The 55991-nt window shown below is 66.1% G+C and carries 53 protein-coding genes and 2 tRNA genes (2 of these 55 cut by a window edge); 33 read left to right on the top strand and 22 right to left on the bottom strand.

Annotated elements, in window-relative coordinates:
• Together AC6HZP_RS10240 and AC6HZP_RS10245 are read left to right on the top strand one after the other, a co-directional pair.
• Positions 1 to 285, top strand: the final stretch of a protein-coding gene (locus AC6HZP_RS10240) for a Tim44 domain-containing protein (RefSeq protein ID WP_497526468.1). It extends 750 nt beyond the left edge of the window; 285 of the gene's 1035 nt are visible here — the last part of the coding sequence; its start codon lies off the left edge, out of view; the stop codon is at positions 283 to 285.
• Positions 286 to 376: 91 nt separating this feature from the next.
• Complete coding sequence (locus AC6HZP_RS10245; RefSeq protein ID WP_244669893.1) at positions 377 to 1087, top strand: HAD family hydrolase; 711 nt, start codon at positions 377 to 379, stop codon at positions 1085 to 1087.
• A 60-nt stretch (positions 1088 to 1147) separates the two neighbouring features.
• Here AC6HZP_RS10245 and AC6HZP_RS10250 read toward each other — a convergent pair whose 3' ends face one another.
• Positions 1148 to 2626 carry a DUF1254 domain-containing protein gene (locus tag AC6HZP_RS10250; RefSeq protein WP_497526469.1) on the bottom strand — a complete coding sequence of 493 codons (1479 nt, stop codon included), beginning with the start codon at positions 2624 to 2626 and terminating at the stop codon, positions 1148 to 1150.
• Between the two features lie 317 nt (positions 2627 to 2943).
• Here AC6HZP_RS10250 and AC6HZP_RS10255 point away from each other — a divergent pair, with 317 nt between their 5' ends.
• A complete protein-coding gene (locus tag AC6HZP_RS10255; protein WP_497526470.1) occupies positions 2944 to 3381 on the top strand; it encodes a VOC family protein in 438 nt (145 codons plus the stop codon).
• 14 nt (positions 3382 to 3395) lie between these two features.
• Positions 3396 to 3935 carry an opioid growth factor receptor-related protein gene (locus tag AC6HZP_RS10260; RefSeq protein ID WP_497526471.1) on the top strand — a complete coding sequence of 180 codons (540 nt, stop codon included), beginning with the start codon at positions 3396 to 3398 and terminating at the stop codon, positions 3933 to 3935.
• A gap of 46 nt (positions 3936 to 3981) precedes the next feature.
• Here the strand turns inward: AC6HZP_RS10260 and uvrC are convergent, their stop codons facing one another.
• Together uvrC and AC6HZP_RS10270 are read right to left on the bottom strand one after the other, a co-directional pair.
• Positions 3982 to 6015, bottom strand: coding sequence for an excinuclease ABC subunit UvrC (gene uvrC, locus AC6HZP_RS10265; protein ID WP_497526777.1), 2034 nt, complete (start codon positions 6013 to 6015; stop codon positions 3982 to 3984).
• Positions 5979 to 6743, bottom strand: coding sequence for an SDR family oxidoreductase (locus tag AC6HZP_RS10270; protein WP_497526472.1), 765 nt, complete (start codon positions 6741 to 6743; stop codon positions 5979 to 5981). The genes uvrC and AC6HZP_RS10270 overlap by 37 nt, the downstream gene beginning before the upstream one ends.
• Positions 6744 to 7082: 339 nt before the next feature.
• Between AC6HZP_RS10270 and AC6HZP_RS10275 the strand changes: the two genes are divergently transcribed.
• On the top strand, positions 7083 to 7739 hold the full coding sequence (locus AC6HZP_RS10275) for an outer membrane protein (RefSeq protein ID WP_497526473.1): 657 nt from the start codon (positions 7083 to 7085) through the stop codon (positions 7737 to 7739).
• A gap of 105 nt (positions 7740 to 7844) precedes the next feature.
• Here AC6HZP_RS10275 and AC6HZP_RS10280 read toward each other — a convergent pair whose 3' ends face one another.
• Genes AC6HZP_RS10280 through AC6HZP_RS10295 form a run of 4 tightly spaced genes read right to left on the bottom strand, consistent with a single transcriptional unit; the run spans position 7845 to position 10471 of the window.
• A complete protein-coding gene (locus AC6HZP_RS10280) occupies positions 7845 to 8690 on the bottom strand; it encodes an inositol monophosphatase family protein (protein ID WP_497526474.1) in 846 nt (281 codons plus the stop codon).
• Positions 8691 to 8712: 22 nt separating this feature from the next.
• On the bottom strand, positions 8713 to 9315 hold the full coding sequence (locus AC6HZP_RS10285; RefSeq protein ID WP_497526475.1) for a glutathione S-transferase family protein: 603 nt from the start codon (positions 9313 to 9315) through the stop codon (positions 8713 to 8715).
• Positions 9316 to 9338: 23 nt separating this feature from the next.
• A complete protein-coding gene (locus AC6HZP_RS10290) occupies positions 9339 to 10001 on the bottom strand; it encodes a ribonuclease T2 family protein (RefSeq protein ID WP_497526476.1) in 663 nt (220 codons plus the stop codon).
• Positions 10002 to 10003: 2 nt separating this feature from the next.
• The gene (locus AC6HZP_RS10295; RefSeq protein WP_497526477.1) at positions 10004 to 10471 is read right to left on the bottom strand and encodes a hypothetical protein; all 468 of its coding nucleotides are present in this window, start codon (positions 10469 to 10471) and stop codon (positions 10004 to 10006) included.
• A gap of 173 nt (positions 10472 to 10644) precedes the next feature.
• Here AC6HZP_RS10295 and AC6HZP_RS10300 point away from each other — a divergent pair, with 173 nt between their 5' ends.
• Positions 10645 to 11625, top strand: coding sequence for a glutathione S-transferase family protein (locus tag AC6HZP_RS10300; protein ID WP_497526478.1), 981 nt, complete (start codon positions 10645 to 10647; stop codon positions 11623 to 11625).
• A 3-nt stretch (positions 11626 to 11628) separates the two neighbouring features.
• Here AC6HZP_RS10300 and AC6HZP_RS10305 read toward each other — a convergent pair whose 3' ends face one another.
• On the bottom strand, positions 11629 to 12498 hold the full coding sequence (locus tag AC6HZP_RS10305; protein ID WP_497526778.1) for a 23S rRNA (adenine(2030)-N(6))-methyltransferase RlmJ: 870 nt from the start codon (positions 12496 to 12498) through the stop codon (positions 11629 to 11631).
• A gap of 203 nt (positions 12499 to 12701) precedes the next feature.
• Between AC6HZP_RS10305 and AC6HZP_RS10310 the strand changes: the two genes are divergently transcribed.
• Complete coding sequence (locus AC6HZP_RS10310; RefSeq protein ID WP_497526479.1) at positions 12702 to 13988, top strand: MgtC/SapB family protein; 1287 nt, start codon at positions 12702 to 12704, stop codon at positions 13986 to 13988.
• Between the two features lie 9 nt (positions 13989 to 13997).
• Here AC6HZP_RS10310 and purN read toward each other — a convergent pair whose 3' ends face one another.
• Positions 13998 to 14660: a phosphoribosylglycinamide formyltransferase gene (gene purN, locus AC6HZP_RS10315; protein WP_497526480.1), complete on the bottom strand. Its 663-nt coding sequence runs from the start codon at positions 14658 to 14660 to the stop codon at positions 13998 to 14000.
• Between the two features lie 2 nt (positions 14661 to 14662).
• Complete coding sequence (gene purM, locus AC6HZP_RS10320; RefSeq protein WP_497526481.1) at positions 14663 to 15736, bottom strand: phosphoribosylformylglycinamidine cyclo-ligase; 1074 nt, start codon at positions 15734 to 15736, stop codon at positions 14663 to 14665.
• A 305-nt stretch (positions 15737 to 16041) separates the two neighbouring features.
• Here purM and AC6HZP_RS10325 point away from each other — a divergent pair, with 305 nt between their 5' ends.
• The 4 genes from AC6HZP_RS10325 to ppx all read left to right on the top strand — a co-directional run bounded on the left by AC6HZP_RS10325 (position 16042) and on the right by ppx (position 21701).
• A complete protein-coding gene (locus AC6HZP_RS10325; protein ID WP_497526482.1) occupies positions 16042 to 17136 on the top strand; it encodes an AI-2E family transporter in 1095 nt (364 codons plus the stop codon).
• Between the two features lie 27 nt (positions 17137 to 17163).
• Positions 17164 to 17868 carry a P-loop NTPase family protein gene (locus tag AC6HZP_RS10330; RefSeq protein ID WP_497526483.1) on the top strand — a complete coding sequence of 235 codons (705 nt, stop codon included), beginning with the start codon at positions 17164 to 17166 and terminating at the stop codon, positions 17866 to 17868.
• An 82-nt stretch (positions 17869 to 17950) separates the two neighbouring features.
• Positions 17951 to 20149 carry an RNA degradosome polyphosphate kinase gene (locus AC6HZP_RS10335; protein ID WP_497526484.1) on the top strand — a complete coding sequence of 733 codons (2199 nt, stop codon included), beginning with the start codon at positions 17951 to 17953 and terminating at the stop codon, positions 20147 to 20149.
• An 82-nt stretch (positions 20150 to 20231) separates the two neighbouring features.
• Positions 20232 to 21701 carry an exopolyphosphatase gene (gene ppx, locus AC6HZP_RS10340; protein ID WP_497526779.1) on the top strand — a complete coding sequence of 490 codons (1470 nt, stop codon included), beginning with the start codon at positions 20232 to 20234 and terminating at the stop codon, positions 21699 to 21701.
• 77 nt (positions 21702 to 21778) lie between these two features.
• Here the strand turns inward: ppx and rnd are convergent, their stop codons facing one another.
• On the bottom strand, positions 21779 to 22957 hold the full coding sequence (gene rnd, locus AC6HZP_RS10345) for a ribonuclease D (protein WP_211201075.1): 1179 nt from the start codon (positions 22955 to 22957) through the stop codon (positions 21779 to 21781).
• A 437-nt stretch (positions 22958 to 23394) separates the two neighbouring features.
• Here rnd and aspS point away from each other — a divergent pair, with 437 nt between their 5' ends.
• The 3 genes from aspS to AC6HZP_RS10360 all read left to right on the top strand — a co-directional run bounded on the left by aspS (position 23395) and on the right by AC6HZP_RS10360 (position 25952).
• Positions 23395 to 25176, top strand: a complete 1782-nt coding sequence (gene aspS / locus AC6HZP_RS10350; RefSeq protein WP_497526485.1) for an aspartate--tRNA ligase — start codon at positions 23395 to 23397, stop codon at positions 25174 to 25176.
• A gap of 120 nt (positions 25177 to 25296) precedes the next feature.
• Positions 25297 to 25373, top strand: a tRNA-Met gene (locus tag AC6HZP_RS10355).
• A gap of 210 nt (positions 25374 to 25583) precedes the next feature.
• A complete protein-coding gene (locus tag AC6HZP_RS10360; protein WP_497526486.1) occupies positions 25584 to 25952 on the top strand; it encodes a hypothetical protein in 369 nt (122 codons plus the stop codon).
• Between the two features lie 18 nt (positions 25953 to 25970).
• On the opposite strand, the gene AC6HZP_RS10365 is transcribed toward AC6HZP_RS10360, so the two are convergent.
• Positions 25971 to 27056, bottom strand: a complete 1086-nt coding sequence (locus tag AC6HZP_RS10365) for a hypothetical protein (RefSeq protein ID WP_497526487.1) — start codon at positions 27054 to 27056, stop codon at positions 25971 to 25973.
• 82 nt (positions 27057 to 27138) lie between these two features.
• Positions 27139 to 27639, bottom strand: a complete 501-nt coding sequence (locus AC6HZP_RS10370) for a MarR family transcriptional regulator (protein WP_497526488.1) — start codon at positions 27637 to 27639, stop codon at positions 27139 to 27141.
• 616 nt (positions 27640 to 28255) lie between these two features.
• Between AC6HZP_RS10370 and AC6HZP_RS10375 the strand changes: the two genes are divergently transcribed.
• From AC6HZP_RS10375 to AC6HZP_RS10405, 7 genes are all read left to right on the top strand, one after another.
• Positions 28256 to 28729, top strand: a complete 474-nt coding sequence (locus tag AC6HZP_RS10375; RefSeq protein ID WP_497526489.1) for a DoxX family protein — start codon at positions 28256 to 28258, stop codon at positions 28727 to 28729.
• Positions 28726 to 29091, top strand: a complete 366-nt coding sequence (locus AC6HZP_RS10380) for a hypothetical protein (RefSeq protein WP_497526490.1) — start codon at positions 28726 to 28728, stop codon at positions 29089 to 29091. Before AC6HZP_RS10375 ends, AC6HZP_RS10380 begins: the two co-directional genes overlap by 4 nt.
• A gap of 57 nt (positions 29092 to 29148) precedes the next feature.
• The gene (locus AC6HZP_RS10385; protein WP_497526491.1) at positions 29149 to 29526 is read left to right on the top strand and encodes a hypothetical protein; all 378 of its coding nucleotides are present in this window, start codon (positions 29149 to 29151) and stop codon (positions 29524 to 29526) included.
• A 203-nt stretch (positions 29527 to 29729) separates the two neighbouring features.
• Positions 29730 to 30404, top strand: coding sequence for a response regulator transcription factor (locus tag AC6HZP_RS10390; RefSeq protein ID WP_201403486.1), 675 nt, complete (start codon positions 29730 to 29732; stop codon positions 30402 to 30404).
• Complete coding sequence (locus AC6HZP_RS10395; protein WP_497526492.1) at positions 30401 to 31768, top strand: sensor histidine kinase; 1368 nt, start codon at positions 30401 to 30403, stop codon at positions 31766 to 31768. The genes AC6HZP_RS10390 and AC6HZP_RS10395 overlap by 4 nt, the downstream gene beginning before the upstream one ends.
• A 125-nt stretch (positions 31769 to 31893) precedes the next feature.
• Complete coding sequence (locus AC6HZP_RS10400; protein WP_497526493.1) at positions 31894 to 32520, top strand: stage II sporulation protein M; 627 nt, start codon at positions 31894 to 31896, stop codon at positions 32518 to 32520.
• Positions 32521 to 32641: 121 nt separating this feature from the next.
• On the top strand, positions 32642 to 33025 hold the full coding sequence (locus AC6HZP_RS10405; RefSeq protein ID WP_201403489.1) for a hypothetical protein: 384 nt from the start codon (positions 32642 to 32644) through the stop codon (positions 33023 to 33025).
• Between the two features lie 130 nt (positions 33026 to 33155).
• Here AC6HZP_RS10405 and AC6HZP_RS10410 read toward each other — a convergent pair whose 3' ends face one another.
• A complete protein-coding gene (locus tag AC6HZP_RS10410) occupies positions 33156 to 35120 on the bottom strand; it encodes an autotransporter outer membrane beta-barrel domain-containing protein (RefSeq protein ID WP_497526494.1) in 1965 nt (654 codons plus the stop codon).
• A 377-nt stretch (positions 35121 to 35497) separates the two neighbouring features.
• On the opposite strand from AC6HZP_RS10410, the gene AC6HZP_RS10415 reads away from it, so the two are divergent.
• Positions 35498 to 36232, top strand: a complete 735-nt coding sequence (locus tag AC6HZP_RS10415) for a FadR/GntR family transcriptional regulator (protein WP_497526495.1) — start codon at positions 35498 to 35500, stop codon at positions 36230 to 36232.
• Between the two features lie 36 nt (positions 36233 to 36268).
• A complete protein-coding gene (locus tag AC6HZP_RS10420; protein WP_497526496.1) occupies positions 36269 to 37072 on the top strand; it encodes an inositol monophosphatase family protein in 804 nt (267 codons plus the stop codon).
• A 4-nt stretch (positions 37073 to 37076) separates the two neighbouring features.
• On the opposite strand, the gene AC6HZP_RS10425 is transcribed toward AC6HZP_RS10420, so the two are convergent.
• Together AC6HZP_RS10425 and AC6HZP_RS10430 are read right to left on the bottom strand one after the other, a co-directional pair.
• On the bottom strand, positions 37077 to 37694 hold the full coding sequence (locus AC6HZP_RS10425) for an alpha/beta fold hydrolase (protein ID WP_497526497.1): 618 nt from the start codon (positions 37692 to 37694) through the stop codon (positions 37077 to 37079).
• A gap of 99 nt (positions 37695 to 37793) precedes the next feature.
• Positions 37794 to 38681, bottom strand: a complete 888-nt coding sequence (locus AC6HZP_RS10430) for a LysR family transcriptional regulator (protein WP_497526498.1) — start codon at positions 38679 to 38681, stop codon at positions 37794 to 37796.
• A gap of 163 nt (positions 38682 to 38844) precedes the next feature.
• Between AC6HZP_RS10430 and AC6HZP_RS10435 the strand changes: the two genes are divergently transcribed.
• From AC6HZP_RS10435 to AC6HZP_RS10450, 4 genes are all read left to right on the top strand, one after another.
• Positions 38845 to 40071 (top strand): MFS transporter, encoded by a 1227-nt coding sequence (locus AC6HZP_RS10435; RefSeq protein ID WP_497526499.1) that lies wholly within the window; start codon positions 38845 to 38847, stop codon positions 40069 to 40071.
• A gap of 178 nt (positions 40072 to 40249) precedes the next feature.
• The gene (locus tag AC6HZP_RS10440; protein ID WP_497526500.1) at positions 40250 to 40693 is read left to right on the top strand and encodes an SxtJ family membrane protein; all 444 of its coding nucleotides are present in this window, start codon (positions 40250 to 40252) and stop codon (positions 40691 to 40693) included.
• Positions 40694 to 40744: 51 nt separating this feature from the next.
• Positions 40745 to 40894 carry a DUF5989 family protein gene (locus tag AC6HZP_RS10445; RefSeq protein ID WP_201403496.1) on the top strand — a complete coding sequence of 50 codons (150 nt, stop codon included), beginning with the start codon at positions 40745 to 40747 and terminating at the stop codon, positions 40892 to 40894.
• Positions 40895 to 40907: 13 nt separating this feature from the next.
• A complete protein-coding gene (locus AC6HZP_RS10450; RefSeq protein WP_497526501.1) occupies positions 40908 to 42740 on the top strand; it encodes a carbamoyltransferase family protein in 1833 nt (610 codons plus the stop codon).
• 49 nt (positions 42741 to 42789) lie between these two features.
• Here the strand turns inward: AC6HZP_RS10450 and AC6HZP_RS10455 are convergent, their stop codons facing one another.
• The 5 genes from AC6HZP_RS10455 to AC6HZP_RS10475 form a co-directional block, all read right to left on the bottom strand.
• On the bottom strand, positions 42790 to 44226 hold the full coding sequence (locus tag AC6HZP_RS10455) for a pectate lyase (protein ID WP_497526502.1): 1437 nt from the start codon (positions 44224 to 44226) through the stop codon (positions 42790 to 42792).
• Between the two features lie 131 nt (positions 44227 to 44357).
• A complete protein-coding gene (locus AC6HZP_RS10460) occupies positions 44358 to 45575 on the bottom strand; it encodes an SGNH/GDSL hydrolase family protein (protein WP_497526780.1) in 1218 nt (405 codons plus the stop codon).
• A gap of 251 nt (positions 45576 to 45826) precedes the next feature.
• On the bottom strand, positions 45827 to 46954 hold the full coding sequence (locus AC6HZP_RS10465; RefSeq protein ID WP_497526503.1) for an SGNH/GDSL hydrolase family protein: 1128 nt from the start codon (positions 46952 to 46954) through the stop codon (positions 45827 to 45829).
• Positions 46955 to 46993: 39 nt separating this feature from the next.
• Positions 46994 to 48235: an SGNH/GDSL hydrolase family protein gene (locus tag AC6HZP_RS10470; RefSeq protein ID WP_497526504.1), complete on the bottom strand. Its 1242-nt coding sequence runs from the start codon at positions 48233 to 48235 to the stop codon at positions 46994 to 46996.
• Entirely contained in the window at positions 48232 to 48693 is a 462-nt protein-coding gene (locus tag AC6HZP_RS10475; protein WP_497526505.1) for a hypothetical protein, read from the bottom strand. Before AC6HZP_RS10475 ends, AC6HZP_RS10470 begins: the two co-directional genes overlap by 4 nt.
• Positions 48694 to 49066: 373 nt before the next feature.
• Between AC6HZP_RS10475 and AC6HZP_RS10480 the strand changes: the two genes are divergently transcribed.
• The 4 genes from AC6HZP_RS10480 (at position 49067) to AC6HZP_RS10495 (ending at position 52121) form a co-directional block, all read left to right on the top strand.
• On the top strand, positions 49067 to 50863 hold the full coding sequence (locus tag AC6HZP_RS10480; protein ID WP_497526781.1) for a sensor histidine kinase: 1797 nt from the start codon (positions 49067 to 49069) through the stop codon (positions 50861 to 50863).
• Entirely contained in the window at positions 50824 to 51513 is a 690-nt protein-coding gene (locus tag AC6HZP_RS10485) for a response regulator (RefSeq protein ID WP_201403502.1), read from the top strand. The genes AC6HZP_RS10480 and AC6HZP_RS10485 overlap by 40 nt, the downstream gene beginning before the upstream one ends.
• A 193-nt stretch (positions 51514 to 51706) precedes the next feature.
• A tRNA-Met gene (locus AC6HZP_RS10490) sits at positions 51707 to 51783 on the top strand.
• Positions 51784 to 51929: 146 nt separating this feature from the next.
• A complete protein-coding gene (locus tag AC6HZP_RS10495; protein WP_497526506.1) occupies positions 51930 to 52121 on the top strand; it encodes a CsbD family protein in 192 nt (63 codons plus the stop codon).
• Between the two features lie 85 nt (positions 52122 to 52206).
• Here AC6HZP_RS10495 and AC6HZP_RS10500 read toward each other — a convergent pair whose 3' ends face one another.
• Positions 52207 to 53412, bottom strand: a complete 1206-nt coding sequence (locus AC6HZP_RS10500; protein WP_497526507.1) for a diaminopropionate ammonia-lyase — start codon at positions 53410 to 53412, stop codon at positions 52207 to 52209.
• An 806-nt stretch (positions 53413 to 54218) separates the two neighbouring features.
• On the opposite strand from AC6HZP_RS10500, the gene AC6HZP_RS10505 reads away from it, so the two are divergent.
• Positions 54219 to 55091, top strand: coding sequence for a branched-chain amino acid ABC transporter permease (locus AC6HZP_RS10505; RefSeq protein WP_201403505.1), 873 nt, complete (start codon positions 54219 to 54221; stop codon positions 55089 to 55091).
• Positions 55088 to 55991, top strand: the 5' portion of a protein-coding gene (locus tag AC6HZP_RS10510; RefSeq protein WP_497526508.1) for a branched-chain amino acid ABC transporter permease. 143 nt of this gene lie beyond the right edge of the window; only the first 904 of its 1047 coding nucleotides appear in the window; its start codon is at positions 55088 to 55090; its stop codon lies off the right edge, out of view. The genes AC6HZP_RS10505 and AC6HZP_RS10510 overlap by 4 nt, the downstream gene beginning before the upstream one ends.

Consider the following 55991-nt stretch of genomic DNA (forward strand, 5'->3'; position numbering starts at 1 on the left):
TCGTATCTCTCGGAAGAGCTGAGCCAGAACGCCACCAAGGGCCAGCGCAACGACGTCACCGACATCACGCTGCTGCAGGGCGACCTGGCCGAGGCGTGGAACGAGGGCGACACCGACTACGCCACGGTCGCCATGCGCTACGAAAGCCGCGACGTGATGCGCGACCGTGCCACCGGCGCCCTGATCTCGGGCGATGCCGGCGCGCTGACGGAGACGACCGAGCTCTGGACCTTCGCCCGCAAGGATGGCGGTCCCTGGAAGGTTTCCGCCATCCAGGAAACCTGATCGATCTTGTGATCTCGTGGTAATGCGTGGCGGGTCCGGTTAGTCTCCGGGCCCGCCATTTTTATTGGCCCCTTTGCCAATGGTTCGTTCGATGTCGTCTCACAGCCCAACCCTCACCGCCATCGGCTTCGATGCCGACGATACGCTCTGGCAGAACGAGCAGTTCTACCGGCTGACGGAACAGCGCTTCATCGACCTCCTGTCGGAACACGCCGACAGGGCCGATATCGCCCGCCGCCTCCAGGAGGCGGAGCGGCGCAACCTCAAGCTCTACGGCTTCGGCATCAAGGGCTTCACGCTGTCGATGGTCGAGACGGCGATCGAGCTGACGGGAGGCCGAATTCCGGCCGGCGCCATCAGCGAGATTCTCGCCGCCGGCCGCGACATGCTGGTCCATCCGGTCGAGACGCTGCCGCATGTGCGCGAGACGCTGGAGCAGCTCGCCGGCAATTACCGGCTGATCCTGATCACCAAGGGCGACCTGTTCGACCAGGAGCGCAAGCTCGCCGCTTCCGGTCTCGGCGAGCTGTTCGACGCCGTCGAGATCGTCAGCGACAAGAACGCCGCGACCTACCACCGGATCTTCAGCCGCCACGCTGACGGCCCGGCGCAGAGCATGATGGTCGGCAATTCGCTGAAGTCCGACGTCGTGCCGGCGATCGAGGCGGGAAGCTGGGGCGTCTATGTCCCGCACGACCTGACCTGGTCGTTCGAGCATGTCGAGCCGCCGGTCGGCGCCCCGCGCTTCCGCGAGGTGCCGCATCTCGGCGAACTGCTGGCGCTTCTCGCCAAGCTCGGCTGAGGCATGAAAAGGGGACGATGCCGAAGCGGCCTCGTCCCCCTTGGCTCTATCGGCTCCGGCCTATTGCGGGAGGGCGGCCGTCGCTTCGGCCTGCTTGACCGGAGGCGGGTTCCAGCGGCCCGTCAGCGCGGCGCTTTGCGGCGCGTAGAGGCGCATGGTCAGGTTGAACGGCCCCTTCGGCGCAGGCAGCCAGTTCGCCTCCTGGTCCTTGCCCGGGCTCTCGTTCTGGAAATAAAGGTCCAGCGAGCCGTCGGCGTTCTTGGCAAAGGGCATCCAGCTCGAGACCGCGAAGCGGTTGAGCGGGTTGGCGACCTGGAAGCCATCCGGGTCATAGAGCGTGACGGACCAGAAAGCGTCGACCGGCGGCAGTTCGTTCGCCTCGAAATGCAGGACGTACTCGTTCTGGCCGGTGAGCGGCTTGCCGGTGGAATCGCCGAGATTGAGCGGATAGATCGCGTCCTCCGGCAGATTGGCGCCGAGACCGAGCTGCGCGACGATGGCGCGTTTCAGGTAGTAGTTGCCGTAGACGCCCATGGTGGTGGTGTTCATCGACCAGCCGTTGGTGACGTCGGCGAGCGTCTTGACCTTCCACGCCATCAGCTTCCGCCCTTCGGCCGGCGCCGCCTTGAGCGCCGCCTGCACATCGGCCGGAAGCTTGTCGAAGGCGAGGCTCTTGCCCGGCACGATGCCGAGCCGCGTCATCTGGGCGATGATGGGCTGGTCGGTGATGTGCGGCGGATGCAACTTCAGGAGCTCGGCCGCTTTGGTGAAGTACGCGTCGGCCGTCATGCCGTCGACGGCGAGCTTGGGCGGCGTCTTCATGTCGATCGCGGGATCGATCTTTGCGACCGGAGGCTTGGCGTCCTTGCCCCATTCGGACAGCGGCACGATCGTGTATCCGGCCTGGATCTTGTGCACGGCGTCATAGTCGGCGGGGCCGTCGGTCTTGGTGCGGCCGATGATCCAGACATAAGGCGTCGGCGCCTCGATCCGGCTGGTGCCCTCGGGCAGCTTGAACTCCTCGCGCCAGCGATCCCGGAGGTCGGGGCGCCAGCCGGGCGGCGTAACCAGGTAGTTGGCGGCGGTGGTTCCGGTCGTGCGCCAGCCGGGCGAGGCGAAGACATCGCTCCACATGTCGAGCATCGGCAGCAGGAAGTAGCGGCCCTTGGTGTCCGGGCTGGAGACGACCATCGGCTCCTTGGTCAGGTCGAGCCACCCGCTGGAATAGAGCGTGTCGAAATTCGGCCGCACGACGACCTTGAAGTCGGCCGGCGGGAACTCCGGTATATTGCTGAACATGTTCATCGGGCCGCGGCCGAGCTCCTTGCCCGCCGCGATGTTGGTGCTCTGCTCCCGCGTGAGCTCCATGGTCAGCAGCGGGTAGAAATAGAGATAGGCGTCGACGGCGATGGCCTGCGCCTGTTCCTTGGTCAGCGGCTGCGCCGCGTGCTCCTTGTTCTGCGGCTGCGCCGCCTGTGCCAAGGGCGTGACGGCGGCTGTCAACGCAGCCGCCCCCAAGGCGGCTGCGATCCATGTCATTCGCATGATCATGCCTGCTTTCCCCGCGCGCGGCGGACCGTGGGTTGAAGTTTTCGGCGATATGTATCTATGAGAATGCTTTGGCTTCCGTCGAGTCAATTAGGATTGTTTTCGTTTTTGCTTCGCGAAATATCATGACGGTAAGCATGGCTGATGAGCAGGCAGTTATTGCATCGATGCAAAAAGACTAGATCGTGGCATAGCCGGCGATCTTGCTTGCTGTCGGACCCCGGAACGAAACCCGCAACTGGAACTTGTTCCGGAGATCGGCCGGCGCCGGCCGATGGAACGCCAGCGGCTGAAAAGGGGAGGCGACCATGGCCCGCGTCGTCGGCATCGATCATCTCGTCATCCGGGTCGGGGATTTCGCCCGGTCGAAAAGCTTCTATGGCGACCTGTTCGCGTTTCTCGGGTTCGAGGTCCTCGGCGACTATGGCGACACGATCGGCTGGACCAACGGCAAGACGCGTTTCTGGATCAGCGAGGCCGACGCGGCGGGGAAGAAGCACCCATACCGGCTCGGCGACATCGGCTTCCACCACTATGCGTTCGAGCTCCGCAGCCGGAAGGATGTCGACGATCTCCAGGCCTATCTCGAGCGCGAGGGCATACCCATCGTCGATCCGGCGGCGGAGTATTATGATGACTACTACGCCGTCTATTTCCTGGACCCGGACGGGCTGAAGTTCGAGGCCATGAAATATGGCGAGCGGGGTGCCGGAAAGGCCAAGCCGTCGGCGGGGAAGACCGGCTGAGACAGGTTTGAGACATGACGAACCAGGAACTGGATACGTCGATCCTCCACTTCTTTGCCGGCATGGGCACCGATGATCGCGGCCGCACGCTGACCGGAATTCTCGCCTGGGACGACGATCGCCTCGAGCAGGTTCACGACTACATCCAATGGCTCTTTCCGCTGCCGGAGCCGAGCGCCTTCAACCCCGGCGCGCCGCTGCTGACGGCGGCCGATATCGAGGCCTTTCAGACGCATGCGGCGCTGCGCTCGGCTTTGCGGGCCGCCTTCGTGCGCTTGCTCGCCTTCTATGGTTTTGCGTTCGTGCCGGGCGCCCAAGGGCCGACCGTCGCCCGTGCCGCGACGTTTCCGGCACGCTCGCGGAGCTGGCTCGCGCCGCGCAACCACAATTTCCTGCGCATCAGCCGCATCCTGCGCGCGCTGACGCTGCTGGGGCTGGCGGACGAGGCGCGCGCCTTCCTGGAGGCGCTGGAGGCGGTCCACGCCGAGCATGCCGCCATCATCGGCGAGACGACGCTCGGCTACTGGCGCGCGGCGGCCGGGCATGGCGGCTGAACCGCGCTGCCATAACGCGAACCCGTCCGCTTCGCTCGGATAGGCTCTAGTCGCCGTTTTCGTGGAAGAAGTCGTAGATCGTCCGGGCCATCTGTTCCGAGATGCCCGGCACGCCGATCAGGTCCGGGACGCTGGCGCGGCTCACCGCCTTGGCGGTGCCGAAATGGGCCAGCAGGGCGCGCTTGCGCGTCGGGCCGATGCCGTCGATCTCATCCAGCGGGCTCTTGGTAAACGCCGCCTTGCGCTTGGCGCGATGCGTGCCGATGGCGAAGCGGTGCGCCTCGTCGCGCAGGCGCTGGACGAAATAGAGCACGGGATCGCGCGGCTGCAGCATGAAGCCCTCGCGGCCCGGAATGAAGAATTTTTCGCGCCCCGCATCGCGGTCCGGTCCCTTGGCGATGCCGACCAGCGGCACCTGGTCCGTCAAACCCAGTCCGTCGATGATCTCGCGCGCGGCGGAGAGCTGTCCCAGGCCGCCGTCGATGAAGACGAGATCGGGCCAGGGGCCGAAGCCCTCCTCGTCGCGCGGCGCCGCGTCGCGCGAGCCGTGCTCCTTGACGAGCCGCGAAAAGCGCCGCGTCAGCACTTCCTTCATCATGCCGAAATCGTCGCCCGGGGTGATCTCCTCGGAGCGGATGTTGAACTTGCGGTACTGGTTCTTCACGAAGCCATTCGGCCCGGCGACGATCATGCCGCCGACGGCGTTGGTGCCCATGATGTGGCTGTTGTCGTAGACCTCGATCCGGCGCGGTGGGGCCTCCAGCGCGAAGGTTTCGCCAACGCCGTCGAGCAGCCGGGCCTGGCTGGCGGTTTCGGCCAGATTGCGGCCGAGCGCCTCGCGGGCGTTGAGTAGCGCGTGGTCGACCAGGTCCTTCTTCTCGCCGCGCTTCGGCACGGCGATCTCGACCTTGTGGCCGGCATGCTCGCTGAGCGCCTCGGCGATCAGGTCCATCTCCTCCACTTCGTGGCTGAGCAGGATCAGGCGCGGGCAGGGCTTGTCCTCGTAGAACTGCGCCAGGAAGGCGCCGAGGATCTCGGCCGCGTCGAGGCTCTTGTCGGCGCGCGGATAGAAGGCGTGGTTGCCCCAGTTCTGGCCGGTGCGGAAGAAGAACACCTGCACGCAGCTCTGCCCGCCTTCCTGGTGGACGGCGAGCACGTCGGCTTCGTCGACGGTCTGCGGATTGATGCCCTGATGCGACTGGACATGCGACAGCGCCGCGATGCGGTCCCTGTAGATGGCGGCGCGCTCGAAATCGAGATCGGCGCTCGCTTCGCCCATCGCGCGGGCAAGATCCTGCTTGATGGCCGACGACTTGCCGGTCAGGAACCCCTTCGCCTCGCGGACCAGCTCGGCATAGTCGTCGAGGGCGATCTCGCCGGTGCAGGGCGCCGAGCAGCGCTTGATCTGGAAAAGCAGGCAGGGACGCGTCCGGCTCTCATAGACGCTGTCGGTGCAGGTGCGGATCAGGAAGGCGCGCTGCATCGCGTTCATCGTGCTGCCGACGGCGCCGGCGGAGGCGAACGGGCCGTAATAGTCGCCCTTGCGCGTCCGCGCGCCGCGATGCTTGACCAGCTGCGGCGCCTCGTGGTCGCCGGTGATGAGAATGTAGGGAAACGATTTATCGTCGCGCAGAAGCACGTTGAAGCGCGGCCGCAACCGCTTGATCAGATTGGCTTCGAGCAGCAGCGCTTCCGTCTCGGTCCGCGTCGTGACGAATTCCATCGTCGCGGTCTGCTGGATCATCCGGATGATGCGGTTCGACTGCATCCCGATGCGCGTGTAGCTGGTCACGCGCTTCTTCAGATTGCGCGCCTTGCCGACATAGAGGACGTTGCCGCCCTGGTCGAACATCCGGTAGACGCCGGGCGCGTTCGGCAGGCGCTTGACGAAATCGGCGATGACGCGGGCGCCCTGGCCGCGCGGCACGAGTTCGCCGCCCGCCTCGAAGGCGGTTTCCGTCTCAGCCTCTGCCTCGGGCGCCGGCGAGGTTGCGCTGACGTCGGCTTCGATCTCGGGCTTGTCGTTCTCGGCTGGTGCGGTGTTCACTCGTTGATGCCTACGATATCGGGCGTTTCCCAGGCAAGATGCTGCCCGCCATCGAGCGCGATCATCTGGCCGGTGATGGAGCGCGTCTCATAAAGATATCGGATCGTGCGCCCGAATTCGCCAAGTTCCGGACCATGTTTCAAGAGCACGGCCTCCGCCTGCTTCTGGAATTCGGCCGGATCCTGGCGCGGCGAGGGCAGGGTCGGCCCCGGTCCGATCGCGTTGACGCGGATGCGCGGCGCCAAGGCCTGGGCGAGCGTCCGCGTCGCCGTCAGGAGGCCCGACTTCGACAATTGGTAAGATAGGAATTGCGGCGTGGTTTTCCAGGCGCGCTGGTCGACCATGTTGACCACGAGCCCCTCGCGATCGGCCGGCAGTTGGGCCGCGAAGGCGTCCGCCAGGAAGACGGGGGCGGCGAGGTTGACGGTCGACTGGCGCTGGAACCGCTCCACGTCGAGGTCGCCGATCCCGTCCGCCTCGAAGATCGAGGCATTGTTGACGAGGAGCGTCAGCGGGCCGAGGGCTGCCGCCGCGAGGGCGGGCAGGGCGCGCGCGGCGTCGAGATCGGCGAGATCCGCCGTCACGACGGCGGCGCGTCCGCCCGCGGCGCGGATGCGGCCGGCGAGCTCGTCGGCATCGCCGACCGAGTTCCGGCAATGGATCGCGACGGCGAAGCCGTTTTTCGCCAGGTCCTCGACGATGGCGCGGCCGATCCGCCGCGCGCCGCCGGTCACCAGCGCAATGCCTTTTTCGTCTGCCATCGTCTTGTCGCCTGTCCGAATCTGTCGCGCCGGGAAGATAAGGCCGCCCGGCATTTTCGGTAAGCCTTCATTAGGCTTGGTTAAATGTGGTCAACACCTGCGTTGGCAATGTGACGTGTAGGCCCGCACACATCGGGTTGCATCGATAAAATTTGAATAAAAACAAGCGGTTGATGCGGTTGTGTTGGATTTTTGCAACCCGCCTCGAATGCCGCGAACATGCCTTATTTCCTGTCCGGTTCCGCCGCATTCGGCCGCATAATTTAGACCATCGGATCGGGGGAGAAATCGGCCCCCGGATCAAGTTTGATTTTCAGTTTAGTACGCATGGAGACCAAGATGCTGCGTATCCGCACCCTCTCCCTGAGCGCCATCGCGCTTGCTCTGTCGGCTGCCCCGGTTCTGGCTGCGGATCTGACCTACGAGCCGGCTCCGGCCCCGATCTCGACGTCGTCGCAGGCCTTCAGCTGGACCGGCCCGTATGTCGGCGCCACCGTCGGCTATGGCTGGTCGTCGACCGACGCTTCCTCGCAGAACGCCTTCGGCAGCATCAACGGCAACGGCTTCAAGGGCGGCCTCTACGCCGGTTACAACTTCGACCTCGGCAACCAGTGGGTCGTCGGCGCGGAAGTCGACGCCAACCTCGATGACGTCAGCGGCTCGAGCGCTCGCGGCGACGTCCGTCAGCGTTGGGATTCGACCGCTCGTGCTCGCGTCGGCTACGCCTTCGACCGTTACCTCGCTTACGGCACGGGTGGCGCTGCCATCTCCGGCGCCAGCGCCAACAGCTACAACGGCGCCGCTGACTCGAACACCCACCTGGGCTGGACCGTCGGCGCAGGCGTCGAGGCCCAGGTCGTCGGCAACGTGACCGCCCGCCTCGAGTACCAGTACGCCGACTACGGCAAGAAGACCTACGACTTCGGCAGCCAGGGTAACTCCGATGTCGACTTCAGCACCAACACGATCCGCGCTGGTGTTGGCGTCAAGTTCTGATCCAGCCTAACGGCTGAACGAGAAACGCCGGCGGGGCAACCCGCCGGCGTTTTTCGTTTCTAGCGTTCGACCTGTGCGGGGCCGCGTCGAGCGCGGCCCGCGTCGTCACGCGCCGGCGTATTCCGTGCCGGCGAACAGCGCAGCCTGCAGGGCCTGCCAGCTCGCCTGGTCCGGGGCGCACAACAGGCCGCCGTCGCGATGCGCCGGCTGATAGGCGCTGCCGTCGAAGCGGGCGGAATAGCCGCCGGCCTCCTGGTGGATCAGCCAGCCCGCGACATGGTCCCAGACCGTCAGCTTGGCATAGAGCGCGAAGTGGCTGTGGCCGCCGGCCAGCATCCGGTATTCATGCGCGGCGCAGCGATAGCCGGCGGCCGAGCGCGTCGCGGCGAGGTTGGCGCAGACGCGCGAGCGCAGCGGCTCGGACAGCAGCGACCACGAGGCGGTGCCGGACATCTCGTCGACGGGCTTCGCCGCCGCCACCTTGAGGTCGTTGCGGCCGCCGTCCGCCGTTTCCGTCCAGGCGCCTTCGCCGCGCACGGCGATCGTCCAGTCGCCGCCGATCGGATCGAGAATGACGCCGCCGACGGCCTCGCCGCGCACCACCACGCCAGCCATCACGCCGAAGAGCGTCAGCCCCGAGGCGAAGTTCTTGGTGCCGTCGACGGGGTCGACGACGAAGGCGAGGTCGGCGCCGTCGAGCCGGTCCAGCAGCGTCTCGTCGGCCGAGACCGCTTCCTCGCCGATCACCACGGCGCCCGGGAAGGCCTTCGCCAGCTTCGCGGTGATCACCTTTTCGGCCGCTTCGTCGGCATCGGTGACGAGGTCCTCCGCCGAGGTCTTCTGGCGGATGGCGCCGGCGGCGAGGCGCCGGAATCGCGGCAGGATTTCCTGCTCCGCCGCATCATGAAGGATCGCGGCGACGGTGCGGGCGTCGGCGGTAGAGAATGTCATCATGGTCTCCAGGCTGTGGGGGTCAGGCCTTGACGCGGGTGGTCTCGAACGCGGGAACGCGGGCCGCGAAGCTGTCGAGGAAGGCCTTCAACTTCGGGTGGCCGTCCCGCCAGTCGCCGCCGAAACGGAGATCCAGATAGCCGAGCGCGCAGGCGAGCGCGATCGTGCCGACATGCGCGGCATCATCGAGCGGCCATGCCTCGGCCGCTGCGAGGCCGCGCTCGACCTTGCCGCGCTGATGCGCTTTCCAGGTCTCGCTCTGCTGCGCCTCGTCGCGCCAGCGTCCCTCATAGACCTGGAGCAGGGCGGCGTCGGCGATGCCATCGGCCAGCGCTTGCAGGCCGAGCACCCGGAAGCGGCGCGCCGGATCGGTCGGGATGACGCGGTCGCCGCCGGCCAGATGATCGAGATATTCGATGATGACGCGCGAATCATAAAGCACGAAGCCGTCATCCAGGATCAGCGCCGGGATCTTGCCGAGCGGATTTTGCTGGCGGAGCGTGTCGTTCGGATTGGTCGTGTCCGCCATCACGATCTGAATACGGTCCGATAGATCAAGCTCTTGCATGACGATCTTGACCTTGCGCCCGAACGGGGACGCGGGCGAACTGCGCAGGACGAGCAAAGTGGGATTCCTTGTCGGGGAGATTATCGGACGGGAGGCATGGTGAGCCGGTCGTTGCGGCATGCCTTGCGGTCGACCTCGGCGCAGCTGCGGAACCGGAGGTCCCGCGTCAGGCAGATGCGGACTTCCTTGAGGCGGCGGGAATCGCAGGAGACGGCGATGCCGTCGCGCCGGAGGCCGGGATTGGCGGCGATGAAGGCCGCCTCGACCTCGTCCGGCGAGACGGTCAGATAGTCTTCGACATCGACGAAACGCTCGGGAATCCGGACCGCCTGGTTCGCCTGTCGCGTCAGCGCGAAATAGTCGGCCGGCTCGAGGCCCGAGCAGGAGCCATGCGTCCGCCATTCGTGACGGACGAGCCCGGGGCTCGGCATGATGTCGAGCATGCCGTCGACGAGGCGGCGCGGCAGGCCGCTGCGCGGACCGACATCGCAATTGCGCGGCGAGCCGCGCTCATATTGCGGCCAGAGCCCGTGCACGACGAAGGCGAACGGCCTCGGTCCGCCGCACTGGATACGGTCGGAATTGCCGCGATCCTGGCAATAGGTCGGCGACCAGGAGAGCGACAGAACGTAGAAATCGAACTCGCCCGGCGTATCGGCCGAGGCGGCGGTCTGGCTGGTCCAGAGCGCGGCCAGGGCGACGAGCGAGACGATCAGGCCGCGCAGGACCGCCGGAAATGGCACGTTCAGTAGTACCGGCCCGGACGGACAGTGCGGCAGTGGCCGTCATGCACCCGCCACGGATCCTGGCCGGCGACGCAGAAGTCGACATACCAGCCGATCGAGGCGAAGCCCATGCGCTCCTCGATCAGATAGTAGACCGGGGTCGGGCGGATGTTGTCGGAGATGAAGATGTCCGCCCGGCAGAAGCGGCGGTCGATCAGGCCGGGATCACCGGGCACGAACTGGGATTCGCTGACCGAGGCGATTTCGCGGAAGGCGAGGTTGTTGCCCCAGGTGTGGGTGTTGGCCCAGTGGTAACGCTCGGCCATGTTGGAAAGGACGGCCGGGGCGTCGCAGGGCGGAACGCTGCCGCGATCCCAGCCCCTCCGCATTTCGGGCTCATAGCCGTAGCTGCCGGAATAGTCGGCCGCCTGGGCCGCGGAGCCGGCGACCGTCACGATGGCGATGGCGGCGAGAAGGGTACGGATCATGGAGGCGACTCCCCAGAGGACGCTTTCCTGACGATGCGGCACTCCCCCCGGCACGGTCAAGCGCTCAACGCCTCTCCGAGGGCCTCGCGGTGAACAGAGCGTCGTCGTGTGGGCGGCTGGCAACAACTTCCGTTTGATCCAATATGCGTCCGACAACGTTTGGAGCATCGGATATGGGACTTCTGGTCGACGGCATATGGCAGGACCAATGGTATGACACGCGCAACACGGGCGGCCGCTTCCAGCGCAGCGCCGCCGGTTTCCGCAACTGGGTGACGGCCGACGGCAGTCCCGGTCCCACCGGCAGGGGCGGCTTCAAGGCCGAGCCCGGCCGCTACCATCTCTACATCGCGCGCGCCTGCCCCTGGGCGCATCGGGTGATGATCTTCCGCGCCCTGAAGGGCCTCGAGGACATGATCGACTATTCGGTTGTCCATTGGCTGATGGCGGAAAACGGCTGGACCTTCGCGCCGGGCCCCGGCGTCACGCCGGACAACGTTGGCGGTTTCGACTTCCTCTATCAGGTCTACACCAAGGCCGATCCGGACTATTCCGGCCGCGTCACCGTGCCGGTGCTCTGGGACAAGCAGACCCAGACGATCGTCAGCAACGAGTCGTCCGAGATCATCCGCATGCTGAATTCGGCGTTCGACGGCGTCGGCGCCAAGGCGGGGGACTACTATCCCGAGGCACTGCGGCCCGAGATCGACGCGCTGAACCAGCGGATCTACGACACGGTCAACAACGGCGTCTACAAGGCCGGCTTCGCGACGAGCCAGACGGCGTATGAGGAGGCGGTCTGGCCGCTCTTCGAAAGCCTGGACTGGCTCGAGGGCCTGCTGTCGGAGCAGCGCTATCTGGCCGGGGACCGGCTGACCGAGGCCGACTGGCGGCTGTTCACGACGCTCTTGCGCTTCGATCCCGTCTATGTCGGGCACTTCAAGTGCAACTGGCGCCGGCTGGTCGACTATCCCGCGCTGTGGTCCTACACGCGCGAGCTCTACCAGGTGGCCGGCATCCGCGAGACCGTCGATTTCGACCACATCAAGCGGCACTATTACGAGAGCCACAAGACGATCAATCCGACCGGGGTCGTCCCGATCGGCCCGTTGATCGACTTCGACGAGAGGCCAGATCGCGCGTTCGCGGCCTAGAGATCAGCTCTCGCCGCGGATCCACCAGACGCGGCGACCGGCCTTGTCGGTCTCGCCGAGGATCGGCGCGAGGCCGGTCAGGAGCGCGTCGAGGGTCCGGTCCAAGTGCCAGGGCGGATTGCAGATGACGAGGCCCGTGCCGTTGAAGGTGTCGGGCGTCGTCCGCTCGCGCACCCAGAGCTCCGCGCCGAGCAGCTTCTTGATGCCGCTCTCGGCGAGGCGCTTGTGGAAATTCGTCACCGCGCCGATGTCCTTGATCGGATACCAGAGCGCGTAGACGCCCGTCGGCCAGCGCTGGTAGGCCTTCTCGAAGCGGTCGAACAGCGTCTTGAATTCGTCCGGCTGCTCATAGGGCGGGTCGATCAGCACGAGGCCGCGACGCTCCTTCGGCGGCACGAAGGAGCCGAGCGCCAGCCAGCCGTCCAACTCGATCGCCTTGACCTGGAAATCGCCGGCGAAGAGCTCGGCCAGAGTTGCGTGATCGGCCGGGTGCATCTCGACCGCCGTCATCCGGTCGGTCTTGCGCAGGAGATGGCGGATCAGCCAGGGCGAGCCCGGATAATGCCGGAGCCCGCCATCCGGATTGGCGGCGGCGACCGTTTCGAGATAGGGAGCGAGCGCCTCGGCGAGCTTGCGCGTCAGCTCGACCGCCGGCTTGCCGTCGGCGCCGAGCAGCCTGCCGATGCCGGTCTGCCATTCGTTGGTCTTGCCCGCCTCGATCGCGTCCAAATCGTAGAGGCCGATGCCGGCATGGGTGTCGATCACCCGGAACGGCTTGTCCTTGGCCTTCAGATGCTCGACGAGCAGCGCGAGGATGGCGTGCTTGACGACATCGGCGAAATTTCCGGCGTGATAGGCGTGGCGATAGTTCATGGCCGAGGTGGTGGCATTGAAGCGTCGTCCGCGCAAGGTGATTTCGAGCGTGGTGGCGCGGCTTCCTCGCCGAGGTGAGTGGAAGGCGGTCGGCCGGCCGTCCTCGCTGTGTCCGCGACACCGCATTCGCGCCGGCCGCGACGCCGTACATGCCCTGCGTAGCGTTGGAAGCTATGATGCCGACGTCGATTCCTGGAGTGATCGTGAACGAGTTCGAGCCCTTCTATCGTCTGGCCCTCGCCATCGCGATCGGCCTCCTGGTCGGCGTCGAGCGCCATTGGCGCGAGCGTGAACTCGCGCCGGGACGGCGCACGGCGGGCATCCGCACCTTCGCGATGATCGGCATGCTCGGCGGCGTCGTCGGCCTGATCGAGAAGGGGCTGCCGCCGGGCGGGCAGGCGGGGATTGCCACCGGCATCATCTTCCTTGCCTTCTCGACGGTCTTCGCCTTCTTCCAGTGGCGCGAATCCGAGGCGGAAGGCGAGTTCAGCGTCACCTCCGTGATCGCCGCGATGGCGACCTTCCTGTTCGGCGTGCTCGCCGTGCTCGGCGATCTCAAGCTCACGGCGGCCGGTGGCGTGACGCTCGTGGCCATCCTGGCGAGCCGCGAGCCGCTGCACCGCTTCATCGAGAAGATGAGCTGGGTCGAACTGCGCTCGGCGATCATCCTGCTCACGATGACCTTCGTCATCCTGCCGCTGCTGCCGCACACGCCCTATGGCCCCTTCGGCGGCATTTCGCTGCGTTCGGTCTGGTCGCTCGCCATCCTTCTCGCCGCCATCTCCTATGTCGGCTACGTCGCCATCCGCCTGTTCGGTGCCGGACGGGGCGAACTGGCGGCGGGTGCCGCCGGCGGTCTGGTGTCCTCGACGGCGGTGACGCTCGACAATGCCCGTCGTTCCACGGCCGGTCATGACGTCGCTTGGCTCGCCGGCGGCGCCGCGGTCGCGGGCTGCGCGTCCTATCTGAGGACGGGCGCGCTCGTGCTTTTCCTGGCGCCGCCGCTCGCCTGGCTGCTGCTGCCGCCCTTCATCGCCGGAGCGCTTGCCATGGCGGCCGGCGCGGCGTGGCTCGTGCGTGGGCAGAGCGCCAAGGCGCACAAGGCGACGTCGATGCGCAATCCGTTCGAGCTGAGCAGCGTGCTCAAGCTGACATTGTTTCTCGCGGCCATCGGCTTCGCCGTGCGGGCGGCGTCGGCGGCGTTCGGCTCGGCCGGCATCGTCTTCGCCTCCGCGCTCTCCGGCATCGGCGATGTCGACGCCGCCACCGTCACGGTGGCCGGCCTGCCGTCGCTCGAGACTAGCGTCGGGGCGCTGGCGATCGCGGCGGCGGTTGCCTCCAACACCGTCGCCAAGGCGATCTATGCGGTGGCGGCCGGCGACCGCGCCTTCGGCTGGCGCTTTGGCGCCGTCTCGGCCGTGGCGCTCGTGGCCGGCGGCGCGGCGTTCTGGGCGGCGAATGTCGGGATGGCGGGGCTGAACCCTTCCTGAGGGCCTCGCCTATCCCGTGAAGGCCGGCCCCACCAGCATGCCGCCGAGATCGGCGGGCATGTCGGCGTGAAGCTTCAGCCGCTCGTTCTCGACCGTGGCGAGGCCGGAGGCGACGAGGGCGAGCGCCATCGGGTAGAGCTGGTGCTCGGCCGTCAGCACGCGCTTCGACAGCGTGTCGGGCGTGTCGTCGAGCGCGATCGGCACGGCGGCCTGACCGATGATCGGGCCGGAATCCATCTGCGCGCGGACGAAGTGCACGGTGCAGCCGGCGAGGCGCATTCCGGCTTCCAGCGCGCGCTCATGCGTGTGCAGGCCGGGGAAGAGCGGCAGGAGCGACGGGTGGATGTTGATCATCCGGTCGCGCCAGCCCTCGACAAAGCCATCGGTCAGGAGCCGCATGAAGCCGGCGAGGCAGACAAGATCGATGTTCTCGGCGCGCAGGCGCCTGTCCATCGCCGCGTCGAATTCGGCGCGGCTGGAAAAGCCCTTGTGGTCGATCACCGCCGTGGCGATGCCGGCTTCCGCCGCGCGGACGAGCCCGCCCGCGTCGGCGCGGTTCGAAAGCACCAGCGCGATCTCGGCCGGAAAATCGGGATCGGCGGCGGCTTCGATCAGGGCCGTCATGTTCGAGCCGCGGCCCGAGATCAGGATCGCGACGCGCTTCCTCGCCATCGTCAAAGCGCCAGGGCGCCGGAGAATTCGACGCCTTCGCCCTCGCGCGGCACGAGCGTGCCGAGGCGCATCACCGTCTCGCCTTCGGCGGCGAGCGCCGCCGTCACGGCGTCGGCCGCCTCGGGCGCGACGACGACGATCATGCCGACGCCGCAGTTGAAGGTGCGCAGCATCTCATGCTCGGCGACGCCGCCGGTCTTCGACAGCCAGCCGAATACGGGCGGCACGGTGACGGCGTCGAGATCGACGGCGGCCGCCAGCGCGTCGGGGAGGACGCGCGGAATGTTGTCGACGAAGCCGCCGCCGGTGATGTGGGCCATCGCCTTGATCGCGCCGGTGGCGCGGATGGCGGCGAGCAGCGGCTTCACATAGATCCGCGTCGGCGCGAGCAGGGCGCGGCCGAGCGGCAGCTCCGGCGCGAAGGGCGCGGGGGCGTCGAAGCCGAGACCGGACAGCTCGACGATCTTGCGGACCAGCGAGAAGCCGTTCGAATGCACGCCGGAGGAGGCGAGGCCGAGCAGCACGTCGCCCTCGGCGACGTCCGGGCGCGGCAGCAGGCCGGTGCGCTCGACGGCGCCGACGGCAAAGCCGGCGAGATCATAGTCGCCCGCCTTGTAGAGGCCGGGCATCTCGGCCGTCTCGCCGCCGATCAGCGCGGCGCCAGCGATGCGGCAGCCCTCGGCGATGCCGGCGACGACCGTCGCGGCCTCGCTCGGATCGAGCTTGCCGGTGGCGAAATAGTCGAGGAAGAACAGCGGCTCGGCGCCCTGGACGATCAAATCGTTGACGCACATGGCGACGAGGTCGATGCCGACCGTGTCGTGGATGCCGGTGTCGATCGCGACCTTCAGCTTGGTGCCGACGCCGTCATTGGCGGCGACGAGCAGCGGATCGGTGTACCCGGCCGCCTTCGGATCGAAGATCCCGCCGAAGCCGCCGATATCGGCGTCCGCGCCGGGGCGGCGGGTTGCCTTGACGAGCGGCTTGATCATGTCGACGAGACGGTTGCCGGCGTCGATATCGACGCCTGCGTCGGCATAGCTCAGGGCGTTTTTGGCGCCGGTCTTTTCGGTCATCGAAGGATCCCGGTTGCTTTGGGCAGGGAGGACCACATCCGCGCCATCGCCGTCAATCCGAAATCGCCGTCTGCGCTGAATTGTGACGATCGGGAGGCATGCGGAAAGGGCGACGCGGTGATCGGCCGGGGCGGCGGGTGGCGAGCGGATGGAGGGGGATATCGACAGACATTCCACGACTTTCCGCCCGATATCGGCCCCTTCGGGCGGCCATCCTTGACCGCTTCGCCATGCAGGCCGTATCTGGGGCGGGACGAGCTTCGCCAGTTGGCCTGGCCGATGGATGGAAGAGGGGGCGCATCGCCGTGAATCTGCAACGTCAGATCGGGTTTTGGCTCGCCGCGTTTTTCGTCTTCGTGCTGTTTCTGTTCGTGTTCAGCAACGTGCTGCTTCCCTTCCTGGTCGGCATGGCGGTGGCCTATGGCCTCGACCCGATCGCCGACTGGCTGGAGCGGCGCGGCCTCGGCCGCCTGGCGGCTTCGCTGGTCATTCTCGTCGGCTTCCTCGTCCTGCTCGCCATATTGATGCTGCTGATCGTGCCGGTGCTGGCCAACCAGCTCGCCGGCTTCATCGACAAGATCCCCGCCTATGCCCAGCAATTGCAGGCCCTGGTGCAGGTGTTCCTCGACACGACCCGGCTTGGACAGCTGCTGAAGGTCGATTCCAGCCAGCTGAAGAACTCCATGGGGACGCTGATGAGCGAGGGCGCCGGATGGCTCTCGACGCTCCTGAAGTCGATCTGGAGCGGGGGATCGGCGCTGGTGGACCTCGCCGCGCTGTTCGTCGTCACGCCGGTGGTCGCCTTCTACATGCTGATCGACTGGGACAAGATGGTGGCGCGCATCGACAGCTGGGTGCCGCGCGATCACGTCGAGACGGTCCGCACCATCGCGCGCGACATCGACCATGCCATCGCCGGCTTCGTGCGCGGGCAGGGGCTGGTCTGCATCCTGCTCGGCTGCATCTACGCCTTCGGCCTGATGCTGGTCGGCGTCAATTTCGGCCTCCTGATCGGCATTGGCGCCGGCATCCTCTCCTTCATCCCCTATGTCGGCACCACCGTCGGCTTCGTGGTCGGCGTCAGCGTGGCGCTGGTGCAGTTCTGGCCCGAATGGCAGTGGATCGGCGCCACCGTGGTGGTGTTCCTGGTCGGCCAGTTCATCGAGGGGAACATCCTGCAGCCGCGCCTCGTCGGCCGCAGCGTCGGCCTGCATCCGGTCTGGCTGATGTTCGCGCTGTTCGCCTTCGGCGCGCTGTTCGGCTTCGTCGGCCTGCTGATCGCCGTCCCCGCGGCTGCGGCTATCGCCGTCCTGATGCGCTTCGCCCTTGCCCGTTACCTGACCAGCCCGATCTACCGGGGCGAGACGGGCAATGACGAGCCGCCGGCTCCGCTTCGTTGAGCGCCAATCGTTCGAGCGTTTTGTACCATGAGTGAGTCCTCGCGGCAGTTGCCGCTTTCCCTGCCGCACAGCGCCGCCATGACGCGGGAAGATTTCATCGTCGGCAGGGCGAACCAGTCCGCCGTGGCGCTGGTCGACCGCTATCCCGACTGGCCCAATCCGGTCGCGCTGCTGGTCGGCCCGGTTGGCTCGGGCAAGACGCATCTCGGCCAGATCTGGAAGGCGGCCGCCGGCGCCTCCGAAATCGCCGCGCGCGATCTCGCCACGGCCGGTCTCGACGAACTGGTCGGCTCCGGCCCGGTCCTCGTCGAGGACCTGCACGAGGAAGGGGTCTCGCAGCCGGCCCTGTTCCATCTGCTCAATCTCGTGCGCGAGCGCCGGGTGTCGGCGCTGCTGACGAGCCGCGTGCCGCTGCAGGCGCTCGATTTCGGCCTCGCCGATCTTGCCTCGCGCCTGCGCGCCACCGTTCCGGCGGAACTCAGCGAGCCGGACGACGACCTGCTGGCGCTCGTCGTCGTCAAGCTGTTCGCCGACCGGCAGCTTGCGGTCGATCCGGCGGTGGTCGATTTCATCAGCCGCCGCATGGAGCGCTCGCTGGGCGCGGCGAACCGGCTGGTCGAGCTTCTCGACCATGAGGCGCTGGCAGCGGGCCGGCCCATCACGCGCCAGTTGGCGGCGACGGTGCTGTCGCGCGAGGCCGGCGACGAGCCCGAATTGCCCTTCGACGACTAAAGATCGTTTTGCCGTCCTCGCATGACGCAATTGTCACAATTCGCGTGTATTCTGCTGGGGTAACGCCAACGGAAGAACGGTGATGGATCAGAAGAATCCCGACGCTCAGGCGGCGCTGGCCGCCCTCAAGGTCGAGGCCGGGGAAGCGGATAAGCTTCGCCATAGCCCGGAGCGCTTCATCAACCGGGAGCTGTCCTGGCTCGAGTTTAACCGTCGCGTTCTCGAGGAGGCGGGCAACAGCCAGCATCCGCTGCTCGAACGCCTGCGCTTCCTTTCGATCTCGGCCAACAATCTCGACGAGTTCTTCATGGTGCGCGTCGCCGGCCTTCGGGGCCAGCAGCGCGAAGGCGTCAGCATGACGAGCGATGACGGCCTGACGCCCAGCGAGCAGCTGGTGCGGATCGCCGATGCCGTCTCGACGCTCGCATCCGACCAACAGAAGCGCTGGGCGGAGCTGCGCAACGAGCTCGCGATTTCCGGCATCATGCTGATCGATCCCTCGGCCTTGAAGGAGACCGAGCGGACCTGGCTCGAAGGCTATTTCATGGACTCGGTCTTCCCGGTCCTGACGCCGCTCGCCATCGATCCGGCGCACCCGTTCCCGTTCATTCCCAATCTCGGCTTCTCGCTGGTCATGCAGCTGGTGCGGCCGACGACGGGCAACCGGATGACGGCGCTGCTGCGCGTGCCGATCACGCTCGACCGCTTCATCAAGCTGCCGTCCTCGGAGCCGGGGGTGGATCGCTACATCAGCCTCGAGAACGCCGTGTCGCTGTTCACCCAGCGCCTGTTCCCGAGCTACACGATCGAGGGCGTCGGCGCCTTCCGCATCATTCGCGACTCCGACATCGAGGTCGAGGAAGAGGCCGAGGATCTCGTCCGCTTCTTCGAGTCGGCGCTGAAGCGCCGCCGGCGCGGATCGGTGATCCGGCTCGAGATCGAGTCGGCGACACCCGATGGCCTGCGCAATTTCGTCGCCGGAGCGCTCGCGGTCTTGCCGGACGAGATCTTCCTGGTCGACGGCATGCTGGCGCTGAACGATCTCTCGCAGCTCGTCGGCATCGATCGCCCGAACCTGAAGTTCCCGCCCTACCAGGCCCGCTTCCCGGAGCGCATCCGCGAGAATGGCGGCGACTGCTTCGCCGCGATCCGCGAGAAGGACCTGATCGTCCATCATCCCTATGAGTCCTTCGATGTCGTGGTGCAGTATCTGCGCCAGGCGGCGCTGGATCCGGACGTCGTGGCCATCAAGCAGACGCTCTACCGCACCTCGAAGGACAGCCCGATCGTCCGCGCGCTTCAGGAAGCCGCCGAGGCCGGCAAGTCGGTGACGGCGCTGGTCGAGCTCAAGGCGCGCTTCGACGAAGAGGCGAACATCAAGTGGGCGCGCGATCTCGAGCGCGCCGGCGTGCAGGTCGTCTACGGCTTCATCGAGCTCAAGACCCACGCCAAGCTGTCGCTGGTCGTCCGCCGCGAGGGCGGCGCGCTGGTCAGCTATGTCCATATCGGCACGGGCAACTACCACCCGATCACCGCGCGCGTTTATACGGATCTGTCCTATTTCTCCGACGATCCGGCAATCGCCCGCGACGTCGCGCGCATCTTCAACTACATCACCGGCTATACCGAGCCGGTCGAGATCGAGCGCCTGTCGACCTCGCCGCATTTCCTGCGCAAGCGCATCCTCGACCTGATCTACGCCGAGATCGACCATGTGAAGGCCGGTCGGCCGGGCGCGATCTGGATGAAGATGAACTCGCTCGTCGATCCCCAGATCATCGACGCGCTCTATGACGCGAGCCGGGCCGGCGTCGATATCGAGCTAGTGATCCGCGGAATCTGTTGCCTGCGGCCGGGCGTTCCGGGGCTTTCGGAGCGGATTCGCGCCCGTTCCATCGTCGGGCGCTTCCTGGAGCACGCCCGCATTCTCTGCTTCGGAAACGGCCACGGGTTGCCCTCGCCGGAAGCGATCGTTTATATCGGTTCTGCTGACCTGATGCCCCGGAACCTCGATCGTCGTGTCGAGGCCATGATTCCGATGCTGAATCCGACCGTGCACGAACAGGTGCTCGATCAGATCATGGTCGCCAACCTGAAGGACAACCAGCAGAGCTGGGAGATCCAGCCAGATGGAACGTCGCGACGGATCGTGCCGCGGAAGGGCGAAGAAGTCTTCAACGCCCACCAGTATTTCATGACAAACCCGAGTCTTTCAGGACGTGGAAAATCGCTCAAGAACAGTTCGCCCCGATCGATCGGGAACCGACCTGCCAAGCATTGAAGCCGAAGCGTTCTCGCTGGAGGACGCGGAAGCCCATGAATATGCGCCGGGGCGGCTGAACGGCACCGGTCCTGTCGCGATCATCGACATCGGTTCGAACTCCGTTCGTCTCGTCGTCTACGAGCGATTGAGCCGTTCGCCGATGGCCCTCTTCAACGAGAAGGAACTGGCCGGCCTCGGACGCGGCATCGCCAGCACCGGCAGGCTCAACGACCAGGCGGTCGAGGCGGCGCTCGCGGCGATGCGCCGCTTCATGGGGCTGTGCGAGCAGATGCACGTCCGCTCGGTCCATGTGCTGGCGACGGCCGCGGCCCGCGAGGCCTCGAACGGTCCGGATTTCCTGGCCCAGGTCGAGGAAATCACCGGCGCCGAAGTGGCGCTGCTGAGCGGCCCCGAGGAAGCTCGGCTCTCCGCCATGGGCGTGCTTTCGGGCATCCATGAGCCGGACGGCATCGCCGGCGATCTCGGTGGCGGCAGCCTCGAGGTCGTCGATATCCGCGGTCGCGAGATCGGCCTCGGCGAGACCTTTCCGCTCGGCGGACTGCGTCTCGAGGAGATGTCGGAAAAGACCCTGAAGAAGGCGGAGAAGATCGCCACCGATGCGCTGTCCAGCTCCGCCGTCCTGGCGAAGGGGCAGGGCAGGCCCTTCTATGCCATCGGCGGCACCTGGCGCTCGCTGGCCCGTCTTCACATGCGCCAGAAGGGCTATCCCCTTCACATCATGCATGAATACGCGATCCCGGCGGACGAAGCGCTGGACTTCTGCCGCATGGTGGCGCGGCGCGACGCGGAATCGCTGGATTCGATCGAGGCCGTCTCGAAGAGCCGCCGCCTCCTGCTCCCTTATGGCGCGATCGTGCTCGAGCAGGTCATCCGCGCGATGAAGCCGTCGGTGATTATCCTGTCAGCGCTCGGTGTTCGCGAGGGGCTGCTCTACGACCTGCTCGATGACCGGACCCGGGAAGAGGATCCGCTGATTTCCGCTGCTGACGAGCTTGCGGTGCTGCGGTCCCGCTCGCCCGGTCATGTCCGCGAGCTCGGGCCCTGGACGGGCCAGGCGCTGGCTGCGATCGGCATCGACGAGACGGCGGAAGAGGCGCGATTGCGCACCGCCGCCTGCCTTCTCGCCGATATCGGCTGGCGCGCCCATCCGGATTATCGCGGCGAGCAGAGCCTCAATCTGATCGCGCACGGCTCCTTTGTCGGCATCGACCATCCCGGCCGCGCCTATCTGGCGCTCGCGAACTACTATCGCCACGAGGGGCTGGTCGACGAGCAGATCTCGTCGCGCATCCGCGAACTGGCGACGACACGCCTGATCGAGCGGGCCCGTGCCCTCGGCGCGGCGCTCCGGGTTGCCTATCTCGTCTCGGGATCGATGGCGGGCGTTATTTCGCGCACGCGCATCGAGGTGCGCGGCGACCAGCTGACGCTGGTACTGCCGCCGGACCGGGCGATGCTCGACGGCAGCCGCCTGCAGCGTCGCGTCGCCCAGCTGGCGAAGCTCGGGGGCGCGCTGAAGCCCACGATCGTCGTCGAAAAAACCGGCTAGAGCCGTTCCGGACAAAAAGAAAGCGCCGACGGATCCCGTCGGCGCTTTGAATATTCCAGCCGCTGAATTCGCGACGATCAGGCGGCTTCGATGGCGGGCTTCGGCTGGTTGCCGACGATCGTCACCTTGCGGCCATCGAGCCTGAGCGAGATGTCGCCCCGCTTCAGCTTGAGCGCCTGCTCGCCGAACAGTTCGCGGCGCCAACCCTGCAGCGGCGCGACGTCGGCATTGCTGTCGCCGGCGATCGCTTCGAGATCATCGACCGTCGCGATCACGCGGGCAGCGACGCCGTGCTCCTCGCTCGTCATCTTGAGCAGCACCTTCAGCAGGTCCACCGCCGCACCATTGCCGTCCGAGGCGGGCTTCACCTTCGGCACCTTGGGCAGCTTGTCCTTCGGCAGGTCGACCGCGCGCTTGACGGCGGCGAGGATATCCTCGCCCGTGCGCGACCGCTCGAAACCGCGCGGAATGGTGCGGAGCCGGGCGAGCGCCTCGGCCGTGGTCGGATGCTGCTCGGCGATCTCGTAGATCGCGTCGTCCTTCAGGATGCGGCCGCGCGGCACGTCGCGGGCCTGCGCCTCGCGCTCGCGCCAGGCGGCGATTTCCATCAGTACGGCGAGCTGCAGCGGCTTCTTGATCCGCATCTTGAGTCGCTTCCAGACATTCGCCGGATCGACCTGGTAGGTATCGACCGAGGTGAGGACGTCCATCTCCTCGGCGACCCAGTCGTTGCGGTTCTGCTTGTCGAGCTTCTGCTTCAGCGCCTTGTAGACGTCGCGCAGATGCGTGACGTCGGCGATCGCGTAGTCGACCTGCTGCGGCGTCAGCGGGCGGCGGCTCCAGTCGGTGAAGCGCGAGGACTTGTCGATCGAGTGGCCGGTGATCCGCCCGACCAGCTGGTCATAGCTGATCGATTCGCCGAAGCCGCAGACCATGGCCGCGACCTGGGTATCGAAGATCGGATGCGGGAGGATGCCGCCGAGATGCCAGACGATCTCGATGTCCTGCCTGGCGGCGTGGAAGACCTTCACCACCTGGTCGTTGGCCATCAGCGCGAAGAAGGGCGCGAGGTCGAGACCCGGGGCTTCGGCGTCGATGATCACCGCTTCGTCCGTGCTCGCGATCTGGATGATGCAGAGCTTCGGCCAGTACGTGGTTTCGCGCATGAACTCGGTGTCGACGGTGACGAATTCGAACCGGGATAGGCGATCGCAGGCGGCGGCGAGGGCTTCAGTTGTCGTAATGATATCGGTCATGAAGCTTCTAATAGCGCAGGCGGGGCCGCTTGTCGCGGGGGGCATGGAGCGGAGAGAGCCCAGGCTCCGGCGACGCCGGGCGCCAGGAGAAGCGCCTCATGCATCGACTGCGGGCCTGGGCAATCCGAATCCCGCCATGGCACGCGACGACCGGTTCGTCGCGAGCCAACCGAAAGGGCCGGAGTACATCCGTCCTGACCCGATCGTTCGAGGCGCAGCGCCTTGCGGCGCGCGACCCCGTATGGAGTGGCTGGGATGAGACTTAGATGGGGAGCCTTTCCGCTATTGCAAGGGGAGGGCCAGGAGGGAGAGCAGAGCGGCGCCGTTCTTGACAAAGACTGACCCGCATGTGTTCTTCCGCGCGCGTGCGCATCTATCTTGTCAGCCGGTCTATGCGCATGCCCCGTTGAGCCAGACCAAACTCGGATCCCAGCACCATGCATCGCTATCGCTCCCATACCTGCGGACAACTCCGCGAGACCCATGCGGGCGAGACCGTCCGCATCTCCGGCTGGGTCCATCGCGTGCGCGATCATGGCGGCGTGCTGTTCATCGATCTGCGCGACCATTACGGCCTGACCCAGGTCGTCTGCGACCCCGACTCGCCGGCCTTCAAGGTGGCCGAGGCGGTGCGGTCCGAATGGTGCATCAAGATCGACGGCTTCGTGAAGAAGCGCACGCCCGAGACGGTCAACGCCAACCTGCCGACCGGCCAGATCGAAGTCTTCGCGCAGGAGATCGAGGTTCTGGGCGCGGCCAAGGAACTGCCGCTGCCGGTGTTCGGCGAGCCGGAATATCCGGAGGACATCCGCCTCAAGTACCGCTTCCTGGATCTCCGCCGCGAGACCCTGCACGCCAACATCGTCAAGCGCACCCAGATCATCGCCTCGATGCGCGAGCGCATGACCGAGATCGGCTTCCATGAGTACACGACGCCGATCCTGACCGCGTCGTCGCCGGAAGGCGCGCGCGACTTCCTGGTGCCGAGCCGCATCCATCCCGGCAAGTTCTACGCCCTGCCGCAGGCGCCGCAGCAGTTCAAGCAGCTCCTGATGATGGCCGGTTTCGACCGCTACTTCCAGATCGCGCCCTGCTTCCGCGACGAGGATCCGCGCGCCGATCGCCTGCCGGGCGAGTTCTACCAGCTCGACCTCGAGATGAGCTTCGTCACCCAGGAAGACGTCTGGGACACGATGGAGCCGGTGCTGCGCGGCATCTTCGAGAAGTTCGCCAACGGCAAGCCGGTGACGCAGAAGTTCCGCCGCATCCCCTATGACACGGCGATCCGCACCTATGGCTCGGACAAGCCCGACCTGCGCAACCCGATCGAGATGCAGGCCGTCACCGAGCATTTCGCCGGTTCCGGCTTCAAGGTGTTCGCCCGCATGATCGAGGCCGATCCGAAGGCCGAAGTCTGGGCGATCCCGGCGAAGACCGGCGGTTCCAGAGCCTTCTGCGACCGCATGAACTCCTGGGCGCAGGGCCAGGGCCAGCCCGGCCTCGGCTACATCTTCTGGCGCAAGGAAAACGACGTCCTCGAGGGCGCAGGCCCGGTCGCCAAGAACATCGGCCCGGAGCGCACCGAGGCGATCCGCGTCCAGCTCGGCCTGGAGGATGGCGACGCCGTCTTCTTCGTCGCCGGCGATCCGTCGAAGTTCTACAAGTTCGCGGGTGATGCGCGCACGCGCGTCGGCACCGATCTCGATCTCGTCGACAAGGACCGGTTCGAGCTCTGCTGGATCGTCGACTTCCCGTTCTACGAATGGGACGACGAGACCAAGACGCTCGACTTCGCGCACAACCCCTTCTCGATGCCGCAGGGCGGAATCGACGCGCTCAACGACCAGGATCCGCTGACGATCAAGGCGTATCAGTACGACGCCGTCTGCAACGGCTTCGAGATCGCCTCGGGCTCGATCCGTAACCAGCTGCCGGAGACGATGGTCAAGGCGTTCGAGCTGGTCGGCCGGTCGCGCGAGGATGTCGAGCGTGATTTCGGCGGCCTCTACCGCGCCTTCCAGTACGGCGCGCCGCCGCATGGCGGCATGGCCGCTGGCGTCGACCGCATCGTCATGCTGCTCTGCGGCGCGCAGAACCTGCGCGAGATCACGCTGTTCCCGATGAACCAGCAGGCGGAAGACCTGCTGATGGGCGCGCCGAGCGATCCGACGCCGAAGGCGTTGCGCGAGCTGCACATCCGCCTGAACCTGCCGACCTGATCGGCGGGGGATGCCCGCGAGCCTGTGGACGACGGCGAATAGTTCTTTAGCCGGGGTTCACAAGGCGGGGGTGTCCGTCTATACACCCCCTCACGCGACGCCGACAGGCGCCGCGCGTGACGCGGGGTGGAGCAGCCCGGTAGCTCGTCAGGCTCATAACCTGAAGGTCATCAGTTCAAATCTGGTCCCCGCAACCAGCACTACAAAGAACCCGCCTCTCGGCGGGTTCTTTCGTTTTGGCCGCATATTGCGGCGCGGTCGCCGGCGTCCGCTTTTGCCGCTGGTCCGGTTGGCGCGATATCGCCTGACAAATCGCCGCGCGATCGTGTAGGCTCGGTTGCAAAGTGGCTTTCTGCGCAAGCCATTCGTGAGCTTGCGATCGGCAACAGGCAAGTTGGAGCACGGAAATGCGCAATCCTGTCCGGATGTGGATCTGGTCCAAGCTCGCATGGCCGGCCTTGGAGCATACGCGGCCCGTCGCGGCCGTTCTTGCGCTGGGGATCCTTTCCTGCGCTTTGCCGGCGCGGGCCGCGCCGGTATCGTTCGCGGATTTCCCTGTCGTCATCTTCTGCGAATTCAGCGGGTCGACGAGCGCCTACTATTTTTCGCGGCTGTCGGATGGCAAGGCGATCTATCTGACGCCCGACAGGCAAGCCGGCGTCATCACGATCGACGGCGAGGCGCAACGCATCGGCGGCGAACGGGCCGGAACCTGCCTGGACAAGACGCTCAAGGAACTGCGGGCCTCCGGACAGGCGTTCGATCTGCGGAAGTGAAACGGCGGCCTTCCCGCGCTAGTCGCCCGGACAGACCAGAGTCACCTTGACCGTTTCCTTGCCGGTGGCCGACAGGCCGCCCTGGGCCAGGATCTTGCCGAAGGCCATTTCCTTGACGTCGCGGGAGAGATTCGTCTCCGTCCGCACTTCCTGATCAGCAAAGTAGGCCCCCTTGCCGACTTCCTGCTGCGGTCGCATCGACATGCCGTGGCCGCCCCGGCACGTGATCTTCACGTCGCCCGGCGCGCTGGTGGACTTGCCGGCCAGATCCATGGTCAGGCCGTCGGTCTGCAGGGTCATGTCGATATTGGTGTTGGTCTGCCCCGACGAGGTGCAGGTCATGCCGGCGAGCCGCACCTTGTCGATCCGGACGACCTGCACCCCCTTGCCGCTCAGCGACCATTCGTCCGAGCCGGGGGAGCTCTTGCCCTTCAGCCGGATCGGGCCCGTATCGTACGAATAGGTGACGTCGAATTGCGGCGCCTGGATCCGTGGCTTCATGTGCGCCTCTACGGTCATCTCGCCTTCGTCGAGCACCTTCTTGAGCAGCTTTCGCAGGGCGGCGGCCTGCTCCGTGTAGCGGGCGACTTCCTCGGCCGCCATCTGGCTCGGCAGCCGCTTCCAGTATTCGCTCGCGCCCGCCGCCTGGCATTCGGACCTGTGCGCGGCCTCATGCGCGAGATTGATGTCGGCGAGCTCCTTGCACTGGGAGCCCGATTTCAGGGCGTCGAGGTCGCGCGCCGACTGCTCGCAGGTGCCGAAGGGCATGTTGATGTTGGCGGGGCCGGAATAGCCTTTGACCTGCGGATGGGGGAGGGTGAAGCCGCTCAGGATCGTGTTCCGCTCCCGGATCGAGCGATCGTAGATGTTGACGTCGGAATCCGGGTGGGTCGGCCGCTTCTTGGCCTCGATCAGCGGCGCTTCGACGGCGTCGAGCTTTCGCTGGATTTCCTGCTGCAGCCGGATCAGGGCCTCGGCGTTGCGGAGTTCCTGCTGGATGGTCTCGAGATGTCGACAGGAGCAGGCGGCCCCGTCGGCGAAGGCCGCGGATGTCGGGATGACGACGACGAGAACGGATGCGATGGCAGCGAAACGCTTCAGCATGACCTCTCCCTGGGTGCTGGAAGAGCTCATGCCTATGGACGAAGGCCGGAGGGATCAAAGCGGATTGGCTGCAATTTGACGCCTATTTTCCCGCGCTCGCCCGGATGGGGTCATAGACGTAGCCATGCCTGCGCGCGATTTCCTTGCGCGCCTGCAGGAAGATGCGGCCGATCTCGAAGAGGCGCTGGGTCGGCATCAGCAGCAGGCGCCGGCGATCCTTGGGGTCGGGACTGCGCACCAGCGTGCCTGACGCCACCATGTCGTCGATGTGGCGGGTGATCGTGACGTCGCTGGTGAACGCCTCGAAATAGGTCGCTACCTGCTTCACGGTCAAAATCTCGCCCTGCAGCCATTTGTGGCCGATCAGGGTGAAGATCATGTCGGCCTCGAAGATGCTCCGCCACGGATGCTTGAGAAAGCCCTGCTTGATCATCTGTCGGCGGAACTCGGCCCGGTATTCGAGCCAGGACACATCCGACGCCAGCAGCGCGCGCTGTTCCGGATCGAGGGCGACCTCCGCATGATCCTCGATCTGCAGCACGTCGTCGAACACCTCTCTGGGCGTGATCTCGGTCTTGTTCATGAAATGGAGTTCCGATCGTCAGGAGAATGGCCAATCTATGTTGCGGCCATACAGGTCTTGCAACGTCCAGCTGTGAACGCGGTCACACCTCATCCTTCGGATGACGCAGCTGCCGTTCGGAACTCGCGTCGGGAAATAGCAGAAGAATTGTAGCTAATTGCCTCTTCGGTCCTGCGAAGGGGTTCGCTAATGCTCGGCGAGGTCGTTCCTTCGAGCCGAACTTGCCGAGACGGGCAGGGGCGAGGGCGGCCTGCACGGCATCCGCACCCGGCCTGACGGCCGGAGCGGGGCGCCAGACACACAATCGATCCCTATCACCCTTCGGGCGCGCCAGCGCCCGTCGCCGGCGGAGCCTTGTCTTCGGCCGGCCAAAGCGGAGCAGGCAATTGCAGGACAGAGTTTTGGATTTTTTTCGGCCGGTCGCCGTGACCCGGCGGCGCGGGCGGCGGTGGCGGGGACGCGCGCTGCAATCGTTCGACCGGCGGCGTCTTCAGGTCCGGTCGATCCGCCAGGCCGGGCTCGGCGTCAGCCTCGGCCTCTGAGGCCTGCGGAACGCGCGAGGGAGGTCCGCGTGCCGGCCCCTGCAATCCAACCAACAACAACGGACAAGAGAACGATGAGCCTTGAAATAGTGAAGGATATCCGCCCCGAGAGCGAGGTCGCGCCGTCGCCGCGCCTGTCGAGCCAGCTTGCCTCTGTGCTGCGCATGGCCTGGGTCGGCTATGTCGTCCGGGGCATTTTCACCTTCATGTTCTGGTCGAGCGGGCTGGCGAAGCTGCTCGACGTCGAGGCCGGCCTCGCCGAGATGCGGCATTTCGGGCTGGAGCCGGCGGTCCCGTTCTACGCCGCGACCGTGGCCATTCTGCTCGGCGGGTCGCTTCTGGTGATCCTCGACCGCTGGACATGGCTCGGCGCGGGCATTCTGGCCGTCTTCACCGTTCTGACGATCCCGATCGCGCATGGCTTCTGGACGATGGAGGAGCCGCTGCGGACGCTCGAGTTTCATGTCGTGATGGAACACATCACCGTGGTCGGTGGCCTGCTGGTCGTCATCTACGTCTCCGCGACCCGGAAGGCGGCGGCATCATGAAGACGATGGGGATCCTGACGGCTGCGCTGTGCCTGCTCGCGGCCGGCTGCACCAGCGATGCGCGGATGGGGGCGCTCAAGGCCGACATGGCCGGGCGCCAGGCGGCGGCCGAAGTGGCGGCCAGCCGTCCCGGCGCGACGGCGGAGGATCGCGAGCGCGCGCGGGGCTATGCCTCCGCGCAATCGTGCATCGACCAGATTCAGGCGCATGGGAAGGCCGCGCAGGCGACGCATATGGCGACGACGGGCGCGCTAGCCGCCGTCAGCTTCGCAGGACCGGGCGGCGCGCTGGCCGCCCGCGCGCTTGCGCCGGTCGGCGCGGCGGCGTCCCGCCAGGCGCCGTTCAGCGTCGCCTGCTACTAGGCCGGGCGAGACCCGGCTGTGTCTTCCACCACTGAGGTCGCTAACTTGAGCAAGCACTTGAACGGCTGCATCTTTCAGGGAGCGTTCCTTCTCCCGGCGATCATCGGCATGGCCGCATGCCAGAGCGCGCCATCCAACTTCCAGGGTTCGAATTTCTCGAATGAAACGAGGGCCCTCGAAAAACAGCTGAACGCCGAGTCGATGGCCTTCGGCGCCGCTCAGGGCGCGACCAGCCTCGCGGCTTCGGCGGATCCGACGGGCCTTTCCAGCTTCGTCAAGGCGCCGGTCGCGCTGGCCGCGCGCAACGCGCTGGCGAAGAGCGCCGACGCGCGCATGGATGCCCAACTGGCGCGCGACGAGCAGGAGCTCTACCGCCGCTACGGGATGAACCCCGACGGCACGCCTTCCGGCAAGAAGCCGGCGGGCCGCGATTGAGAGGCGCTTCCAGCCCGCGACCCGCGGGCAGGTTCCCCGCAGAGAACTTGCGAAAGCCCCGGCCTTGCTGCCGGGGTTTTTCGTTTTGCGATTACCTCCGTTCGCGCGCCCAACGCGATTCCCCGGAATTTCGCGGCCGGCGCGCCGCAATGTTGCTGCAACCGTCAGCCTTTAGGTCGGGTGAAAACCTGGAGATCGAAAGAATGCGGCTTCTTCTCGTCGAGGACGAACGGCAGATGGCAGAAGCGCTGACTGCGGCGCTGATGCGCTACGATATCGTCGTCGACCACGCGCCGACGCTGGAGTACGCGGAAGATGCCGTTATGGACGACCTGCACGACGTCATCGTGCTGGATCGGCATCTGCCGGACGGCGACGGCCTCGCCTTGCTGCCGCATCTCCGGTCGATCCAGTCGACCGTGCCCGTCATCGTCCTGACTGCGCTCGGCGCGCTCGACGAGCGCATCCATGGTCTCGACATGGGCGCGGACGACTATCTCGCCAAGCCTTTCGCCGTCGAGGAATTGCTGGCGCGCATCCGCGCCCTGCTCAGGCGGCCGTCCGCGCTCGTTCCGATGACCGCGCGGATCGGGCGGCTCGAATTCGACCTCGGCAACAGCCAGGCCAGGATCGAGGGCGCCCCCCTCGATCTGACGCGCCGGGAGATGCTCGTGCTGGAAGCGCTCGTGCGGCGGCAGGGGCGCACGGTTCTGCGGTCGGAGCTCGAAGACGCGGTCTACAATTTCGACGAGGAAATCCAATCCAACGCGCTCGATTCGCATGTGTCGCGCCTGCGCCGGAAGCTCGCCGACGCCAATTCCGGCGTGGAGATTCACGGAATTCGCGGCGTCGGCTACCTGCTGAGGACGGCCACGTGAAGCTGTGGTCGCGCCATTCGCTCCGGGGACGCCTGATCCGCCAGCTGCTGGCGCTCCAGGCCGGCATCATCCTCATCATTGCCCTCGGGCTCACCCTGCTGATCGTCTACGGGGACCTTGGCGGCATGGTCGCTGACCCGAAAACGGTCGAGGTCGCGTCGCGCGCCGCGTCGCGCGACAAGGATGGCCGTCTGGTCGTGCGGGAAACCGACGAGCTGAAGGCCATGACCGCAAAGGCTCCGACCTACTGGTTCCTTCTGCGCAGCCCGACCGGGGAGGTACTGGAGTACGGTCCGGTGCCGGACTTCTACCGCCTGCTCAACGACAATATCGACCGCCTCGACTTCATCGACATCGATATCCGGGACAAGCTCTCGCCGTATGCCCTGTCCGGACTGGGGCACACGACCGATGGTCCGGCCGGCCCGCTCTATGTGCTGTCCGGCGGCGTGCCGCTGATGAAGGTCGGCTTTGTCCTGCTGGTCCTCTCCAGCTTGCTGCTGTCCGTGGTGCTCGTCCTGGTGACGCTGATCGTTCTGTTCGCCATCCCCTGGATCGTCGGGCGCGCCTTCCGGCAGTTGCAGACGGTAGCGGGGGAGGCCGAGCGCATCGACATCGACCGGCGCGGTGGTCGTCTGGCGCAGACCGGGGTTCCCACGGAAGTGCTGCCGCTGGTGCAGGCCATCAACGCCGCGCTCCAGCGCCTCGATCACGGCTACGAGCAGCATCGGCGGTTCATTCTCGACGCCGCGCATGAGCTGCGCACGCCGATCTCGATCCTGCACACGCGCATCGAGACCATGCCTCCCGGCGCGATGCAGACGCGACTCTTGGCCGATGTCGGCCGCATCGCTGCGCTGGCGGAGCAGCTGCTCGACCTGCAGCGGCTCGATCGCAAGAACGAGACCTTCACGCGGGTCGACCTCGTGACGCTCTGCGAGCGCGTCGCGGCGGACCTCGCGCCGCTCGCCATCGCCTCGGGCTACCATCTCGCGCTCGATACCGACGAGCGGCCGGTCTTCGTCACGGGATCCCCCGGAGCGCTGGAACGCGCCATCGTCAATCTCGTCCAGAACGCGATCGAGCATGGCGGCCAGAGCGGCGGCATCACCATTCGCGTGGCCCGGAGTGGATTCGTCGAGGTGTCGGATGACGGCCCCGGTATTCCGCTGGAGGAACAGGAGCGGATCTTCGAGCCGTTCTATCGCCTGCATCCGCGCGAGCGGGGCGCGGGTCTCGGCCTCAACCTCGTCCGCGAGGTGATGCGGCACCATGGCGGCTATGTCACCGTGCTCGACAATCCGAACGGAGGCGCCTGCTTCCGGCTGAGCCTGCCGACGGACACCTCCGGATCTCGTGGATAGCTATGCAATATTTCGAAGGGTAATGGTCTAGATTGTCGCGTTCATGACAGTCTGCAATGTAGGGGCAATCTTCCAGCGGTATTGGTGACAAGTCATCAAGATACACCGCTGGAAGGAAGCATGCGTTGATTGCCCACATCTGTAACGCTCTTTCGATTATCAAGGAGCACAGGCGGGCGTTCATCGTCCTCAATATTGCGTTCTACGGTCTGTTCGCGATCTCGATGATCGTTACGCTGTTCATTCCGGAGCTGCATGAAACCGCCAAGCTGGCGATGTTCGAGGTGCTTTCGCAACCCGGCTACATGAAGGCGGGGGCGGATGCCTATGCCGGCGGCCACCTGTTGCTGGCCATCGGACTCACCTTCATCACCAATCTCGGCGTCTCAGTGGTCCTGACGACGCTGCCCTCGTTCGTCGTTCCGTTTTCCGGCATCCTGGCGACGTTGCATCGGGGCGCGCTGTGGGGCGTCCTGTTCGCGCCCATCGGTCCCTTTCGCGGCACGCTGATCCCGCATTCGCTCACCCTCCTGCTCGAAGGGCAGGCCTATGTGCTCGCGGCGTTCGCGGCTTATGTGCAGGGCCAGCTGATCCTCCGGCCCCGCCACTATGGCATCGGATCTCGCTGGGAAGGCTACAAGGCCGGCGCCGTCACGGTTGCCCGGATCTATGTCCTCATCGTCCTCGTCCTCATCGTCGCCGCCGTCTACGAGGGCTACGACGTGATCTATCTGGCTCCCTACTTTCGCTAGACCGGCCGGCCGACGGCGTCGCGACAATCCTCAAATCTTCCGAAATCCAAATCTCCGCCCCCCGTGCGGCAGGGCGCGTGCCCTGCCGCTCCCAATCCCAAGCCCCCAACAGGACTTCCCCATGCAGAAGAAAACCCTGCTTCTCCTCGCCGTCGCCACCGCCGTGCTGGTGTCGGGCTGCCAGTCCAGCCAGCAGTCGATGGACAGTGCCTACGTGACCTGCGCCAACAGCGGCATCCGCCCCGGCAGCTGGGAGCATGAGCGCTGCACCCGCAACGTCTACGAGGAAAACCGCCGCAAGGCCGACCAGGCGGCGGCGGCCGTCGCCGTCGGCGTCGCGGCGGGCGCGGTCGGCGCCTATGCCATCTCGCAGGCCGAGAAGGATCGGAAAGACCGTCGCGATCGCCGCGACTGGCGTCCGCCGGTCCGCGACCGCAACAGCCCCTCGATGCCGCCGCGCGATCGCGACAACTGGCAGAGGCCGGGCGGCGTCATCGCCTATTGAGGACCACGTCCTTAGGCGACCGACCTGAAACGACAAAGCCCCGGATCGCGAGATCCGGGGCTCTTCTTTTTGCCGTCGCTCCGCCGTCATCGCTACCGGCCGAAACCGGTAGGGAAGGCGGGCCGGGAGATCAGAGCTTCACGTCGAAGTTGATCTTGAAGGCGTGCGCGGTGACCTCGTCGGCGAACTGGCCGGAGTAGGAGGCGCCGAGCGTCGCGCTGGGGCTCAGCGAAACGCCGAAGCCGGCTTCCAGCGCCAGCGCGTCCTTGGCGATCGGCACGCCCGAGATATCGAACGAGGCGCCGGTTCCAAGTGCGAAGCTGGAGACGGGCGTGACGTCCTCATAGGCGTGCTGCCAGCCGAGCATTCCGTGCAGCGAGGTCTTGGTGCCCCCGAGGTCGAACTGGGTCGAGGCGCGGGCGCCGAGGGTCGAGAAGGTGTTCGACGTCGTCGAGTCGTCGGTCGACAGCGCCGCATTCGTGCCGCCCGTCTCGCCGAAGCCGTCGCTGTTCAGGTGGACATAGGCGAGGTTGACGAAGGGCTCGACGGCGCTCTTGCCCATGTCGAGGCGATAGGCCAGCTCGCCGAAGACCTGCGCCGTCGCGGCGTTGTAGTCGGCCGAGAGGGATTCGGCGAAGGCCGGGAAGACGACGTTGCGGCGGGTGTCGATCTGGTGCCAGCCATACATCGCGCCCGAGCGGAAGCCGAGCGCGCCCCACTGGGTGCCGGCATAGACGCCGATGTCGTAATTGTCGCTGTGGCCCGACGAGGCGCGATCGTCGACCTTGTAGGTCGAGCGGCTGTAGCCGCCGAGCAGGCCGAGCCGCCAGGTGTCGACCGGCACGTCGACGCCCGCGACGAAGCCGGTGGCGTTGCGGTCGAAATCGGCCGCGTAGCCCGAACCCTTGGCGTCGGCCATCATGGTGATGCCTTCGCCCCAGATGACGACGCCGTCCGTGGCGGCCGGCGCTGCATGCAGGCCGTTGGCGTCGACCGTCGCGGTCAGGCCGGTAGGGGCCGCGACCGAGCCGAACGCGGCGCGAAGCCGGCGGTTCGCGGCGTCGCGGACGAAGCGGCTGTCCTCGATCAGGCCGCCCTTGATGTCGGCATGAACCTCGCCGGAGAGCACGTTGCCGTAGGGGCGCAGGTACTTATAGAAGCCGACGCCTTCCTCGCCATTGCCGGGAGCGCTCTCCTCGCGGTTGAGGACGTTCATCGACCAGCCGTCCTTCGTCCACTTGAAGGAAAGGCCTTCGATTTCCTGCTCGGCGCCGAGCTTCAGCGTGCCGAGGATCTCGACCTCGCCGGTCTTGAGATTGGCGCGGCTCAGCGTCTTCTCGGCATCGTCGCTCGAGAAGTACATCCAGCCGTCGAGGATCTTGCCGCCCTGCGCCTGGTCGATCGTCTGCTTCAGCGGGATGTATTCCTTGAAGCTGAAGTCGGACAGGTTGTAGACGGCGATCTGCGTGGCGTTGTCATAGGCCATGCCGTAGGCGAGGCCGGCCTTGGCATCGACCGCCACCCAGCTGGCGACGTCACGGATGCCGTCCGGCGGATTGAGCCTGTAGGCCTTGCCGGTATATTCCAGCGTCTTCGCGTCATAGATGGCGAAGACGGGGTTGGTGTACTTCTGCCCGGTCGACGGATCCCGCTTGCTGGAATCCAGCGAGATGTAGAGCAGCCCGTCGGCGTAATCGATGTCGCCGATATGGTTGAGGCCGATGCTCGAGAACTCGGACGGGATCTCCAGCTGCGGCGCGATCGCATTGGGGTCAATCTTGACGGTGCCGAAGTTGCCGTCGGCGATCTCGAGCGAGTGGGTTCCCGAGAAATACCAGTAGGTGCCGTCCGAGGTGACGCCCTGGCCGCGCGACGGGTCGGCGCCGAGGAAGAAGTTGCGCTCGACCATGACCCAGGGCTCGACGGCGAGCGCCGGCAGCGACGTCGCGACCAGCGCGCCGGACCAGAGCAGGCTGGACAATACGGTCTTCGGAAGGCGGGCGGCGACCGTGCTCTTCAGCGCGGCGAGGCGGCGCTTGTGCGGAGCCGGCTGGCGGGAGGCTTCGCCGGCCGTGTCGATCATCATGGATGGCATTCTGTCGAATTCCTGTTGGCATGCATCGTCGATTTTCTCAGCCCGCGCGCCGTCGATCCATGACGACGGAGGCCCCCGGCGATGGTGATGTTCAGATCTGGTTCTTGGTGGTGCTGTATTTCTTGCAAAATCAGCAAATATGAGCGCATGCGGAATTCATGCTTGAATGCATTCCGACGCGACCACAGCAAATGTCTTCGCAATTATTGCGAATGATAGACTTATGATTTTGGTTTAACTTGAGATATTTATGCGGCTATGTGATTTTGACTCTGGTGACGTGTTTCGCGATGTGCTTATTAGGTTCGGTGCGTGACAGTCATGTGAATAGTGTGAATGATATGAAGAATGCGGCGACCCTCGCGAGGGCATCCCGGATGAGGCCTCATCAGGAGGGCTCATCCCGCTCCGGCCTGCATGCGCGGCTGCTCAACGAAATCGGCCTGAGCATCGTGCGGGGCGATCTCGTGCCCGGCGACCAGCTGCCGAACGGGGACGACTGGAGCGCCGCCGTCGGCGCCAGCCGCACCGGCCTGCGCGAGGTCGTCAAGGTGCTGGCCGGCAAGGGCATGGTCGAGATGCGGCCCCGGACGGGAACGCGGGTCCGACCGCGCAAGGACTGGAACTTCCTCGATCCCGACGTGCTGCACTGGCGCTTCGGCGCGCGGACGACCATCGAGGACGCGCGCTCGCTGTTCGAGCTGCGCCGGGCGATCGAGCCGATGGCCGGCGCCTTGGCGGCGGAGCGCGCGACGCCGGAGCAGATCGCCGAGTTGCGCGACATTCTCGCCGAGATGGAGGAGGCCGGCGCCGACAGCGAGCGCTTCGCCGTGCCGGATCTCGCCTTCCACCAGGCGATCCTGCACATGTCGGGCAACGAGCTGATCGGCTCCCTGTCCGCCCTGATCGAGACCGCGCTGGTGATCAGCTTCCGCCTGACCGACGACAATCCGGCCGGGCAGCTTCATTCGCTCGGGCTGCATCAGCAGATCGTCGAATTCATCGAGAAGCGCGACCCCGCCGCCACCAGCCAGGCCCTGATCACCCTGCTCGACGGCGCGGAGGCGGATGTCCGCGTCTCGCTCGCGGCGCGGCAGGGCCGTCAGGCCTAGGCAGCCATCGCCTCCTCGCACACCTAGAGACCTCGAATGAACAGCCACGAGATCGCGCGACGTCACGCCTTCGCCGAAGAAATCGCGCGCGAGGCGGGCGCCATCGCGCGTCGCGCCTTCCAGTCCGGCGACAGCATTCGCGCCATGGAGAAGGGCGCGCATGACCTGCTCACGGAGACCGACCTCGACATCGACCGCTTCCTGATCGGCCGGCTGCGCGAGGTCTTTCCCGAGGATGGCATTTTGACGGAAGAGTCCGGCGGCAGCTCGGCTGGGAATCTCTGGGTCATCGATCCCATTGACGGCACAATGAACTTCGCGCGCCGGATCCCGCATTTCGCCGTCTCGATCGCGTTCCATGCGGCGGGGAAGACCGAAAGCGGCGTCGTCTACAACCCGATCCTCGACGAGATGTTCACGGCGCGGCGCGGCTTCGGCGCCTTCTGCAACGGGCAGAAGATGCGGGTCCGCCCGACCCGGGATGCTGCCGACGCCGTCATCGATGCCGGCTATTCGTCAAAGCGTCCGCTCGCGGATTACGTGGCGCTGGTCGGTCGGCTGCTGGAGGGGGGCTTCGCCTTCGTCCAGAACGGTTCGGCCGCGATCGGCCTGGCGCAGGTCGCCTGCGGCCGGATCGACGGCTACGCGGAGCTGTTCCTGCATAGCTGGGACGTGCTGGCGGGGCTGCTGCTGGTCGAGGAGGCGGGCGGCTGGACGAGCGATTTCACCGTCGGCGACGGCCTGCTGCGGGGCAATCCGGTTCTGGCCGGCACGCCGGCGATCCAGGAGGCATTGCAGCGCATCCTGCCGCTGGACGAGTTCGCTCGCGGAGCTGACTAGGCGGCTATTTGCTCGCGGCCTGCGCCAGCTTGGCGAGATGCGCCTGGATCAGCCGCGCGACGTCGTCGGCGTGCGAAATGGCGAGGTCGTGATCGGCGCCGGACAGGACCTGCAACTCGGCATCGGGCAGCAGGCCGAGAAGCCGCTCGCCGATCGCAACCGGGCTGATCGGGTCGCTGTCGCCCCAGATCAGCAGCATCGGCGCGGAGACCTCGGCAAGGCGCGTCGTGAGATCCTCGGTCGGCCCCGCGATCCAGTCGGCGGCCTGCGGAAAGCTCGCCCGGTAGCTCACGCGCCAGTCGCTGGCGCCGAGTTCGCGCATCGGCACGCCGGCCGAGGTCACCGCGAGCACGATGCCGCGGACCCTCTCCGGCGCCGCCAGCGCCACCTGCATGGCGACATAGCCGCCCATCGATTGCGCGACCAGCACCGAGGGTTCGGTCAGCGCATCGAGCACCCTGGCGACGAGATCGTCGATGCTCCGGACATTCGGGTCAGGCGGCTCGTTGCCGAGGCCCGGCCAGGCGAAGAACATCGCCGGTTCGTCGAGATCGAGCCGTTCTGCCACCGCGCTCCAGAAGCTCGCGCTGCCGCCGGCGCCGGGAAGAAAGAGGATGGTCATCGCATTTCCGCTGGAAGGTTGGCGGTCGGGATCGGCGCCGGGGCGATTTTGCCTATGGGGCAGGGGGACGATGCCAGCGCGAGGCGCGCGGCTCAAGGATCAATGTTCCAGCATGTCCTCGACCGCGAAATCCACGAACACCCGGAGTTTGGGCGACAGATTGCGGCTCGAGGGCCAGAGCACGTTCAGCAGCGTCGTATCCGGCAGGAAATCGTCAAGGACCGAGACGAGGGTGCCGGCCCGCAATTGCCGGCGCACCGCGAGGTCGGGAATGCAGGCGAGGCCGAGCCCCTGTTCGGCTAGCGAAATCTGCGGCTCCAGCGTGTTCATCACGACGCTGTTCTGGATCGGGACGTCGACCAACTCGCCGTCGCGACGCAGCGGCCAGCGGTCGAGCTTGCCGGTGGTGGCGTAGCGGTAGAGCAGGCCGGCATGACCGGCGAGATCCTCCGGCTGCTTGGGAAAGCCCGTCTGCTCGAAATAGGCGGGCGAGCCGACCAGAACCTTGCGATAGCTGCCGATCCTCCGGACCATCAGGCGCGAATCCGCCGGTTCGCCGGTGCGGATGACGGCGTCGAAGCCTTCGTCGATCACGTCCACCAGCCGGTCGCTGAAATCGAGCTCCATCTCGATGCGCGGAAAACGGCGCTTGAAGGCCGCGAATTTCGGCATGAACAGGATGCCCATGGACGGCATGCTGACGCGGAGCTTGCCCTGCGGTTCGGTCTGGGTCTGCGTCAGCTCCGTCTCGGCCGCCTCCATCTCGCACAGGATGCGCCGGCAGCGCTCGAGAAAGCACGAACCCTCGGCCGTCAGCGTGATGGTGCGCGTCGAGCGGTGAAACAAGCGAACGCCGAGCCGCTCCTCCAGCCGGCCGACCGCCTTGCTGACGGCGGAAGGGGAGACGCCGAGCTTGCGCCCCGCCTCGGTGAAGCCACGGGCATCGGCGGCCTGAACGAAGGCGCTGAGCGCTCCGAGACTATCCATTCTGCTCTCCGATGGCCGACATTCTTGTCCGAAGTGTTGTGAATTGTAGCCTGTTTGTCGGGACGAGGCGACCCTCTAGCTTTTCTCCGAACCGGGCCCGATCGCGCGCCGCGCCTCCCGCCGGCGCCGTCTCCGGCCCTTCAGGCTGAAAGAAGCAAATATCATGACCTCGACTTCTCCCCTCGACGCCCTGCCGGAGGGCCATGCCGCCGTCCGGCCCGAGCCCTTGCCGATCGCCGGATTGCTGGCGCTCGCCATGGCCGGTTTCATCACGCTTTTGACGGAAGTGCTGCCGGCCGGGCTGCTGCCGCGCATGAGTGCCAGCCTCGCCGTCTCGGAAAGCATGGCCGGCCAGCTGATCACGGTCTATGCGCTGGGCTCGCTCCTGACCGCGATCCCGCTGGTCGCCGCGACGCAGGGGCTTCGCCGCCGGCGCCTGCTGCTGCTGGCGATCGGCGGGTTCGCCGTGACCAACACGGTGACGGCGATCTCGGACCATTATGTCCTGACGCTCGCCGCGCGCTTCTTCGCCGGCGTTTCCGGCGGCCTCGTCTGGGCGCTGCTGGCGAGCTACGCCGCGCGCATGGTGCCGTCGCATCTCGCGGGCCGGGCGATCGCGATCAGCGGCATCGGCGCGCCGCTCGCCTTCTCAGTCGGCGTGCCGGCCGGAACGTTTCTCGGCGGCGTGGTCGGCTGGCGGCTCGCCTTCGGCATCATGAGCGCGCTGGCGGTCCTCCTGATCGGCCTCGTGCTCGCCAAGGTGCCGGATTTCCCGGGCCAGCCGGCCGGCAAGCGGCTGTCGCTGACCGGGGTGTTCCGGATACCCGGCATCCGCTCGATCCTGTTCGTCATCTTCGCCTTCGTGCTCGCGCACAACATCCTCTACACCTACATCGCTCCGTTCCTTAGCCCGCTTGGCCTGCTCGACCGCGTCGACGGCATCCTGCTCGTCTTCGGCATTGGCGGCCTGCTCGGGCTTTGGATCGCCGGCGTGCTGATCGATCGCTGGCTGCGCGAGATGGTGCTCGTCAGCATCGTCGTCTTCATCCTGGCCGTGCTGGCGCTCGCCATCTGGGGAGGCTCGCCGATCACGGTCTATGTCGCGGTGGCGGCGTGGGGCATCATCTTCGGCGGTGCGCCGGCGCTGTTCCAGACCGCCTCGGCCAAGACCGCCAGGGAGGCCGCTGACGTTGCGCAGGCGATGATCGTCACCGTCTGGAACCTTGCGATCTCCGCGGCCGGCATCGCCGGCGGCGTGCTGCTCGACACGCTCGGCGTAATTTCGTTTCCCTGGGCGATGATCGCAGCCCTCGTGCCGACCTTGCTGGTCGCCTGGTCGGCGAAGCGGCACGGCTTCCCGTCGGTCCGGCGCGCGGGCAGGGCAGGCTAGCGCGCCCGCTGATCCGGCTCTCATCCCGGCTCGTTGTCAGAGTGCCCCGGCCGCAAGGTTCGGGGCACTTTTGTCGGCGGACCTGCCGCCAGGCCGGCGCCGCAGCGTGGCCGGCGCGGATTTTCCCTACATCCATCGGCATATTGACCCAAAACGCCGCAAATTGTTGTCTTTTCCGATGAAACACGCACAGCACTCCATGGTCGAGCCGCTGGTCGAGCACATCCCGGAAGGGCCCTCGAACCGCAGTTTCGGCTACACCGTCGGCGGCATCCTGCTGGGCCTGATGGCGCTCAAGTGGCTGCTCTCAGGGGCCTTCACGCCGTTCTCGATCGGGCTGGCGCTGATCGGCGCTGTGCTGGTCGCGCTGGCGTTCCTGGCGCCCGAGACGCTGACGGTTCCGAACCGGCTCTGGGCCAAGCTCGGCCTGCTGCTGTTCAAGATCGTCAATCCGATCGTGATGTGCCTGATCTACGCCACCACCTTCGTGCCGATCGGTCTCTTCCTCCGGTGGCGCGGGCACGATCCGCTCGCCGCCTCCTTCGACCGTTCCGCGTCAACCTACTGGATCACGCGTGCCACGGGCGACGCGGATCCGAATGCCATGCGCAATCAGTTCTGATGCCTGACAAGCGAGGCGGGTCTTCGGCCTCGTCGAACTGGGAGATCTGAAATGGAAATGCTGCGTGAGCTCTGGTCCTACATGGGCAGCCGCAAGAAATTCTGGCTCCTGCCGATCTTCGTCATGGTCGGGGTGTTCGGCACGCTGGTGGTGCTGACCCAGGGCACGGCGGTGGCGCCCTTCATCTATACCCTGTTCTGATCGCAGGTCCTCCATGCGTATCCTCGGTATCTCGGCCTTCTATCACGATAGCGCGGCAGCGCTGGTGGAGGATGGGCGCATCGTCGCCGCGGCGCAGGAGGAGCGGTTCACCCGCAAGAAGCACGATCCGGCGTTTCCCGTCCAGGCGATCCACTATTGCCTGGACGAGGCGGATTGCTCGATGGCGGACATCGATCACGTCGTCTTCTACGACAAGCCGTTCCTGAAGTTCGAGCGCTTGCTGGAGACCTATCTGGCGACGAGCCCGCACGGCTTCACCTCGTTCCGGACGGCGATGCCGGTCTGGATCAAGGAGAAGCTGTTCCAGAAGGACCTGCTGCGCAAGCAGCTGGGCAAGATCGCCGGGACGAAGTCCTGGAAAGGTTCGCTCCTGTTCACGGAGCATCACCTGGCCCATGCGGCGAGCGCCTTCTTTCCCTCGCCTTTCGCCAGCGCGGCGGTTCTCACCATGGACGGCGTGGGCGAGTGGTGCACCACCTCGCTCGGCCATGGCCGCGACAACCGCCTCGAGATGCTGAAGGAAATCCACTTTCCGCATTCGCTCGGCCTGCTCTATTCGGCCTTCACCTATTATACCGGCTTCAAGGTGAACTCCGGCGAATACAAGGTGATGGGGCTGGCGCCCTATGGCCGCCCGCGCTTCGCACAGACGATCCTTGACAATCTGATCGATCTGAAGGAGGACGGTTCGTTCCGGCTCGACCAGCGCTATTTCGACTACTGCACTGGCCTGACGATGACTTCGGACGCCTTTCACAAGCTGTTCGGGGGCGAGCCGCGCAAGCCGGAGTCGCCGCTGACCCAGCGCGAAATGGATCTGGCGGCCTCGATCCAGGCGGTCACCGAGGAGGTCGTGCTGCGGTTGGCGCGCTTCGCCAGGCAGGAGACGGGCGAGCGGAACCTTTGCCTCGCCGGCGGCGTCGCGCTGAACTGCGTCGCCAACGGCAAGCTCCTGAAGCAGGGCCTGTTCGACGAGATCTGGGTCCAGCCGGCCGCGGGCGATGCCGGCGGCGCGCTCGGCGCAGCACTTGCGGTCTGGTACGAATATCTCGGCAGCGCGCGTTCGGTGAACGGCAAGGACAGCATGGCCGGCGCCTATCTCGGTCCCGATTTCGGTCAGGACGAGATCGAGCAGCGCCTGACCGCGGCCGGCGCCGTCTACAGCGTCCTGCAAGATGACGACTTGATCGCCAGCACCGTCGATTCCCTCGCTGAGGAGAAGGCCGTTGGCTGGATGCAGGGGCGGATGGAGTTTGGGCCGCGCGCCCTTGGCGGACGGTCGATCCTCGGCGATCCGCGCTCGCCAACCATGCAGAAGACGCTCAATCTGAAGGTGAAGTATCGCGAGAGCTTCCGTCCCTTCGCGCCCTCCGTCCGTCGCGAGGACGTGGCCGACTGGTTCGATATCGACACCGACAGCCCCTACATGCTGCTCGTCGGCGACGTGCTGGACGGTCGGCGGCTGCGGCCCAATCTCGATGACGAGGGCCTGTTCGGCATCGACCGGCTGAACGTGCCGCGCTCGGAGATCCCGGCGGTCACCCATGTCGATTATTCGGCCCGCGTGCAGACCGTGCATCGCGACACCAATCCGCGTTACTGGGAGCTGCTGAGCGCCTTCAAGGAGCGGACGGGCTGCCCGGTGCTGGTCAACACCAGCTTCAACGTCCGCGGCGAGCCGATCGTCTGCACGCCGGAAGACGCGTTCCGCTGCTTCATGGGCACCGAGATCGAGCGCCTCGTCGTCGGCAACTGTGTCCTGCGCAAGGAAGACCAGGCCGCCTCGCTCCGGGTCGACTACAAGGAAAACTTCGAGCTCGATTGAGGCCTCGGCCGGCCGAGCCGGCACGTCGGCGGCGGCAAATCTGTCGCCGTCAGGGTGTCTTGGCGGCGGGTGCCGCGTTTGCCGGGGGCTCGGTGTTCTGCGCCTTGTTCTGGGCCTTGGTGTCCGGCGGTCCCAGTGACCGGACGGCCCGGATGAAGGTGCCGCTCTGGATCCAGTCATTCTCGATCAGCCGCCCCTCGGCGTCGACGTGGCCCAGCGCCAGACGCGGCTCGTTCAGGGAATAGGGGGTCGGCTCGAAGACCCAGTTCCAGCCCTCGACGATCGTCGGCTTTTCGCCGGCCTTGACCCGGTCGACGAGGTCGAGCGCCGCCCCGATGCCGAATTCGCCGACCAGGCTGTATCCCTTGTGCAGCTCCTTGTCGTCGTAGGTCAGCGTGTCTTCGCCGGATACGTAGAGCGGCCGGTTCGTCCCCAGTTCGTAGAAGCGGGCCCAGTCGCCGGAAGGGCGCCGGCTCTGGCGCAGCCAGTCCGCCGCCTCGACGGCGCCGTCGAGATAGCGCTTCTCGCCGGTCCGGAGATAGAGCTGCAGCAGCGCTTCGATGGCGCCGGCGGTCTCGCGCGAGGCCACGGCCGGCGGCTCGAATTTGCGCCCCCAGATCGGTTCGAGATCGAGATTGTAGGTCTGCGCCCAGCCCCGCTGCGGCGCCGGCAATTGGGCGGCGAGCAGGAAGTCGCCGGTCCGCCGCGCCGCCGCGATTAGGTCCTCCCGCGCCTCGTATCGATCGGCCGCGAGGAGCAGGCGCATCGTATCGCGCACGAGCTGGTCATTCAGCACCATGGCGGCGCTCGGCGGCTTCACCCATTCCTTCGACCATGTCTCGGGAAGCCTCGCGCGCCAGGCCGCCGCGAAGCGCTTGTGCGGGAAGACGCGGCCCAGGAAGACGGGCCAGGAACCGTTGGGATATTGCGCCTTCAAGAGCTGATTGAGGCCGTAGCGGATCGCGTCGCCGATGGCGGGATCCTTGCCGTCGGTGACGGTGTCGTACCACATCAGGAAGCCCAGATTGCTCTGGGTGATGTTGTCGTCGAGCGTCGCGTTGTTGCGCTCCTTGTTGCCGTCGATCGCGGCGCAGGCCTCGGCATCGGCAACCGCGGTGCGATAGCACCACTGGGCCCGGCGATCCGGCAGGGTCTCGGTGAAGTTGTACCATCCGCCGGAGAGCAGCTGGCCGTTGAGGGTCGCCTGCGCCGCCGCGCCGGCCGCTTTCAGCCAGCGCGGGTCGCGGGTGATCTCGTAGAGACGAAGGAAGGCTGCCCCGACGCCCGGCGTGCCGGGCGGCTGGTTCCAGACGACGCCGTTGTCGACCCTGCCTTCGCCGCGACGGACTTTGAGATCGGGCGAGTAGGCGTAGACATAGCCGCCCGAGGTTGCCAGATGCGTGGCGAAGAACTCGCCCATCCGCTCCACCGTCGCGACCGGATCGGCCGAGGCGGCAGGTTGCTTGATCTCGGCCCGGACGGGCATGGCGATGACGCACGCGAGGCCCGCGGCCAGGGTCAGGAATGCTGGCGCTCGCCTTCCACGCCGCGAAGGCGATGAGGCTCCAAGGACGGGTTTCATGCAGAAACTCCCTGTGTCGGCCGGCGCTTGCCGCCCTAGCGCTTCAATCGGCCGGTTCTGGCCTCGTCCTCGAACGCATGGTCGACGGTGGCCAGGCGCTGCAGGATCACGTCCGCGGCAACGGTGGCGCCGTCAGGGCTGAAATGGCTGTCGGGGGCGTACATGCGGACCGGCTGCGGTTCGCTAAGGAAGGCCTCGTAGAGATCGATCACCGGGACGTTTTCCGCCGCAGCCGCCTCGCGCACGAGGGTCCTGAGCTGGTCGAACGCCGGATCCTTGGAAAGCGCGCCCATGAAGCGATCGACCCGGGGCACGTAGACGATCGAGAACCGGCCGCCCCAGCCCTGCGTGATCGCCTTCGCCTGACGTAGCGTGTCGCGGAACTCCGGGATGGTGCGCGCGATCTTCGGATAGACCAGGCCGAGCCGGGTCAAGGTCAGCTGCAGCGCGAAGAAATTGCGGAACATCTCCGTCTTGGTCAGCAGGTCGATATAGGTGATCGGCTTACCGCTGCTCTCCTCCATCGCCGCCTCTGCCTGCTCGAGCGGCTTTTCCGCCTGAGCCTGCGAGCCATAATCCGCATTGGGAGCGAGAGCGGTGCGAAGCCAGGGCTCCCTCAGCTCGGCCTCCAGATTCTCCCAGTCATTGCCCTCGAAGAAGACCATCACGACATGGCGCGGCCGGAACACCTGGCCGAAGCGGCCGAGCGTCGCCAGCTCCAGCAGCGGGCCATTGCCGCGAATGCCCATGCTGGCCGCGACCAGGCCGCGATCGCGCAGGCGGGACGCCAGATCCTGGCCGGGCGGCAGGCAGAACCCCTCGACGAAGGAGTCGCCGAGCAGCATCAGGTCCATGTGGTTGTCATAGACCTGGTTCGGATTGTTGAAGCCGTATCGATCCGCCGTGTAGATCACGGTATGGTCTTTCGGCGTGCAGAGGATGACCTTCGCATTCGGAAAGCCGGAGAGAACCGCGCTCGACAATTGCTCCGTGCCGGAGATGTCGTTGAGGCGGTTCAATGTGAAGCCTCGGACCACCTTGTCGTTCTGCGCCAGCGTTTCCCGGCTCTTGTCGCTGAGCTGGCCCAGCATCGCCAGCCGGACGGGAACGGACTGGAACGTCAGCAGCGTCTCGCAGGCGAAGAGGGCGACCAGGGCGCTCAGGCCGGTAATTCCCGCCACGGCGGCCCATTGCGGTCGGGCCAGCACGCCGGTCGCGAGGAACGCCAGCCCCAGCACGCCGGGAACCAGCATATAGCGCATGAAATGCGGCGTGTCGGAGCCATACTCCTCGAAGTTCAGCAGCGCGTAGCCCGGGCTCGACAGGAGATAGAGCGCAAGCAGCGTGCAGGTGATGAGTCCGATTTTCCGCGAAGTAAGCAAGGTACGATCCTGTCGCGTGTGAACTTCCTCACATCGTCACCCCGGTTCGAAAGTCGAGGTCCCCGGGCCGATCTTCCTTCGTTCCAACTGGATGACACGGGCGTATCGGCTGCCGCCGGCCGTCAGGGCGTAGCCGGAGTGGTCGTGGCCGCATTCGTCAGCGATATGGACTGGTGGCCGGGCGTTGCCGGCCCCGAGTGATAGACGTCCGGAAAATCCCGCACGAGCTTGTCGGCTATCGCCTGCGCGAAGCGCTCATTGGCAATCCGGTTCGGATGCGCGTCGGTCGGCGAGACCCAGAGGCTGGTCGGCTCCAGATCGGTGATCGAAGGCAGCAGGTCGAGAAACTCGACATGGTTCGCCTTCGCGACGGCCGCGACACCCGCCGTCACTTCCGGGAACGGATAGTCGCGCAGCTGGTGCAGCTCGGGATAGTTGACGACGAGAAGCTTGATGCCGTTCTCGCGGCAATAATCGGCGAGACGGCCGATCGCGTCCTGGGCCGCGGTCCAGCCCGGCGCGCCGTCGCGATAGAGATCCCGATAATAGGTCTTCCAGTCTGCCTTGCCGAAATATTCGCGGGAGAGCTTGTCGATCGCCGAGGCGAGGAAGACGTAGCCGTAGGAATATTCCCGCCAGATCGACGTCTGGCGTTTCGGCTGCGGCTCGGCGTCGTTGATGAAATAGTTGAGCACGACGACGTCGGGCTTCAGCTCCTGTCCGCGATCGAGGAAATAGGCGATCTCCATCGTCGTGTTGTAATTGCCGACGCCGGTGTTGATCACCTCATTCCGGGGCGTATCCTTCGCGTCGTTGAGCCGCGTTTCGATCAGCTTGGCCGGCGTGTCCTCCGCCTTCACGCCCCAGCCGAAGGTGAGGGAGTCGCCCAACATCATCGTGCGGACGGCTTCGGGCGGCTTGACCAGATCGAACTCCCGGTCGCGAAGGCCCATCGCATTGATCTGGACCGGCACGCCCATATAGAAGCCGCTGGTTTCCGGCCGATGCTCGTGCCCGATTTGAGGATTGTCGCTCACGCGCTTGATATCGCGAGCATATTTCCACATCTCGACATCGAAGTTCATGCCGTCATCAAGCACCCAGCGGGCGGTGCCTTCGATGAGCAGGCCGCCGACGATGACGCTCGCGACGACGGAGATCAGCGCCATCCGCGCCGAGGATTTCGCCGTCGCTTTCCTGGGCGCCTCGGCGGGCGAAGGCTGGCCTCTATCCTTGGTATTCTGGTCCATGCGGGCTTCCCTTCGGTCCTTCGAGCCTCGCAGGCGGGTTCATCCGCCATGCGGGCCCGTTACGAGCTTGAGATAGGCGTCGGCGCGGCTGCAGTCCGGGATGACCGGTTCCGGCGGGTGGAATTCATGCGCCGGCAGAACGGTGGCCTTCGGCCCGCGCGCCCAGTCCGTCATCATCCAGCGCTCGAGCGACTCGGCCACGAGGAACTGGCCATAGGGCGTCAGATGCTTGTCGACGACGCCGTAGGTCTTGCTCGGATCCTGCGCCGAGAGAACGGGGCTCATGTCGAGCAGGTAGGCGTTCGGGGTGGCGGCGGCGAACGCCTCGAGCATGACGCGCTGGCGCTTCGGATCCATGCCGTCGTCGCGCCCGGCCATCTCGGCCCAGGAAGGCAGCGCCAGGATCAGCAGATCGGCGTTGTTCGCCTGCGCCTCCTGGGCCAGCTTGCCGAGGAGCCGGCGGGTGATCTCGATCGCGGTGTTGATGTCGCGCCGGGCGTCCCAATTGCCGAAATAGGGCCGGACGGCCGTGTTGTAGATCCAGGGATAGACCTTGCTGTTGTTCCAGAGGAACAGGTGGATCCGGGCTAGCGGCTTCATGGAATCCTTGGAGGTTCCCACCGCCGGGTGGATGTTGATGTCGACCGTATCGCCATTGAGCGAGGCGCGTTCGACATTGTCGTCGATATCGGTGCTCAGCGAATATTGCTGGATGACGAGGGTGTGGGGCAGGGCCGGGGCCTTGTCCTCGTAGACGCGGATCGAATTCGCCTGGCCATAGCCGCCGACGCCATAGTTGCGGAACGCCCATTCCGGATGCCAGGCGTCCATCAGATCGGTGAAGGTCTCGTTCTCGTTGACCAGGCTGCCACGCGTCATCGAGTCCCCGAGCACGAGGATGGGCTTGCCGTGCGTATCGAAATTGTCGCGGAAGCCTTCCGCGTTGATATGCACATAGGACCAGGGGTCGGCGGTGCTGAAGCGCTCGAAATAGCTGTTCTCGGGCGATTCCGTGTAGCCGAACGTCGGATGCGGGCGATGCCGCGTCTCGATCGGCGTGCAGAAGCGGTATTCGCCTTCGCCGGTCTGGACCTGATATTGCGGAAAGGCGCGCAGCACGAGTTCCGCGCCGGCGAGCGAGAGCAGGATCGAGGCGGTGAACAGCAGGGCGTTGCCGATATAGGCTCGATGGCGCGGGGGCGTTTTGGCGCCGGTTTCCGCCTCGAAGGCGGGGCCGGGTGGCGCGTCGCCGGGCTCGCTCCCGGTGCCGATCGAAGTCATGCTCTTTCAGCCTCCGGAAGCGGACCGACATGGCGGATCTGCAGATGCCGATGGAGCCCCAGGCGATTGCCAAGGTGCCATTGGACGGAACGGGAGCGCGGTTCCTGGCCGAGCCCCGTCAGGATCGAGCGCACCGGCCAGATCCGTTCGCGGTCGACGCCGAGGCCGAGCACGGCGCTGCGAAAACGCCGGGTCATGACGAACACGATGCCGGCCGATAGGACGGCGTCCCGGACGCGCGCGTCATCGTCGATCGAGACATATTCCACCCCCGGTATGGTCAGGGGCATGTCGGCGACGACGGGGTCCAGAATGCGGTCGGCGGCGCGAGGCTCGACACCGTTCAGCACCAGCGCCACCAGCCCGGATTGGCTTGCCCGGTAGGCGCAGTGAAGCAACTGGATGGGCTCACTACCTTCCGTAACGGACGAGATCTCTATTACAGCCCAGTTCTGCATTGTTTCGCTCCATGGCGGAGTGAAATGATCTCGGCTGGAAAACAGGTATTCATTCCGACGACATGTTTTCATGCGGCCGACTGTAGAGGGTTATTGAAGACCGAGATTAGGGCTCTGGCCGCAGCGCGTATATATATCCGAGGATGTATGGGCGGCCGCCGCCGTTGTGCCTAAACCTCTCCGGGAGTACGCTGAGCGCTATCGATCGCCGGCAAGGATGACCCGAGACGCGCACTGGATCGAAAGCACGAAGGAGCTCGCCCGCTAGGGCAAGTCTGGCCTCGGGGCGCGTGCTTCGAGAGCAGGGAGGCCGGCTGTGTCGATCCTGATGCGACATCCGAGAGCACGACGGCGGCAACCTGCCTTCGGATCGGTGTTGCGGTCGTTCCATCCGCTGGCTTGGCTCCTGCCGACGCCCTCGTCATCGAGCCCTGCCGGATCGCGCCTGCAGAACCCCGATATCGCGCGCGGGCGAACCACCTGGATCAACACGTTCCGCGCCCGTTCCGACCGGGTGATCGCCATCGGGCGCATTCTTCTGGCGATCGGCAGCTTCTATATCGCCTGGCTCGATGCCAAGCATCCGCCCGCTTCGCCTGAACTCGTCTACGGGCTCCTGCTCGCCTATCTGGCCTATGCCGTCATCGCCGCCGTGCTGGTCTGGCGGACCGAGGTTTCGCGGGTGCAGGGAACCCTGATCCGCCACGTCATCGACGTGCTCTTCTTCGTCGTCTTCATGTTCCTGACGGATGGGGCGTCCAGTCCCTTCTTCATGTTCATGCCGTTCGCGCTGCTCTCGGCAACCCTCCACTGGCGTTGGCGCGGCGCGTTCTGGACCGCGCTGATCTGCGTCGTGGTGCTTCTGTTCCTCGTCGCCACCGACAGGACCGTGATCGTCGACGCCGATACCGATGCGACGACGGACGCCTCGCGCATCCTCTTCATGGTGGTTTCGGGAATTCTGCTGGTCTGGCTCGGCGCGCATCAGGAGGAGGTGCGGACCGAGCTGCTGCGCCTGGTCGAGAAGACGCCGGCTGTGCCGGAAGGCAGGGAGTGGCCGGCGGCGGTCGCGCTCGACTATGCCGCGCATGTGATGCGCGTGCCCCGCGCGCTGCTGATCTGGAGCGACGCGGAGGAACCCTGGACCTATCTGGCGGTCTGGAACCAGGGTGTGTCGGAAATCCGCCGGCTGCCGCCGAGCCGCTACATGCCTTGGACGGCCGAGACCCTGCAGCATGCGAGCCTTCTGATCTCCGACGCGGCGACGTCGCGCATGCTGGTTCACCGGGGAGAGGGGCGGTTCGACGAGGGCGAAGGCGAGGGGGCGCCGGTATCCCCGGAGCTGGTGGCGGATTTCTCGATCACCTCGGCGGTGTCCGTGCCGTTCTCGATCGGCGACCTCGAGGCGCGGCTCTATCTGCTCGATCCGCCCACCATGACGCTGGACGACGTGGCGATCGCCGAGATCATCGCGGATCGGCTCAAGGCGCTGTTTCACCAGGCGATCCTGGTGCGCAAGCTGAGCGACGCGGCGGCGGTCGAGGAGAGGATCCGCATCGGCCGCGATCTTCACGACGGCGTGCTGCAGTCGCTCGCCGGCACGGCCCTGCAGCTGCAGGCGCTCCGCGCCCTCGATCCAAGCGCCCTCCACGCGCTGGACGAGCGGCTCGCTTCCATCCAGACCATGCTGGCCGGCGAGCAGCGCGACCTGCGCATCTTCATTCGCGCGCTCGAACCCGGCGACCCGTTCGTCGCCGGCGGCGATTTCCAGCTCAAGGCCCAGTTCGACGCCCTGGCGGAGCGGCTGCGGCAGCAATGGCTGATCGACTTCCAGCTCGACCTCGAGCCGGCCGACCTGCGCCTCCCCGCGACGGCCATCTACGAACTGACGCGGATGATCTCCGAGGCGACGGCCAATGCCGTGCGCCACGGCGCGGCGCGCTCGGTCCATGCCAGCCTGAAGCTGGACGGCGATGCCGTCGCCCTGACGGTCGACGACGATGGCGCGGGCTTTGGATATGGCCGACGCTTTGAACATGCCGAGCTGGAAGGAACGAAGGTCGGCCCCCGCAGTCTGCGCGAGCGCGCTGCGGCGGTCGGTGGAACGCTCACAATCGATCGGGTGGCGCAATGGACGCGGATCATAGTCAGGCTCCCACTGACCTCGTGAGCCTCCGCATCGTCATCGTGGACGATCATCTGATCGTTCTCGACGGGCTGCGGCGCATGGTGGAGACCGAGCCTGGCTGGCAGGTCGTGGCGACGTGCCGGAGCGCCGGCCACGCGATCGAAATCGTGGCGTCCATGCCGGTCGATCTCGTCGTGCTGGACCTTCGGATGCCGGAGATGAGCGGCATCGAGCTCGTCCGTCGCCTGCGCCGGGACCGGCCCAAACTGGCGCTGGTGGTGTTGACCGCCGATATCAGCGACGAGGATCTGGCAGAAGCGTCTCGACACGGTGTCAGCGGCGTCGTCCTCAAGGAGCAGGCGCCGACCGTGCTGCTCGACTGCATCCGCACTGTCGTCGCGGGCGGCAGCTATTTCATCGACCAGAATCTGAACGCGGCCTTCGACCGGATCCGCAAGCGCGACGTCGAGCGCGACTGGATCCTGCAGGCACTGACCCCGCGCGAGATCGAGGTGTCGCGGCTGGCGGCGGCGGGCTTCCGCAGCCGGGAAATTGGCTCGCAGCTCGGCATCTCGCCCGGGACCGTGAAGCTCCACCTCCACAGCATCTATAGCAAGCTCGACATCACGAGCCGGGTGGAGCTGGCGAACCTGTCGCAGCGATTACAGCTGAACCTCGACGGATCGGCGTGACGGGAGGCGGGCGACATCCGCAATTCCGCTGCGCGCAAAACCTCGGGAACGGAAATCCGCGGGGCTAACGATGCTGAGCCGGCTCGTGGCCAATCGCCGTGTATAACGGCGACTAATTTCCGATTTGGGGTTCCAAACGGCGGTTCGACCTCCTATATCACCACTGCGCGACGACGAAAGACGAAGCGCGTGACGCGGGGTGGAGCAGCCCGGTAGCTCGTCAGGCTCATAACCTGAAGGTCATCAGTTCAAATCTGGTCCCCGCAACCAGCAAAGAAAAAGCCCCGGCCGCAAGGTTCGGGGCTTTTTCTTGTGCTCTGCCTGCCGCGAACCTCCCCGCCGTTCTTCCCGGGACATGGAACCAACGGCGCCGCCGGCGGTTGATCGGTCGTCAGTTCACGAGGAAGGATTTCACGATGAGCAGCACGACCGACAAGATCAAGGGTGTCGCCAACGAGGCGATCGGCAACGTGAAGCAGGGTGTCGGCAAGGCGACGGAGAACGATCGTCTCCGCGCCGAAGGCAAGGCCCAGGAAATCAAGGGTGAGGCCCAGCAGGCTGTCGGCAAGGCCAAGGACGCCGTCAAGAAGATCGTCGACAACGCCTAGTCGCTGACAATCATCCTACGAAAGTGCGAAATCCCGGTCGCAAGCGGCCGGGATTTCGTGCATTTGGGGCCGTGGTAGCCTGGAGCTAGGCCGGAACGGTATCCCGCTTCAGAACCGCCTCCGGCGACAGGCCGACCAGCGTCTCGTAGAGCTCGGGATCGGTGGCGCCCTCGGTGTTGATGAGGAAGACGCGGGCATCCGGGCCGAGGCCGATCGAGGCGCGCAGCGCCGGATCGGCCGCCACCCTGACCAGTCCGGCAAGCCCGGCGCCGCCGCTTTCGCCCGCGACGATCGCCGGATCCCCGCCCTTCGGCCGCGCCAGCCGGTTCATCACGGCGATCGCGTCGCCCTCGTCGACGGTCATGAACGCGTCGGCCAGACGCGACAGGATGCGCCAGGCGACCATGGACGGCTCGTAGCATTCGAGCATCGCCATCACGGTCGCCTCGCCATGCGCGACCTTGACCGCGTGCCCGGCGCGGGCGCTTTCGAACAGGCAGGCGGCGCGGGCTGGGTCGACGACGGTGAAGAACGGGCGGTTCTCGCCGAAAACGATGGAGAAATAGCCCGAGACGGCGGCGGCGACGCCGCCGACGCCGGCCTGCACGAAGACATGCGTCGGCGGCTCCGGCAGCGCTTCCAGCGCTTCGCGCAGCAGCGCCGTGTAGCCCTGCATGACGAGGCCGGGAATGCGCTCATAGCCGGGCCAGGACGTGTCGGAAACGACGGTCCAGCCTTCGGCGGACGCCCGGCGCGAGGCTTCGGCGACGCTGTCGTCATAGTTGCCGTCGACGCGGATCATCTCGGCGCCATAGCGGGCGATGGCCGCGATGCGCTCGCTGCTGACCCCTGAATGGACGAAGATCGCCGCGCGGGCGCCGACCAATTGCGCGCCTTGCGCGACCGAACGGCCGTGATTGCCGTCGGTGGCGCAGGCGACCGTCATCGTGGCGGCGACAGCGCGAACCTCGGGCGTCTGCAGTTCGGCGACGTCGACGGTCCGGCCCAGCCGGCGCGAGGCTTCCTCCAGCACCAGGCGGATCACGGCATAGGAGCCGCCGAGCGCCTTGAAGCTGCCGAGCCCCAGCCGCGAGGCCTCGTCCTTGATATGGATGGCGCCGACGCCGAGCTCCTTGGCGAGGTGGGGCAGGGCGACCAGCGGCGTCGGCTGATGGTTGTCGCGATACGAGAGGAAGCGCTCGACCTCCCTGGCGGCGTCGACGCTCAGCGTCTCGGCGTCGACGGCATCGAGCGGCTTTCGATGGTCGGGATGCGTGTTCAGGATGAGCAAGCTGGTTTACTCCCGAAGCTGAAGAAGGACGAATTGGTGTAGTCCGTAGAGATTATCCCATCGACCCCGAGAGATTTCCGTGATTTGCGGGCGCCGGATGCAATTCTGTTTCATCTTGGGCGGGTTTGATGAGAGGATCGCTCAGGGGGCGATCTTGAGCGACGCGCCTTTGAAAGCCGGCTCGGCGCGGTCCGCGATGAGCGATAGGGACTTTCGCGAGACCTCGCGGGGCTTTGCTGAAGGGGCAATCTCGCGTTGGGGCAGGCGCGAGAAAGCGTTGCCGAACAAGGGGCGTGGTGGACCCGAGCGCGCCGCCGGCCCGGTCGCGGCCCTCGCCGGGGCAGGGCGTGGGATCGCGGCCGTTCAGCCCGCGAACGGCTCACGCGCGACGAGCGCGGAACCATGCGGCGCCAACCAAGCCCGGCTCCCATCCCGAACCCCAGTCTCATTGTCATTCTAATAATGAGATGATAGAAAGAATAATCAGTCCTGATGGCGGCAAACGTCGCCGGAAGGCCGGAAGTCGTCGTCTTGAAGCGGGGGGAGACTGCTTCGGGGCGACGTCCGGACGAGCTGCTGAACAGCGGTGGAGGGCGATGGTGAATGGCTGACTCTGTGTAGGGCGACGGCTGCGCGAGCGTCGTGCGACCCGTGAGCATGTTCATGCAGGCTTTTCCGGCCTCGGCGCGCCCCGCGCCGGCGGAGGCTTTCATGTCGTGCCGCCGGTTCGTCGGAACGCTTCCGGAAGCCTTGCTCCACACATCGGGCAGACCAGGATCCAATCGCCATTTGGGTGAGGAACAGTCTTGGATCAGCTATCACAGCATTTAGTCAATGCGCTTATCATGGGCGGCACCTATGCTTTGCTAGGCATTGGCCTGACCCTGATATTCGGCATCATGCGTATCGTGAATTTTACGCATGGAGAGCTGTATGCGCTCGGCGCATACATGATGTACTTCTTCGCGACCGTGCTGGGGCTGAACTTCTTCGTGGCGATCGCCTTCGCCATCGTGGCCGGCATGGCGGTGGGCTCGGCGATCGAATTCACGCTGCTCAGGCCCAAACGCGGCGCCGACATCGACACGACCATGCTGCTGATGATCGGCGCCTGGATCGTGATGCAGAATGCCGAGCACCTGATCTGGGGCGGCATCGCCAAGTCCATCCCGTCGCCGCTGCCGGAAGCGCCGCTCGTCATCGGGCCGGTGTCGATCTCCTGGCTGCGCGTCATGGTGCTGATCGTCTCGGTCGTGCTGATCGCGGGCACCTATTTCCTCATCAACCGCACCAAGCTCGGCAAGGCGATGCGGGCGACCTTCCAGGACGGCGGCACGGCCGCGCTGATGGGCGTCAACGTCAACGCGATCTACACGACCACCTTCGCGCTCGGCTCCGGCCTGGGTGCGGCGGCGGGCGCGCTGCTCGGCCCGGTCTTCGTCGTCACGCCGACCATGGGCGACCTCGCCTCGCTGAAGGCCTTCGCCATCGTCATCCTGGGCGGCCTCGGCAACATCACCGGCGCTGCGATCGGCGGCTTCATGCTCGCCGTCGCCGAGGAAATCGGCGCTGGCTACATCTCGTCCGGCTACCGCGACGCCATGGGCTTCCTGATCATCATCATCGTTCTTCTCTTCAAGCCCACGGGCCTGTTCGCACGTTCGGAGCGCATCGGATGAAACGACTGCTTCCCTACATCGCCGTCGCGTTCTTTGCCTCGGTGCCGCTCTGGCTGCAGGACCAGTATTTCCTGCACACCCTGGTCGTGACCGGTATCTTCGTGATCGCCGCCATGAGCCTGAACCTGCTGCTCGGCTACACCGGGCAGCTCAGCCTCGGCCATGTCGCCTTCTTCGGCATCGGCGCCTATGTCAGCGCGCTCACCTCGCTCGGCTTCAGCGTGGAGATCTTCGGCCTGCAGATCACGCATGAGCCGTGGCCGGCCGTGGTCGGCGTGCTGTTCGGCACGATCGTGGCCGGGCTCTGCGGCTATGTGATCGGCAAGCTCGCCTTCCGCGTCCGCGGCGCCTATTTCGTGATCGTCACGATCTCCTTCGCCGAGGTGGTGCGCCTCGTCTCGCTGAACTGGGTCGAGCTCACCAACGGCCCGCTGGCGCTGCCCGGCATTCCGCCGCTGACGCTTGGTTTCGAGTGGACCGGCTATGCGACGCTCTGGGGCAAGGCGCAGAACTACTACGTTGTGCTCGCGACCATCGTCCTCGCCTATATCCTCATCCAGCGGCTGGTCTATTCGCCCTATGGCCGCGCTATGATCGCGCTGCGCGAGAATGAGACGCTCGCCGTCTCGGTCGGCATAAGCGTGACGAAGTACCTGGTGCTCGCGGCCGTGCTGTCCGGCGCCATGGCCGGCGTCGCCGGCGGCCTCTACGCCCACTACATCCAGATCATCGACCCGATGATCTTCATGTTCCTCAACACCGTGACGATGGTGATCATGGTCATCACCGGCGGCAAGGGCACGCTCGCCGGGCCGCTGGTCGGCGGCCTGATCTTCGGCATCGCGCCGGTTGTCCTGCGCTCCTATGTCGGCCCCGAGGTGCAGTGGATCCTCTACGGCC

It is taken from the genome of Kaistia sp. SLG-1 (assembly GCF_059699055.1).

Bases quoted from the DNA above. Each gene is read 5' to 3' on its own strand.
- AC6HZP_RS10455 (WP_497526502.1), bottom strand. From the start codon at position 44,226: ATGCCCGTCCGGGCCGAGATCAAGCAACCTGCCGCCTCGGCCGATCCG.
- AC6HZP_RS10415 (WP_497526495.1), top strand. From the start codon at position 35,498: ATGAGGCCTCATCAGGAGGGCTCATCCCGCTCCGGCCTGCATGCGCGG.
- rnd (WP_211201075.1), bottom strand. From the start codon at position 22,957: ATGACCGATATCATTACGACAACTGAAGCCCTCGCCGCCGCCTGCGAT.
- AC6HZP_RS10370 (WP_497526488.1), bottom strand. From the start codon at position 27,639: ATGAACAAGACCGAGATCACGCCCAGAGAGGTGTTCGACGACGTGCTG.
- AC6HZP_RS10250 (WP_497526469.1), bottom strand. From the start codon at position 2,626: ATGACATGGATCGCAGCCGCCTTGGGGGCGGCTGCGTTGACAGCCGCC.
- AC6HZP_RS10435 (WP_497526499.1), top strand. From the start codon at position 38,845: ATGACCTCGACTTCTCCCCTCGACGCCCTGCCGGAGGGCCATGCCGCC.
- AC6HZP_RS10390 (WP_201403486.1), top strand. From the start codon at position 29,730: ATGCGGCTTCTTCTCGTCGAGGACGAACGGCAGATGGCAGAAGCGCTG.
- AC6HZP_RS10450 (WP_497526501.1), top strand. From the start codon at position 40,908: ATGCGTATCCTCGGTATCTCGGCCTTCTATCACGATAGCGCGGCAGCG.
- AC6HZP_RS10245 (WP_244669893.1), top strand. From the start codon at position 377: ATGTCGTCTCACAGCCCAACCCTCACCGCCATCGGCTTCGATGCCGAC.
- AC6HZP_RS10305 (WP_497526778.1), bottom strand. From the start codon at position 12,498: ATGAACTATCGCCACGCCTATCACGCCGGAAATTTCGCCGATGTCGTC.
- AC6HZP_RS10475 (WP_497526505.1), bottom strand. From the start codon at position 48,693: ATGCAGAACTGGGCTGTAATAGAGATCTCGTCCGTTACGGAAGGTAGT.
- AC6HZP_RS10375 (WP_497526489.1), top strand. From the start codon at position 28,256: ATGAGCCTTGAAATAGTGAAGGATATCCGCCCCGAGAGCGAGGTCGCG.
- purN (WP_497526480.1), bottom strand. From the start codon at position 14,660: ATGGCGAGGAAGCGCGTCGCGATCCTGATCTCGGGCCGCGGCTCGAAC.
- AC6HZP_RS10360 (WP_497526486.1), top strand. From the start codon at position 25,584: ATGCGCAATCCTGTCCGGATGTGGATCTGGTCCAAGCTCGCATGGCCG.
- purM (WP_497526481.1), bottom strand. From the start codon at position 15,736: ATGACCGAAAAGACCGGCGCCAAAAACGCCCTGAGCTATGCCGACGCA.
- AC6HZP_RS10495 (WP_497526506.1), top strand. From the start codon at position 51,930: ATGAGCAGCACGACCGACAAGATCAAGGGTGTCGCCAACGAGGCGATC.
- AC6HZP_RS10410 (WP_497526494.1), bottom strand. From the start codon at position 35,120: ATGCCATCCATGATGATCGACACGGCCGGCGAAGCCTCCCGCCAGCCG.
- AC6HZP_RS10485 (WP_201403502.1), top strand. From the start codon at position 50,824: ATGGACGCGGATCATAGTCAGGCTCCCACTGACCTCGTGAGCCTCCGC.
- AC6HZP_RS10460 (WP_497526780.1), bottom strand. From the start codon at position 45,575: ATGCTGGTTCCCGGCGTGCTGGGGCTGGCGTTCCTCGCGACCGGCGTG.
- AC6HZP_RS10440 (WP_497526500.1), top strand. From the start codon at position 40,250: ATGAAACACGCACAGCACTCCATGGTCGAGCCGCTGGTCGAGCACATC.
- aspS (WP_497526485.1), top strand. From the start codon at position 23,395: ATGCATCGCTATCGCTCCCATACCTGCGGACAACTCCGCGAGACCCAT.
- AC6HZP_RS10295 (WP_497526477.1), bottom strand. From the start codon at position 10,471: ATGATCCGTACCCTTCTCGCCGCCATCGCCATCGTGACGGTCGCCGGC.
- AC6HZP_RS10405 (WP_201403489.1), top strand. From the start codon at position 32,642: ATGCAGAAGAAAACCCTGCTTCTCCTCGCCGTCGCCACCGCCGTGCTG.
- AC6HZP_RS10280 (WP_497526474.1), bottom strand. From the start codon at position 8,690: ATGACATTCTCTACCGCCGACGCCCGCACCGTCGCCGCGATCCTTCAT.
- AC6HZP_RS10365 (WP_497526487.1), bottom strand. From the start codon at position 27,056: ATGCTGAAGCGTTTCGCTGCCATCGCATCCGTTCTCGTCGTCGTCATC.
- AC6HZP_RS10465 (WP_497526503.1), bottom strand. From the start codon at position 46,954: ATGGACCAGAATACCAAGGATAGAGGCCAGCCTTCGCCCGCCGAGGCG.
- AC6HZP_RS10425 (WP_497526497.1), bottom strand. From the start codon at position 37,694: ATGACCATCCTCTTTCTTCCCGGCGCCGGCGGCAGCGCGAGCTTCTGG.
- AC6HZP_RS10300 (WP_497526478.1), top strand. From the start codon at position 10,645: ATGGGACTTCTGGTCGACGGCATATGGCAGGACCAATGGTATGACACG.
- AC6HZP_RS10260 (WP_497526471.1), top strand. From the start codon at position 3,396: ATGACGAACCAGGAACTGGATACGTCGATCCTCCACTTCTTTGCCGGC.
- AC6HZP_RS10255 (WP_497526470.1), top strand. From the start codon at position 2,944: ATGGCCCGCGTCGTCGGCATCGATCATCTCGTCATCCGGGTCGGGGAT.
- AC6HZP_RS10330 (WP_497526483.1), top strand. From the start codon at position 17,164: ATGAGTGAGTCCTCGCGGCAGTTGCCGCTTTCCCTGCCGCACAGCGCC.
- AC6HZP_RS10380 (WP_497526490.1), top strand. From the start codon at position 28,726: ATGAAGACGATGGGGATCCTGACGGCTGCGCTGTGCCTGCTCGCGGCC.
- AC6HZP_RS10430 (WP_497526498.1), bottom strand. From the start codon at position 38,681: ATGGATAGTCTCGGAGCGCTCAGCGCCTTCGTTCAGGCCGCCGATGCC.
- AC6HZP_RS10335 (WP_497526484.1), top strand. From the start codon at position 17,951: ATGGATCAGAAGAATCCCGACGCTCAGGCGGCGCTGGCCGCCCTCAAG.
- AC6HZP_RS10420 (WP_497526496.1), top strand. From the start codon at position 36,269: ATGAACAGCCACGAGATCGCGCGACGTCACGCCTTCGCCGAAGAAATC.
- AC6HZP_RS10445 (WP_201403496.1), top strand. From the start codon at position 40,745: ATGGAAATGCTGCGTGAGCTCTGGTCCTACATGGGCAGCCGCAAGAAA.
- AC6HZP_RS10270 (WP_497526472.1), bottom strand. From the start codon at position 6,743: ATGGCAGACGAAAAAGGCATTGCGCTGGTGACCGGCGGCGCGCGGCGG.
- AC6HZP_RS10470 (WP_497526504.1), bottom strand. From the start codon at position 48,235: ATGACTTCGATCGGCACCGGGAGCGAGCCCGGCGACGCGCCACCCGGC.
- AC6HZP_RS10275 (WP_497526473.1), top strand. From the start codon at position 7,083: ATGCTGCGTATCCGCACCCTCTCCCTGAGCGCCATCGCGCTTGCTCTG.